Raw genomic sequence first — 57,671 nt, forward strand, 5'->3', positions numbered from 1 at the left:
AGTAAAGGAGTAGATGAGAACAATCATTAAAAATGTATATACTGCAATTATCAAGCAATAAATTTATTAGTTCCTGGTTTTATATCTACTAGGAGCTTTTTTATTATTCATTTCAATTAAGAGAGTTCATCACGAGAAGTAATAGCGTTCATCCTCAAGGCTATCGATCATTGCTTCTGTTGATAGATTGAATCTCAATATTTGGATTGCTATTGTGTATTTGTCACTAAAAAACGTTTATCAAATAAAAACAATGAATATTCTTGCTTGGATTGTTTTAGGTCTAATTGCTGGTGCGATCGCAAAGGCTATCTACCCTGGTCATCAAGGCGGCGGAATTTTAGCAACAATTTTATTAGGAATCGTTGGTGCTTTTATTGGTGGTAGTTTGGGTGTATTCTTCAGTACAGGAAGCTTTGCTCTAGCGGCTCCCTCTTTGAGTATTCCCGGTATTGCAGTAGCAGTTCTGGGTGCTATTGTTGCAGTCTTCTTGTGGAATGCCTTAACTAGCCGCAGTGCTTTGTAATAAATTAAATTGAATTAACTAATTTAGAACTTACGCATTTTTTGTTTTATCTGTCAATGCGTAAGTTCTGTTTATCAATAATTATTTACAGAATTTGCTGCTTGTTATCCTGATAGCCTCAACATTATCAACCTAAATAATGTTGAGGCTATGATTTTATTTTAGATGCCCTATCTGTCGCAAACATTTTTTGAATTGGTATTAGAAAAGTCGTAAATATCTGCTTTACAGGCTTATAAGGTCTGTGGCAACAACACCAACAGCGTGCTAAATCGCAAATTTTATACTTGCGATCTAACTCAACTTTGTTTGATGCATAGGCGTAGACCATCATAGACATCGCCTAGTAGTTCGCCAAGTGAACTTGGCGGGGTAAAGGGTAAGGGGGAAAGGGAAAAGGTTTTATAATCCCTTACCATGAGTCCCTTTCCCGAATGGCACGAAGACTCATGTGAAATATCGTCAGGGCAGGGTGTTGGGGGTAGGGTGTTGGGTGTAGTGTTAATAAAAATTGAATTTTAGTGCGCCAGACAAAACCAAGTTGTTCGTAATTCCCTACACCCCAAAACCAGTAATACCAAGGGTTAACGCTTATCTTAGTGACATTCGTCCCTTTCCCCTTTCTCCAAACCTCACAAGCGCATTTTTAGGTTGACAGACTACTAGTAGGGTAATTAAACAGTTGGGTTAGCGATCGCAATTTATTCTTTATACGTGTTTTACTTAGATAAGAGTTATATTTTATACTTAATATGTCGGGTTCCACACTGTTGTTATTTAATAATTTAATACTAGTAGTGTGTAATATAGATTAAGCTTGCCTCTCACCTATTTGCTATGAGATTTAATGAAGAGGTAGTTGCGATTCATAGTGTACAACTTTGACAACTGTCCACAATACTGTTGCATGTCTCAAGCTCATGGTAATATTATTTTACTGTCAGGGAGATATTATTTATACATCAATTTGTAACCATGCTGAAAGAGCTAGTTAGGTGCGCTACCTTCAAAAAACAAAAAATTATTCAACCTACCCAGGAAATCAACAAAAGCCCTAACGTGCAAAGCACAGAGCTTTTTAAACTCTGCTTATATAAGGTACTAAAGAGCTAACTAAAGCTCTTTTTTAGGAATCATCATAGCCAGCGAGAAAGGCATAAAACCTTCTTAAGATGGCAAAAAATTAGACAAGAGTAAATAGAAAAGTTTTGACGCAATGTCAATAGTTTTTTGTATATGTAAAAATATCAAAAAGCCTAATTTATCTTGCCAATAAGATATTAACATTGTGTGTTTTATTTAGATATTGATTCTCTTTGTGCTTAGTTACCTATATATAAAAGTCCTATTTGATTAGTGAAAACTTAAGCTACCTCGATCAAATCAGGCAAACACTTAAATTTAACAAATAATTTAGGACTGCTAGATCGATCTCGATCTAGTAAAAATTCGATTATTCACAAAGTCACTAAGAGTAACAGGAAAAACATGAATATCATAGTTCGTTTGTTTGGAGCGATCGTTCTCCAGTTATCTGCGTTGGCTGCAATGTCTAGCATGGCAATGTCTGATGACAAGCCCTTTCGCGTCAATACGCAACAGACACCTGCTGTTTATCCACGAAAAACAACACAGCCCTTTCGCGTCAATACCCAGCAGACACCTGCTGTTTATCCACTAAAAACAACACAGAGGATTTGCTCTTTAGATCCCATTGAAGATTTATTACCTCCACCACAAACTAAGACAAGTAATTCTTTGCTTTCTTACCTTGCTGAACAGGGTTTTACACAAAATAAAGAGGGTTCTTGGGTCTGTTATGCGAACGATCCTAAAAAAGAAGGACGTTACTTTACTTTATTTAAGGTCAAACAAGTTAATAGCAGGCTCATAGCAAGTTCTTTCCTAGATGAAGGCAGTCTAATTCAAGGTCAGGAAAATCGTAGCTTAGACTTCTTTATGATGCTGATTGAGCATCATACGAATACTACTCAAGACAACCGTCAAGGTATACGTAGATATCTACAAGCCTTCGTTTCCTTAGTCAAAGAAGGGAAGATTAAACCAACGCGTCGTGGGTATCTTTTCGACCAACCAAACCGGGCATTGGTCTTATATCACACACTCTCATCAGGAAATCTCAAAGGTACGGGAATCACAATCAACATTGATTTACCTAAGAGTTGAATTGGGGAGCAGGAAGTAGGAGAGGCAGGGGAGGCAGGGGAGAATAATAATTTTTGACCAATGACAAATGACAAATGACAAATGACAAATGACCAATCCCCAATTAAATTGATGTCGTCTAGTGGAGGTGCATCTTGCCTAAATCAATTGTTCAAAGAATTGCGATGCCGAAGGTAGTTCGCTTTGCAGCGATCGCATTTTCATCTGTTGCAGTAGTACTCACTACGTGTCAGTCTGCTTTTGCACAACTAAATGTTGGACGCTATGGCATCCAACAAGGATTGGAGTCTGAGTATCTCCAGTACCAAATCAATAACCAGAATTTGAGCCGGATGCGAGTCATTCCTGGATGTGATGTGGGATTTGGTCTGACCTGTAATAAGACTGGATCGGTAATCCAACGATTAGTAGAGTTAAACAATGGGACTAGTTATCAAAACCTTCTGATCCGAGCAGCCGGTGGGGAAAAAAACTTCCAGAATTTCGCTAGCTTCTATGGCAATAATCCTAATCTCTCTGCGGTGCCTTACGCCTCCTTTTGGAGAAACGCATCCCCCGCAATCATGGATGGATCTCAATACCTTCTTGGACAACCTTTTGGTCGCAATCCAGTAGAAGGACTCGGACTTGTAACCAAGCAGTTCTACTGGGCACCATACTCAGGAGTCAATGATTCTGTTAGCCTCCGTAATGGATTACTAGACCTGAAATTGTCATACGGACGACTGCTGTTTGAAGAGGCCTCAAAAATTTCCAATATTCAAGAGCAGATTCAGTCTCTAGGTCTGTCGCCAGAGATGACAAATTTTTATTTAGATAAAATCTCTACAGGCTTGGATGCGTTGAGTTCTGGTAATCAGAATCAACTCCAACAGAAGATTTTTGAAGTCCTATCCTTTCCATACTCCGAAGATGGTGGGGAACTCGGACGCCCTAATAATGCGATTCCAGCGGAATTTAATCAGCTCTTAGGAGAAGATATCGCAGGAGATACTTTGCTGAGTGAAAATCCACTACCGTTGGACGGAGAAACAATAGCTTTTGATGCTTTCCCTGGCTCTACGGGAGATGTCTTAGTACCAGAGAGTTCTGGTTCCTTTCCACTTTGGCCAATAATTGGCGTTGGGGGTCTTGGTTTAATTCTGCTTCTACTACTGAGTGGCGATAGTTCTTCAGCTCAACCATCTGTTTCTTCATCTCAACCACCTGTACCTGTTTCTCCAGAAAATACACCTTTGTCTCTCACCAACAAAGGCGAATGCGATCTGACTCCTAGTGGTAATAGTTCCGATCACACACAGATCGTTGAGATTCCGTGTAATGTTACTCCTCAAACCCCCACGGAAGTGAAGAAGGTAGTGGAGCCATCAACGATCAAAGCGCTTGTATTGATAATTGTTCTACTATGGATAGTCCGTAACAAACACCGAACTTTAAAAATCCGTCATTCGTAATTGTTACATAAAGGGATACATGGCACTAAGAAAAGCCCAAAGGCTTATGTAGCATCGTTTCGCCTCGTTCCCAGTCCTCAGACTGGGAATGTATTGCCAGAGGCTCTGCCTCTGGTCAAGCCACTGGAGGCGGAGCCTCTCAGAACTCGTTCCCAGCCTGAAGGCTGGGAACGAGGATACAATAAGTCTTTGGGCTTTTCTTAGTGCTATTCGTTTTAGAAGGCAGAAACCTAACTACGCTAACCGATGATGAATTGGCATATATCCGCAATCGCCGGATCGGTTTTGTGTTTCAGCAGTTTAATTTACTGGCTCGTTCTACGGCTTTAGAAAACGTGATGTTGCCAATGGTCTATGCAGGTGTTCCTAAATCGGAACGCAGAAAACGCGCAGAGTCAGCTTTAACCCGCGTTGGTTTGGCAGAGCGAATGTTAAACCGTCCTAACCAGATGTCTGGTGGACAGCAACAGCGAGTAGCCATAGCCCGCGCCCTCGTTAATCGCCCTGCACTTGTTCTAGCAGACGAACCCACTGGAGCGTTAGACAGTGAAACATCTCAGGAAGTGATGGATTTGTTGACTGAGTTAAATAGTCAAGGCATCACGATTGTTATCGTTACCCATGAACCAGATGTAGCCGATCAAACTAATCGGATTATTCATGTTAAAGATGGTTTAGCTGAAGGGGTAACAAAGAAGCTACAAACCAGACTGGATAATGTGCATAGCGTATAAAACCTGATGAAAATGGCGTAGTTTATCAGCCCTTTGCGTAGCGTTTAGTTCGGAGAGCGTCCCGTAGAGAAGGAAAGGTATCGCCTGTTAATCTGCGGCCAATTCACCACATTCCACCAATTATCCAAATACTCAGCCCGACGGTTGCGATATTTAAGGTAATAAGCATGTTCCCATAGATCGTTACCCATAATCGGATATGAACCCTCCATAATCGGGTTATCTTGATTTGCTGTGGTAACAATCTGGAGTTGTTTTTGAGGATTGCGTACTAACCAAACCCAACCACTACCGAAACGAGCTGCACCCGCTGCGTTAAACTGTTTTTTAAAGGCATCAAAACTGCCAAAAGTTTGGTTAATTTCTTGAGCGATCGCTCCTGATGGTTGTCCTCCACCTTGGGGACTCATCAGTTGCCAAAAAATCGTGTGGTTGAGATGACCACCAGCGTTATTACGTACCTTTGTCCGAATATCTTCAGGTACGCTGTTCAAATTCACTAGTAAACCTTCAACACTTCTTTTTTGCAAATCTGGATACTGCTTTAATGCATCATTTAAGTTCTTGACGTAGCTAGCATGATGTGCATCATGATGCAATTTCATCGTTTCAGCATCAATCGCTTTTCCGAGTGCCCCATAAGCATAAGGTAATGGTGCTAGTTGTGCGGGAGAAGTACTTAATGACCTATTAGGATAAGCTACAGTGGCAAACGGTCTAGTAGGTGTTGGTGTAGAAGTTTGGGCCTCAGCTATTGGTACTGGTTCGTGATAAATTAGCAGAATTGTCAACACAATTGTTGTGAAGAAAAAAACTATTTTTTTTCGCCAAAATCCGATCATAAATTGTAGCCTCAAAATCAATATTATTGGCTTATAACCCGATCTTAGAGTGTTATTTTGCAGTTATATTAAGCCAAATATTATATATATTACCTTAGTTATCAGTTAATTAAAGCAAAAATAAATCTAGCTAAAATTTTATTTTTTAAACTTATCATTCAAACCTTGTAAAGAATAAATCTCTTGGATTAAGAATAAGAATTATTCATACAACTCCTAACTTTATTATGTATGGGAGTCCCATTTGCCTGTACGAACATCTTGTTTACAGCATAATAGCTAGATTTTATCCACTATTTGAACTAGGCAACACCACTACAAATTTTCTATTATTTATTCAGCTGATTTTTTTTGTTTTTCATCTGTCTGTAAATAGCTGCAATGTTGCGGGCATCATCAATGCCACGATGATGTGTACCTTTTAATTCTATCCCCAACTCATTGAGAGCTTGTGCCATGCCAAATTTTTTAGATACGCCAAGATATTCCGAAAATTCCTCTTTGATATTTATGTGTTCTGAAGTAAAAGGATAAGGGAAATTATGAAACGTGCAATCTTGAATAAATTGCTTTTTGTCATAATTACCCCAAGAACAAAAAATATAGTCAGGAAATAAATTAATCCATTCTTTGAAGCGAGAAATTGCTTCTAAAAATTTTGGCGCTTCGTCAACATCTTGCTGGCGAATACTAGTCAATTCTGTGCAAAAATTTGTCAGTTGCGGATGTCTCACAGGTTGGATGAATTGCTGAAACTCCGAATCAATTTCCCACGTTGTTCGGTTGAGCATCACTGCACCGATTTCAATGATTTCCATTTGGTGACGTGGAATAGTTTTACTGTTACAGCATGTAGCTTCCAAATCAACTATCAGATAATAGTGAGATATTCTAGTATTCATATTAGATTGAGAATAATATTAGTAACTTTTTATACTTATATTTTAAAACTATGAAGTTTGTAGTAATTGCATACATTATACTACAAGAACGTAATGTTTACAGTAGCTTTGCTTTTTTCATTTATTTGAACCACAACCTTCTGTATAGGCTTACAGGTAGCTGTAAGATTACAGAAATTTAGATTGATGAAAAAGGTTTAACCCAACGGAGTTGAATAGCGATATCAAGAGCGATCGCAGCCAGCGCAAACCATAACAAACTTTCTGCCGCCAACACCAAAAAAGGCCAAATTGCGCTGTGGGAATTCCACCCAAATTCTATCTGAGTTAATCCGCGCACCAAGCCAAAGGCTAACACGCCACCAGCTTTGAGTTGGGGATTTCGATCGGAGCGGATGATATAGCGGTAGGTGACACCAAATAGGAAACCAATAAAAGTTGCGATCGCACCACTCACCACCAAGTGCCAGTTAACATCACTTTGCAGACATACAAGTGTCTGAAAATACTTTGCCAGTATGAAAGTATTCAACAGGTTAGCGATCGCAAAAGCCAAACACACAGAGAATCCCCCAACTATTCCAGCCTTGAGGGATTCTATGCGTTCTGCCATTAATTGAGGATCTAAAATTGAGTTCACTCTATATAGAAGTTAAGGATTAGATATTAGGGAAATTTTTCCTTACTCTCCAGTATGATAAATGCTTGAGCAGCTTTGTCATTAATTAAATACCGCTCTCAAGTGGGAATTTTGATGATAAATTCGGTTCCCATACCAGGTTGAGAATTCACTTCTAATATACCTTCGTGTTTTTCTACAATAATTTGGTATGCGATCGACAAGCCAAGTCCAGTACCTTTGCCAACAGTTTTTGTCGTAAACAACGGCTCAAACAAGCGTTTTTTCAGCCGTTCAGGAATACCAATCCCATTGTCAGCAATCCGAATTATAACCAATTGTTGAGAATCTATTTCTGTGATAATTTTAATCTGAGGAATTATATTGCTGATTTTGCCTTCCATTATAGCTTCATCAAGGGCATCAATTGCATTCGCGAGAATGTTCATAAACACTTGATTCATCTGCCCTAGATAACACTTAACCTGTGGTAATTCTCCATAATTTTTAATCACTTCAATGCGGGGACGATCGCTATTAGCATGGAGGCGGTGTTGCAAAATCATTAGGGTACTATCTATTCCTTGATGTAAATCAGCAGATATTTTGGCATCGCTATCCGAGCGACAGAAACTGCGGAGTGAACTAGAAAGGTTGCGAATTCGTTCGCTTCCTATGTGGAGTGAGTTCAAGATTTTTCCCATATCTTCGAGAACAAAGTTTAGATCCAAGTTCTCAATAGTTTTGGTAATTTTGGCTGTTGGGTTTGGATACTCTTGTTCATATAGTAGAAGCAACTCGGTTACTGCTGTAATATATTCTTGCAAGGGTGGAATATTGCTGGAAATAAAGTTGATCGGGTTATTGATTTCATGGCCAATACCAGCGATTAGCTCTCCGAGTGTTGATAGTTTCTCTTGCTGTACTAATTGGACTTGGGCTTTTTGCAAAGCCCTGGTGCGATCGCTAACTTGTTGTTCCAAAGATTCAGTCAATTGTTTGAGTTGTAAATGTACGCGTACTCTTGCAATCACTTCTTCTTGTGCAAATGGTTTCGGGATATAGTCAACTGCGCCAAGGGAAAATCCCTTCGTTTTGCTCTCTGTATCCGCTAAGGCAGTAGTGAAAATAATCGGAATGTTTTGGGTAACAGGATTGGCTTTGAGGCGGCGACAAGTTTCAAATCCGTCAATACCAGGCATTTGTACGTCCAGCAAAATCAATTCTGGTTGATTGCGTTCGACTTGAGCGATCGCACTTTCTCCATCGACTGCAACCCGAAAACGAAAACCCTCACTATTAAGCGCTTCACACAGGAGAGATAAATTTGTGGGATTATCATCCACAATCAAAATAAATTCGGTATCTGAGGTTTTAAGCATGATTAATTAACAATTGAAATTTAACTCAAATTAATTGATATATTCTTGAATAAAAGTTTCCAAACGTTTGAGTTGGAAATTACTAGCAAGCTGGACGATTTGCTGGACAAAAATGCTTAAACGCTCGTCAGATTTAGAAAGTTGCTCGGTCAGTTCCAAAACTTTTTGAATATCACCGTCTTTTGTCAGTTCGAGTAAATCTTGCAAAACCTCTTTGGCAGGATAAATCATCTCATTTGGTCGATCCAAAGCATCTATATTGGTTTTTTTTATTTCATCTACCTTCACGTCAAAAATCCATTCCAGTTGCAAAAACTGTCGTAGCATTTCCAGCAGCGTTTCAGCTTCTACAGGCTTTGGTAGAAATGCATTTGCACCTACATCAATACTTTTGTACTGGTCGGCTGCAAACACACTGGCTGAGGAAGCGATGACAGCAATCTCTTTAAATTGCTCAGATTTACGTAAACGATCGATCAACTCAAATCCATTCAATATAGGCATCACTAAGTCAGTAATAATCAAGTCTGGTTTGTGGGCTAGAGCCTTTTCCCATCCTTCCTGACCCTGACTAGCTTCTACAACAGTAAACCCAACTGGTTCTAGTAAATTTACAATTACCGATCGATTTTCCCATTTGTCATCCGCAATCAAAATGGTGCGGCTTTGTCCTTGATAACCAATAATAGTTCCTTGCTCAACCACTCTAGAAACCTTTGCCCAGTCTTTAGATTCTGGAAATTCTGCCTCAAACCAGAAAGTACTACCTTTGCCAAATTCACTTTGTACCTGAATCTGACCACTCATCAACAAAACAATGTTTTGGCTGATTGCTAATCCCAAACCTGTACCTTCAGATTGTCGTTTTTGATTTCCTACTTGTTCAAAGGGTTGGAAGATTTTCTGCGCTTGTTCAGGGATTATTCCAGCACCAGTATCTATTACCTCAAAACGAATTTTGTAGTTAGTTTTTCCATTGGTGTTTGATTGTTTAGCAATGACCTTAACTTTGAAGGTGACACTACCTTCATTAGTAAATTTAATCGCATTACTAAGCAAGTTAATCAGTACTTGCCGCAAGCGTTTTTCATCAGTATGAATGCCCGTTGGTAAATTAGGATCGAGTTGGACGTGAAATGCAATCACCTTTTGTTCTGCGCGGATGCGAGAAATTTCAGTCACGCTATCTATAAAGGCAGGTAAGTAGAAATCAACAGGATACAATTCTAGTTTCCGGGCTTCTATTTTAGAGAGATCCAGAACATCATTAATTAGGGTTAAAAGATGAGAACCACATTGATAAATGATGCTGACTCCTTTACGTCCTTTCTCACTCAAAGATTCTGTGCGTTGAAGAATTTGTGTATAGCCCAAAATACCGTTAAGAGGTGTGCGTAGTTCATGACTCATATTGGCGAGAAATTCACTCTTAGCTTGGCTGGAGTTTTGAGCAACTTCTTCTGCAAGGCGTAATTCTTTTTCGATGCGCTTGCGCTCGACAATTTCAGTTGAAAGCGCTCGATTGATAACTTCTAACTGGGTTGGACTAGGTAGTGTTAGAGCTTGAGGCATGAGATAAAATAACGCAAATGCCGTATATATCGAAATAATGGCAGTTAGAGCTTTTAAACTACCTGCAACCCAATAATTTGGATGCCAAAGCGTCCAAATATCCATTAAGTGCCCAGTACCGCAAGCAATGATAAAAGCACCAAATAACAAAAAGACGCCATTAAAAGGAAGGTCTTTACGCTTAGAAATAAAGTAAATCAGTAGGAAGGGAATAGAATAATAGGCTAGAGCGATCGTGGCATCAGAAATAATGTGCAGCCAGACTAATCCAGTTTGCCAAAGATAACAATGTCCATGAGGTATAAAACCGTTGGAGTGGAAAGGATAGTTGAAAAATGTCGGCATGATATTAGGGGTTGCTGGATTGGAAATATATACCCATAGCCCTAGTATTCCCAAAAGTATCAAGTCAGAAAGCGCGATCGCTACTTTTTTACATTCGTGTTTATCGTTGCTTTAAGTACTAACGTATCAAGAAAAGTTGGTGTCTTTTTTGTGTAAACGTACTCTGTCGTAAAGATCACACGCAAAAGTTACAATCTGATTGATAAAAAAATCTCAGCCTGCCCAATCCCTGTATGATAAGTATTAGAAACCTTTTGTAATTATTTGAAAAGTGGGACTATGGAGATTTTGACACTAGGTTGGGTAGCGTTGTTAGTTGTGTTTACTTGGTCAATTGCAATGGTAGTGTGGGGACGTAACGGACTATAGAGGCATTGTGGAAAGTCCATTCTTGAGTATTTTGGTTTTATTTGCTGTAGTGCTGCTCGTAGTAGTCACTGGTGGTATTGGTTATTTAACCCTGGCGGATTGGCGCGATCGCCGTCGCCGAGATGAAGAAAAACGCACCACCCGCAGCGCCACTCCCAAGCGGCGATAGTTTTCTGGTAATTGAAAATCTTTTTGTAGGGACGCGATTGTATCGCGTCCCTACATTGTTTTTATGACATTCCCAGGAAATAACTGTTACCTTTGCGATCGCAACGGGAATCATGAAATAGAAGACTTTCAATATTTAAAGTCCCACTGGGAATGGAAAACTCCTCTACTACTCAATCCATACAACCAAATTCAGAACGGCAAGAATCTCATTCAGATGTAACATGCTCCTTGCGTCAGAATGAGCAACAAAAAGCCTTATCTGGAGTTATTGCCCGTATTCGGGAGTCTCTAGACATAGAAACTATTTTCAAAATTACAGTCACTCAAGTCCGCCAACTTCTGAAAAGCGATCGGGTTGGCGTGTTTCGTTTTTATCCTGATTTGGCATGGGAAGGAGAATTTATCTATGAAGATGTGGCAACCGAATGGAATTCGGCATTAGCAGCCAAACTGCGCGACCACTGCTTTAGTGAGGAGTTCGCAGGACTTTATCAGCAAGGTCGAATTAGAGCAATAACTGATATTTATCAAGTAAATGCCAGTGATTGCTACATCCAGATTCTGGAAAAATTCCAAGTACGTGCCAGTATAATTGCCCCCTTGATCAAAGGTAAAGATTTATGGGGATTGTTGTGTATTCATCAGTGTGGTAATCCTCGACAATGGGAAGCATCAGAAATTGAGTTTGTGCAATTAATTGCCGAACATCTAGGAGTTGCTTTACAGCAAGCAGATTTCCTCGAACAAGTCAAACTACAATCAACAGAACTAGCACAAGCAAAAGCCAGAGAAAAAGCGGCCCAATGGCAGAAAACTATAGCTATCACCATTGAGAAAATTCGCCAGTCCTTAGATTTAGAAATCATTTTCCACACAACCACCGCAGAACTTAGGCAGCTACTAAATGCCGATCGCGTCGCTATCTATCGGTTCAATCCCGATTGGAGTGGTGAATTCGTGTTTGAATCAGTGGCAGAGGGTTGGGTTTCCCTGATAGATCAACAGTCGCAACGCCCGGAATTGAAAGATAACGTCAGCGAATGTAGCGCCAAAGATTTAGCTAAACCTCCAGTCGCTGATACCTATTTACAAGATACAGAGGGTGGGAACTTCACTCAGTGTGAAGTGTACCGAATTTGTAATGATATTTACAATTCAGGCTTTAGTGACTGCTACATTAAAATTTTAGAGATATATCAAGCAAAAGCTTATGCGATCGTTGCTATTTACCACGGTCAAAAGCTCTGGGGCTTGCTAGCAGCATACCAAAATGCTGGAACCCGTGATTGGCAAAAAGATGAGGTTTACTTGCTTACTCAAGTGGGTACTCAACTAGGTGTGGCTTTGCAGCAAGCGGAATTTATCCAACAAATGCAGATTCAAGCAGCAGATATCAGCAAAGCTGCTGAAAGGCAAAGAGCGTTAGCGCACACAGTAGAAAAAATTCGTCAGTCTCTTGAAATTGAAGCCATATTTAAAACCACTACTCAAGAAGTTCGTCGGTTATTAGAAGTGGAACGAGTCGCAATTTATCGCTTCTATCCTGATTGGAGTGGGGAATTTGTGGCTGATTCCATCGTTGATGGCTGGACACCAATGGTTAAGCCGCAGCCTGTGACAGAACGCGTTCTTGTGCAAGGAAAACAAGCGGGTAAGTATGCACGTAATGAAGTTTTTGTACCAATTTCTCAGGGTGAAAAGCTGTGGGGATTGCTAGTAGCTTATCAAAACTCCCAGCCCCGTTATTGGCAAGATGAAGAAATCAACTTGCTAGCCCAAGTTGGCGTTCAATTGGGGGTAGCATTACAGCAAGCTGAATCCTTGACACAGATGCAGGTGCAAGCCCAAAAACTGGCTCAAGCCGCCGAACGAGAACGGAAAGCAGCCGAAAGACAGAAGGCCTTAGCTGCAACAGTGGAGAAAATCCGCCACTCTCTTGATATTGACACCATTTTTGCGACCAGTACAGAAGAAGTCCGACGGTTATTGGAAGTTGACCGAGTGACAATCTATCGATTCGGAACTGATTGGAGTGGCAAATTTGTTGCTGAGTCTTTAGCCGAAGGTTGGACATCAGTAAAGGAAATTGTACCTGCAATGTCTACGACAGGCTACGCCTATGCAAGTAATTACTTGCAAGAAACCCAAGGCGGGGATTTTGCTAATGGTAAAACTCTTGTTATTAAGGATGTTTACAGCACCGATGATTCTTCTATTCCTTATATTGCGCTGATTGAACTCATGGAGGCTAGGGCATATATGATTGTGCCGATTTTTCAGGGTGAGAAACTTTGGGGATTGCTAGCAGCTTATCAAAATATCAAACCCCGTGATTGGCAAGAAGATGAAGTAGATTTGTTGATGCAAATTGGTACTCAGTTAGGCGTAGGACTTCAGCAAGCGGAATTACTAGAACAAACTCAATGTCAAAAAGAAGAGTTGACCCAGACTCTGAAAGAATTACAGGACACTCAGAGCCAATTAATTCAAAGTGAAAAAATGGCAGGTTTAGGGCAGTTAGTTGCTGGTGTAGCACATGAAATTAATAACCCGATTAGTTTCATTTATGGGAATATCACTTATGTTACCGAACATACCGAAAATTTATTTAAATTACTGCGCCTTTATCAGAAACAGTATCCTAAGACAACAGAAGAAATTAAAAAGCAAGTAGCAGCATTAGATTTAGATTTCATTAATGATGACTTGCCCAAAATTCTGGCTTCAATGAAGATGGGTGCAGAGCGGATCTCTCAATTAGTCTTGTCGTTACGAAGTTTTTCTCGGCTTGACGAATCAGGAATGAAGCCCGTTGACCTTCATGAAGGTATCGACAGTACTTTGCTAATTTTACAACATCGACTGCAACCACAAACTAATTCTTTTGCTATTGAGGTAGTTAAGCAATATGGTGAATTGCCTCCAGTAGTCTGCTATGCAGCCCAGATGAATCAGGTGTTTATGAATATTCTCAACAACGCGATTGATGCACTGGAAAACTCAGCAATTAGTGGCAAAAAAATTGACAATCCTAAAATTTGGATACGTACAGAAGTTATAGAAGAGAATATTGTTCTGATTTGGATTGCTGACAATGGTTGTGGGATTCCAGAGATTGTGCGATCGCGCATTTTTGAACCTTTCTTTACTACCAAACAACCTGGACAAGGTACTGGTTTGGGGTTATCTATTAGTTACCAAATTATTGTGGAAAAACACGGCGGTAATATCAAATGTGTTTCTGAACCTGCTAATGGCTGTGAGTTCTGGATACAAATTCCGATGAAAAGGACAATTAGTTAGGAAAAAATAGGCGATGCATTCTCTATGAGAGGCTACGTCAGAGGACACACAGGAAGGAGAAAAAAGGCGAGCGCACTGTGGAGATTTTTGCAGGCGATCGCTCTTTTTAAAGAACCACTCCAGGCGCAGAGGACAGAGAGGAAGGAGAAAGCGATCGCTCCCCTTGTGGAATACATATCTTATTGCTGCTGTTGCAACCAAGCCACTAAATCAGCTTCAGTGGAAAAATCTAGTAACGCTTCCGCTAAATCCTCTAACTGAGTTAACGATAACCCGCGCAGCCGCTCTTGTAATTCAGCAGTAATTACACCAATTCGCTTTGTTAATAGACGCTGGATTATTTTTAACTCTCCTTGTTGTATCCCTGACTCCATCCAACTGGTGACGATTTGCATAACAACCTCCTGTTGAGTTGGTTCAAATTGAGCAATTTCAGTCTGGAAAATTTCTTCTTCTTGGGCATTTAGTCGCAGATAAGTATCAATAAACCCGGAAATCAATTGTATTCGCGCTGGATCTAGCTGCAAGGTAGCTAGCAGGCGCAGACACTCAGATTTTACTTTGGGCCTGTCTTTTGGCGCTATGTTCATTTTAGCCATGAGCGCACTAGCTACGGGATTTTGCTGTTGCAGATATTCTCGCCAATTCAGATGATTTAACTGGATGACATCATAGTTAAACTGCAAGACAACTTTATTGGAAAATGCTACTTGATGAAAATTTGTTTCAGCCTTTTTGGGGCTATCGTAAGAAAATAAAGCGATAGGATATACTGGCAAGGCGTATTTTTCATACAATCTAGCGAAGTAGCGATACATCCGCAAATCAAAAGCTTCTTGATAATAAGCTTGATGTTCTAGATGTATTAGAAAAAACGATTCTTGCTCTCTAAATCGCGCTTTTACTACTAAGTCAGTTTCATATTTTTCTCCAGCAGTAACATCGGTAAATACCTCTTTGTCAATGAAAGAGATCGTATCCCGTTCCAGATAAGCTGTTATCTCTGGAAAAAATAACTCGATGAACTCCCAGAAGAAGGTTGTTAATAGTTCTTTAAATAAGCGATCGTGGTCTATCATGTCAAATTTATATCATGTTTTGATGGGCGATCGCCTACGCATTGTGGAGATTGGCGATCGCTCTTTTTAACGAACCGCAGAGGCGCAGAGAACACAGAGTCAGAAGGGTGCGATCGCACCGTGGAGATTTGGCGATCGCTCTTTTATAACGAACCACAGAGACACAGAGAACACTGAGGAAGAAAAGGAGCGATCGCTCTTTTTAACGAATCACAGAGGTGCAGAGAACATAGAGGAAGGAGAGGGAGATCGCACAATGGAGATTTTGCAGGCGATCGCTTTTTTTACCAATCTGTTTCAGTACAAATATACTATAATTTATAAACTAACTCTAATAAGGAGAAACTACAATATGTTCGGTAGTGTAAGTCCTAACCATTATTCCTTGGCACTAGCGTATCAAGCGGCTCAAAATGCCGTTAAATTAACTAAAATTCAAGCAGTATGGGAAAAGGGTTTTATTCTTCAAAATTGCGATCCAAGGGTCTGGCGAGAAGATGAATTTGGAAGATTGATAAATAGATATGAGTATGGAAATCGTCAATCTACTCATGGATGGGAAATTGATCACATAATACCAAAATCTCAAGGAGGTAACGATCATATTTCCAACTTGCGTCCGCTACAATGGTACGTCAATCTTATTAGGTAACAAGTTAGGTTGCCTGTGATTATGCTGAACTAAAATAATTATTTACTATATCATCTCAAATAATGACTAAAACACCTAAGTCTGGAAGATGTGTACATTGTCTACAAAATGTGGATAATTTGACGCGGGATCATGTTTTCCCTTCTGCTTGGTATCCAGATACTACTCCAGAAAATTTACAAAGATGGACAATTCCATCGTGTAAAAAATGCAATGAGGAATATGGCAAATTGGAAGAGGATTTACTTTTGAGACTAGGTATGTGTATTGATCCTGAAGATGCAAAGTCAAGCGGAATTACAGATAAAGTACTGCGTTCAATAGATCCAGACTATGCAAATGATAGAACAGAAAAGCAAACAAGAGAAAGAAAAAGAAATAAGATAAAAAAAGAAATAGTTAAATGGGAAGCAATCCCACCTATAGGTTTACATCCAAACTTTGGAGTACAAAACAATGTTTACTATCCAGAATATCTATCTATTCCAATATCAGCCGATAAGTTAGAACGTTTGTGTCATAAGATAGTTCGTGGTATAACTTATTTTGTTGCTCAGACTTTTATAGAAAGCGATTTTGAGATTCAATTTTTTACTATAGATGATAAAGCTGCTCAAACCATATTAAAAAAATATCAAGAACATTTGGAGACATATGATCGTCCAGGTATTAAAGTAGTACGTGCTATGACAAGTGACAATCCAGATGCTGGTTTTTATGCTATAGAAATCTGGGGCAGATTAAAAATGTACGCTGTAATCAAACCAAAGAAACTATCATGCTGAATGCTATAAATAGTTTATGCAGGATAAACACCAAAATTGAAATTTGCAAAACTCCCTTTATTTTTACTAAAAAACTTGCCTTAGGAACATAACATCCCCAAGGCAAGCCAACTCTCTAATTTTTTCTATCTTCGCGCCTTTTGCGCCCTTCGCGGTTCGTTTCTCTTAAAGTTGCTTCACTTCTGAAACCAACTTCGCCACCATATCCTTCGCGCTACCAAAAAGCATTGTAGTTTTATCCTTGTAGAACAACTCATTATCTACACCGGCAAAACCCGTACTCATCCCGCGCTTAATCACAATCGTCTGCTTCGCCCGATCTACTTCCAAAATCGGCATACCATAAATTGGGCTACTTGCATCACTCCGCGCTGCCGGATTTACCACATCATTTGCCCCAATTACCAAAGCCACATCCGCTTGTTCAAACTGGGGATTAATATCATCCATGTCGTACAACTGGGTATAAGCCACATTTGCCTCTGCTAGCAACACATTCATGTGTCCCGGCATTCTCCCAGCAACAGGGTGAATGGCATACTTGACATCAACACCCATTTTTTCTAACTGATCTGACAATTCCCGGACGCTATGTTGCGCTTGGGCAACTGCCATACCATAACCAGGCACAATTACCACAGAACGGGCATAACCCAACATCATCGCCCCTTCTTCGGGATCGATACTGCGGACAGTTTGATCGGTTGCACCACCACCAGCAGCACCACCGCCAGAAGTAGATCCTGTACCAAAAGCGCTGAACAGCACACTGAAGAGAGAGCGGTTCATCGCCTTACACATAATCTCGGTGAGGATTAAGCCAGATGCTCCTACCAAAGCACCAGCGATGATTAACATATTGTTCATCACCACAAAACCAGCAGCAGCCGCCGCCACACCTGACAAGGAGTTCAACAGCGAAATTACCACCGGCATATCGCCGCCACCAATGGGGATGACGAACATTACACCCAGCACTAAGGAAACAGCTACCACTCCCAAGAATATGGGTAAGCTATCTGGTGTGATGATTAAATAGGCACTACCTACCAAATAAGCACCCAGCAGTAAGAGGTTAAATGGTTGCTGGAAAGGAAATGTAATCGGAGAACCGCTAATTAAACCTTGCAATTTAGCAAAGGCTAAAAAACTACCTGTGAAGGTAACGCCACCGATTAACACGTCCAATAGCATGGAAATGTTCACATCTAGAGGTACAGGTGCGCCAGAATCCAATAATCGCCAGAATTCGGCAACGGCGACTAATGCAGAAGCTGCACCACCCAAACCGTTGAGTAAACCCACCATTTGGGGCATTTCCGTCATTTGGACTTTGTAGGCAACGATCGCCCCAATTCCCGATCCAATCGCCAAGCCCAACAATATCATCTCGTAGTTCAACACATTCCGATCTAGCATTGTCGCCACAATTGCTAGCAGCATCCCCACAGATGCAATCACATTACCGTTTCGCGCTGTAGCTGGTGAACCCAGCTTTTTCAAACCAAAAATGAATAAGGATGCAGCGACTAAATATGTCAGCTGAATGCCAGTTGGTAAAAAGTCGCTCACGCCTTAATCTCCTTCTTCTTGAACATTTGCAGCATTCTATCTGTAACTAGAAAGCCACCTACAACATTAACTGTAGCTAGTACTACAGCAATTAAACCGAGAATTACTGACACACTGGTTTCTCTAGCACCTGAAGCCACTATTGCCCCAAGTACCGAAATGCCAGAAATCGCGTTTGAGCCTGACATTAAGGGCGTGTGTAAAGTCGGTGGGATTTTGTTGATGACTTCAAAACCGATAAAAGATGCCAATACAAATACAAACAAAGCAGCAAGTAATGCCTCTGTCATGAAATCAAAACTCCTTTTATAAGTGGGAATTGGGCATGGGGCATTGGGCATTGGTTATTCTCCTTGTTCCCTTGTCCCCTTGTCTCCCTCATCCCTAATTAACCGCCGGTTGTTGAGTATTCAAAGCTTGTAGCGCATCTCGTACTCGTTGATTGCGAATTTCACCTGCGTGGGTAACGCAAGCTGCATCAACGATGTCGTCACCAAAGTCCACCTGTAAAGCTTTGTCTTTAATTAGCAGTTGAATCAACGATGTTACGTTCTTGGCATACAATTGGCTGGCATGAATTGGCATCGATGATGGGAGATTGATCGGGCCGATAATTGTCACACCGTTCCAGACAATATCTTTACCTGGTTCTGTGCAGGCGCAGTTACCACCTTGTTCAGCAGCCAAATCCACAATCACTGAACCTGGTTTCATTTGTGCCACCATTTCTTCTGTAACTAGCCGTGGTGCTTGTCTCCCAGGTACTTGGGCGGTGGTAATTACAACATCAGAATTTTTGATGTGTTCAGCAACAACTTCTTGAGTACGTTGTTTGCTAGCTTCAGAAATTTCCTTGGCGTAACCGCCAGCAGCAACGGTTTCTTCGTCTAATTTGACTTCAACGAATTTTGCCCCTAAGCTTTGCACTTCTTCTTTGACGGCGGGACGGATATCAAAGGCTTCTACTACTGCTCCCAAACGTCTGGCGGTGGCGATCGCTTGCAATCCCGCTACACCAGCGCCCATAATAAATACTTTGGCTGGAGCGATCGTGCCTGCGGCTGTGGTTAACATCGGAAAGTATTTCGGTAAGGCTGCGGCGGCAATTAATACTGCTTTGTAACCGGCTAATGAAGCTTGCGAGGACAAAGCATCCATACTTTGCGCCCTGGTGGTACGGGGGATCATCTCCATACTCAAAGCTGTGACTTTCCGATTTGCTAGTTGCTGCGCCACAACAGGATTTCCCAAGGGATTGAGGAAACTGACTAATACAGCCCCTTCCTTTAACAAATCAACTTCTGAGCGTCCATCTTCTCGTTCTTGCGGTGGACTTACTTTCAGCAGAATATCTGTTTCACCCCATAATTTGGCAGTATCGCTGATTATTGTGGCTCCTGCTGCTTCATAGTCAGGATCGCCAAAAAATGAGCGTTCTCCTGCACCCGCTTCTACCCAAACTTCCAAACCTTGTTTTACCAATCGGGCAACGGTGTCAGGAATTAATGCCACACGACGTTCACAAACTTCAATTTCTTTAGCAACTGCTATTCTCATGAAATCTCCTGAAGATAAATACCTAATCTCTGCCAAGTAAGCGATTGTCCAGATGATGGGTGTCCCGCACTCATAGTACTTAGGCAGGAACATCAGCCATGAATTTTACTTGTAGATTGAACCTTGAATCTTTCCTCTCCCACTCTTTGCTCTCTAGACAAAGCCTCATTTTTTTGTAAAGTTCTGAGCGGAGGTTCCCTCCAATCGGACTTTTTGCTTTGCCGCTCGCAGATGTCATATTTTCAGATATTTGCAAACAGGGTTATGTATTGCACATCCTAAATTGATTCCCAAATTTTGCATCTTTATCTTTAGGTTGTTTTCGGGATTGAGAAATTTTGGTATTCCTTTCTTATAGAGTAATATTGACCGAATTTTGAAAGCTTGATAATTTCCCAATCAAATTTTAATGATTACAACTTCGATTCCAATCCAACTTATTTTAATCAATTTAGCCCAACTTAACTGGCGATCGCTGATGGCATACCTCAATTTTTATAACAAAATTCTCAAATTTAGATACACTTATACATATTTAGAAACACAATCCAACCCCCAACTGTGTTTATATCTAGTTCCAATTTGACCCAATTTAGCCATCAAATCATGGCTACATAAGGGTAATGAAGTAAATGTAATATACGTTTGTTTTTATACTAAGTAACTTTACTGTTGCCTAAACATCAGGCAGGATGGCACTTTTTTTGGAAATTAAACGTCCATTGTCGAGAAGCCAGTAGTAAAGTTTAGTAAAGAATACTAACACACAGTTATTTTTAGATCGCAGATTTATATTTTCGTAGAGGAAGCCCGATTATGCGACGTTTACTTTCTGCTTTAGCCGTGACTAGCTTTTTGGTTACTGGATTACCAGCCTTGACTTGGGCGCAAAGCTTACCTGGATTTACGCTGTTTAGCGGCGTCAAACAAGAAAATCAGCTACCCTTCCGATTAGATTTTGGCGGACAAGCTAATGGTTGGGATCGATACATACTAAAGATTCCAGCTAAAAGAATGAAATTGGCAGTTGGTCAATTTGCCATTACCTACCCTGATTATTACAAAGGAACTTTTGACCAGAAAAAAATTGAAGTCCGAGTCAAAGGCAAAGCAGTTCCGCTTTCTGAGGTGAAATGGGACAAAGAAGGTAAACTGATCAATATTTTTCCTCAAGATCCAGTACCAGCAGGTAGCCCAGTCGAAGTGGTGTTATCTAACGTGAAAAACCCATCCTTCGGTGGAGTTTACTATTTTAACTGTCAAGTGCTTTCCCCTGGCGATGTACCACTACTGCGCTATATGGGAACATGGATTTTGAGCATTACTTAAGAATAGGGAGTAGGGATATGGCCAATCGATGATTCCCAATTTCCTAACAAAGTGATACAATTAGAGATTGTGAGTTTTTATAAAAATCACTTAAGAGGAGAAGAGTATGAAAAGAACACTGGGCGGTACTAGCCGTAAGAGAAAAAGAACCTCTGGTTTTCGCGCCAGGATGCGGACACCAGACGGCAGAAACGTGATTAGCGCCAGAAGAAAAAAGGGCCGTCACCGTCTGAGTGTTTAGGACAGATCGAGCGATAAAGAGCATCTGTGGCTTTGCCCAAAACAAATCGGCTAAAATCCCGCAAGGATTTCCAGGCAGTTTTCCGAGAAGGAATTCGGCGTCATGGCTCTTATTTAACATTGAGAGCCTTAAAGCCCTTATATTCAACGAAACCTTCTTTGGACACTGCCACCCAGACTACACAAGCAACTGACTCAAAGCTCCTTGCTAGCACGCGGATTGGTATTTCAATTAGCACAAAAGTCAGCAAAAGGGCAGTGGTTCGCAACCGAATCAAACGGCAAATTACTGCTGCTTTATACAACTTGCTGCCAAAATTATCACCAGGATGGCGGCTAGTATTCATTGTCAAACCCACAGCAGCAGAATCTAAGTGCGTAAGCCCACAATTTCTGCAAGAATTAGAGCAGTTGTTGGCACAAGCTGAGGTGTTCGATGGGAATTCGTGAAGATGTTTATTATGAAGGTGGCCCCCATGTTGGGGATTTAATTGTCAACCTGCTGATTGGGCTAACCATTGTCGGGCTACCATTAGCAGTCGGGGCAATTGTCAGGGCATTGTGGCTGCGTTTCCGCATCACCGATCGCCGAATTACTGTTACCGGAGGTTGGCAGGGACGCGATCGCACTGACGTAATTTACTCAGAAATTGTCAAAATCGTCAAAGTCCCCCGTGGCATTGGCTTTTGGGGAGATATGGCCATTACCCTAAAAAACGGCAGTCGTCTCGAATTGCGCGCAATTCCCAAGTTTCGGGAAGTCTATGACTACATTAACGAAAGAATTGCTGCAAAAAATCCCGAATTTAGCGGCACTGCCAATAAGTGATGAGCAGGGGGAGCAGGGGAAGAAAAACTATTGGTTATTGCCCAATGCCCAAAGCCCCATGCCCAATGCCCCATTTATAATGTGCGGCTATCCGTAGCGAGAGATAGTCGCCGACAATTCATGATTTAGATAAATTAGATTCAGTTTACAGTACCTCAGGTTGAATTCAGAATAATGGATTTTGGTATCGGCTTTCTCTCGAACAACGTGATGCTGCCAATCATAGATTTCTTCTATGGTATTGTGCCTAGTTACGGATTAGCGATCGTTGCTTTGACCTTGATAGTCCGCTTCGCGCTCTATCCCCTGAGTGCTGGCTCAATTCGCAATATGCGGAAGATGCGAATTGTACAACCTCTGATGCAGAAGCGGATGGCAGAAATTAAAGAGCGCTATAAGGATGAACCGCAAAAGCAGCAGGAGGAAATGGTTAATGTCCAAAAAGAATTTGGCAACCCTTTGGCAGGCTGTTTTCCATTACTAGTGCAAATGCCAGTTTTGTTAGCGCTGTTTGCTACCTTGCGGGGTTCGCCTTTTGCAAGTGCGAACTACAGCGTTAACCTGCAAATTCTTCCCGCAGAACAAATCGAACAAATTCAACCACAAGCCTTTGCTACTGCTCCGCAAAATATTTACATTGCAGATGGGGAACACGTTAAAGTAGCTGCTATTATTCCTAGCGGAAACAAACTAGCAGTAGGAGAACAAACCAAGATACAGTATCAGACTGTTGCAGGTAAACCATTTCAGGTACTCTTAGCAGAACACCCAGAAAATAAGCTGGTTCCTGATTGGAAAGTTACCAAAGGTGAAGATAGGATAAAAATTGATGCCCAAGGCAATGTAGAAGCCTTGCAACCAGGAGAAGTTACTATTCAAGGAACAATTCCTGGATTAGCAGCAGAAAAAGGCTTTCTATTTATTGACGCTTTAGGTAGGGTTGGCGCACAAGATCCAGATGGCACAATCCACTGGGATATCGTTGCCATGATCGTCTTTTTTGGAATCAGCCTTTATGTTAGCCAAATGCTTTCCGGGCAAAATTCCAGCGGTGGCAATCCGCAGCAGGATACAGTTAACAAAATCACCCCCGTCATCTTTTCTGGGATGTTCTTGTTCTTCCCCCTACCAGCTGGGGTGCTGATGTATATGGTGATTGGTAATATTTTCCAAACCGCCCAAACTTATCTTCTCTCCCGCGAACCTCTACCGGAGGAACTACAAAAAATTGTAGAAACCCAGGAAAAAGAAGCAGCAGTCACAGAACAGAAAGCATTACCGTTTGAACCAAAAAGTCCTAAGAAAAAGGCGGCAGGGGGATCATGAGCGACATTCCAATGCAGAGAGGTCAGCAATGGTTAAAAACCCTGCTGGAACTCACTGGAATACCTGCTGAGATTCAGGGTCATTTAGAAACTGCCCAATCTCAAGACGGCGATTCTCCAGAACCAGATAACTACTGGTTGACTATTGACCAAACCAATTTGACATCAGAACAAATCCAGGTGTTAATTGGTGCTGATGGTTCTGTGTTAGATGCGATTCAGTATCTAGCAAATTCGGTTCTAAACCTCAGCCAACCGCCGGAGGAACAAGCCTCTTTCACTATTGAGTTAAATGGCTACCGAGTTAAAAGAGAAGCCGAAATTCGCGCATTAGCAGAAGCAGCAGCCGATGAAGTGCGCTTTTCTGGTAGAGAAGTGGAAATCAAATCTCTTAGTTCTGCTGAACGGCGTCAAGTTCATACCTTCTTAAAGGAATTTGGAGATTTAGAAACCTTCAGTCGCGGTAAAGAGCCACATCGCCATCTGGTTGTTTGTCCCGCTTCGTTGGAAGGAGTTAGGAGTTAGGAGTTAGGAGTTAGGAGTTATGAGTTTGGAGTTAATTGAAAACTCATAACCATATATAATTTCTTTCAAAATTTCTCTTGTTCTTAAGAGATAAAATTAAAGATGTAGTACCAGTATTATTGCTGGTAATGAAGATAAATTTTTAGTGAGGATGTCTCACAAATCCTATGGACGCAATTTATATTCCGCAGCTAACTAAAGCCCCGGAGCGAACAGAGGAAGTTCAAGTTAAGGAATTTCTGCCTGGTCTAGAGACGTTAACACCAGTTCGCGGTCATGTGCGCGTGCAACATCATGGCAATTACCTGGAAGTGTCGGGTCAGGCAGAAACAATTATTACTTGTACCTGCAACCGCTGCTTGCAGCAATACAATCGCCGTTTAGGGCTTGATACGAAAGAAATCATCTGGTTAGACGAAACTGCAAATCAGGCAAATGACTTGCCCTTAGAAAGGGAAGTGGTTATGGAAGATTTGCTGGAAAGCTTACCGCCCGATGGTTATTTTTATCCCAACGAATGGCTGTATGAGCAGATGTGTTTGGCAATACCGCAGCGCCAGTTATGCGATCGCAATTGTCCAGGTATTCCTGTAAGTAGTACTGTTGATAGTCCTGATACTTCTGATAGTCGTGAAACTCCTGTTGATAACCGTTGGGCTTCTCTAGAAGCACTTAAAAAGCAACTTCCGGGGTAGTAATTTGCTAATTCCGTCAGACTGAAGTCTGCACTCACATGAACTAAGCCTGTCTACACAGGCTTATTGTTTTATTAGTGAAAATGTCGATTAACCCCACAATCCCGACATTAATTTAAACGAAATAATTTTTTAGCGTTAATTTTATCTAATAAATTAAAATGCTTGTGTTAAGAAATGACCTACCTTCTTAATATGATTTGACAACTTCAACTGTATTAAAACGAACCTATGAAAGATAGATAACATACTGGTTATAGATTCCTATGTCTAGTTAAGGAAAAAAGTCAAAGATGAAAGAAATATTAAAGGATTTGGAAGGATTGGGTTTTTATTCTTATGAAAATTCAACTTTAGTTCCCATAATTCAAGCATTACAGTTAAATAACAATTCAATTTGGTTAAGAGATGGAAAATATAAAAGATTGAATACATTAGATATAACATCATTTCCAGAAGCAGAGGAACTGATGGATAATGAACCGGACGAAGACGATAACTTTTTGTATTTATACAGACCCTTACCACCACATCGTTGCTTTACTCTAGATAAAGAAGATTTGTATGAATATCCACCAATGATATTTGAAGATATTTACTTATGTAATAGTTTAAGCAGATGTGGCGTTATCATCGAGGATGTAGATGAATATGAGGATTCTGAGGGCAATTCGCATCTAATTACCAATGTATGCGATTTTTTAATTTGCCCTTACGAATTTAGAACGTCATATACTCAAAATTATTTAAAATGGCGGGTTGTTACCGCAAGAATTCTGTTGATGCTTAATCTTATTCTGTCTCAAGCAGATAGTGATGCAAGATTTTATCTACTAAGTGAAGAAGGTAAAGAGGGAGATACTATTGTAGTTTTGATAAATCCACCTATATTTAAGTTTTTTCAATACATTAGCGAATTAGAAAATCAAGATTTACCAAAGCCTATCGAGAAATATTTTGAAAGCATCTTGTTCTAATTTGATAGCGGCGACCTCGCAAAGAAGTTGCGACGAAAAGGCAGATGAAATCCTTAACAGCAATTACTTATAGGCATTAATAAAATATATTGCTCAACGGAAGTGTAGAGGTTAACCCCAGATACAATAGCTGAAGTATCCATAGGTATCTTAATCTTATTCTGTCTCAAGCAGATAATGATGAAAGATTTTATATACTGTTATATGTTGGTTTTTTAGTTGTTAGAAGCGATACAAACCTGAACAATGAGAGAAGAACTAATAACCACACCCAAATATGAACTTCCGTGAAGAGTTTAAACTGCTGCTACGCGCCCGCTACCCCTTGATTTATATTCCTACATACGAGGAAGAACGGGTAGAAGCAGCGATCCGGGAAGAAGCAAGCAACCAGGGTAATCGCCCGGTGTATACTTGGGATTTTGTCGATGGCTACCAGGGAAACCCCAATGATGTTGGGTTTGGGCGACGTAACCCGTTGCAAGCTTTGGAATTTATTGAAAAATTACCAGCTTCCGCACCTGCGGTAATGATTTTACGAGATTATCATCGCTTTTTAGAAGATGTGGCGATCGCCCGCAAACTCCGCAATCTGTCCAGACTTCTCAAATCGCAACCAAAAAATATTGTATTACTGTCGCCGCGCATCGCCATCCCTGATGACTTAACGGAAGTGCTGACAGTCGTCGAGTTTCCCTTACCAGCCGCCTCAGAAATTAAAACTGAGGTAGATCGCTTACTACAAAGTACTGGTAACTCCCTTTCTGGAAAAGTTTTAGATGATTTGGTGCGCTCTTGTCAAGGACTTTCGATGGAACGGATTCGCCGCGTTTTGGCAAAAGCGATCGCAACCCACGGAGAATTGCGACCAGAAGACGTGGAGCTGGTTTTGGAAGAAAAGCGCCAAACTATCCGCCAAACCCAAATTCTGGACTTCTACCCCGCCACTGAGCAAATTTCTGATATTGGCGGACTGGATAACTTGAAAGATTGGTTGATTCGGCGGGGAGGTTCATTTACAGATCGAGCGCGACAGTACGGATTACCGCACCCCCGTGGTTTAATGTTGGTGGGTATTCAGGGAACTGGTAAATCGTTAACAGCAAAAGCGATCGCTCATCACTGGCATTTACCCCTGCTACGTTTGGATGTGGGCAGATTATTTGGTGGTTTGGTGGGTGAATCAGAATCTCGCACTCGCCAAATGATTCAAGTAGCTGAAGCCCTTGCTCCCTGTATTTTATGGATTGATGAAATAGATAAAGCCTTTGCAGGGCTTGGTAGCAAAGGTGATGCCGGAACAGCCAGCCGTGTGTTTGGTACTTTTATTACCTGGCTAGCCGAAAAAAGCTCACCCGTGTTTGTCGTCGCCACCGCCAACGACATTCAAGCTTTACCGCCGGAAATGCTCCGCAAAGGGCGATTTGATGAAATTTTCTTTGTGGGTTTGCCTACTCAAGAAGAGAGAAAAGCAATTTATGATGTTCATTTATCCCGACTGCGCCCCCATAATTTGAAAAGTTATGACATCGACAGGCTAGCTTATGAAACCCCTGATTTTTCTGGGGCTGAGATTGAGCAAACTTTAATTGAAGCGATGCACATTGGATTTAGCCAAAACCGCGACTTTGCTACCGACGACATTTTAGAAGCAGCCAGTCAGATCATACCCTTAGCACGAACTGCCGTAGAGCAAATTCAGCAACTCCAAGAATGGGCTGCTGCTGGGAGAGCGCGTTTAGCATCTAAACACAATCCTTTGAGCGAACGCCTCCGGCGCACTACGTGAACCCAAAAAAATGTAGAGACGCAGGAGTGCTTACGTCTCTACAAAGATTTTGGATAACGCATATTTAATTTCACCAGATGTCTATTCAGCATAGCTACAATAATCAGTTAGTCAAAAGTCAATAATGATGAATTATTATGGACTATTGATTTTTATACTGATGGGTTATTTGCCTCTGAGTTTTCACGTCATGTGGAAAAGCCAATGGAAAACCTAACCCCCCAGCCCCCCTTCCCTACAAGGGAAGGGGGAGAAATCAAAGCCTCTCTCCTTCTAGGGGAGAGGTTTGGAGAGGGGTTTTCCAGATCCCGTGAAAAGTCAGATTTGCCTCTCTACTCGTAACCCTTGAGAGCCAGTTAAACACCACTCTCCTCAATGGGGGAAAATACGCAGATAACTGGCTCACCTACACCCTTGACTCTTGATAATCAGGTTTTAATTATGTTGTCTGGCTTAACAAAGTTTATACTGGGGTTTTTCTTAGCGATCGCTGTGCTAATAGGTGGCGGTGCTGCAATTGCACTCTATTTTATGAATCGTACTGGCATAGCACCTGCTAAACCCATTTTTTCTAATGATAGTCCTTCAGTGAAAGCCCAAGCTCCTAAAAAAACTGAGCCTGGAGAAAGTAAGCCCGCTCTTACACCTGGAACATCTACTCAATCGTCTGCAAGCCCAACCTCTACTCCTACAGAATCACCAAAGGCTACCCCATCATCCAAACCATTACCATCGGGAGCTTACCGAGGACGTGTTAATTGGGCTGAAGGCTTGAGTTTGCGATCGCAACCAAATCAAGAAGCTGAAAAAATTGGTGGAGTCGCTTTTAATCAAAAAATTATTATTTTGTCAGAAAGCGAGGATAAAGCTTGGCAAAAGATCCGTTTGGAAGATAGCGAACAAGAAGGTTGGGTGAAAGCAGGTAATACTGAAAAAGTTGATGAACAATAGGCATTGGGCATTGGGCATTGGTTATTCTCCTTGTCCTCTTGTCCCCTTGTTTCCCTCATCCGCAGGACACTTACTTGTAAAGAATCATACGAAAAGTAATTCTTACATATAGTCAGTGGTATACTTTTTTATATTTATTAACTTAAAAAAGCAAGTGAAAACAGGGGTAGCTAGCCATTTAATCAAGCTTGCCTCAGTCTACGAGGCATCCGAAAGCATCAAGGTTGTTCCTATCGTAGTTAATTTTAAATTTTTAAATTGGAAAAAGTTATCGACTTTTGGTGCAATGCGTCTTTTGTCTGTGGCTCTGATTACGGGGCTTATGAGTATTGCTGGAGAAGTTTTAGCACTTCAGAAAATAGGAAGTAATGGGCCTGAAGTTAGCAGTAGTCAGAGATGTTTAAAAAAGTTAGGCTATTTTAACGGCCCAGTGACAGGTAAGTTTGCTAGCTTGACTCAAAATGCTACGATCAAATTCCAGCGAGCCAATAGAATATCGGCTGATGGAGTTATAGGTGTTAGCACTCAACGAGCCTTGCAACGAGCATGTCAAAGTAGAAGTTCTAATAGAAATATCGGTGGCGCATCACGTTCGCCAGTTGGTCAATATCCTACTCTTTCTCAAGGCAAAACTGGTGCAGCCGTCACAAGATTACAACAGCGTCTACGGCAGTTAGGCTACTTTAAGACTAATCCCACTGGGAATTTTGGACGAATTACTAAAGATGCTGTAATAGCATTCCAGCGAAGTTATCGCATAACTGCTAACGGGATTGTGAATCGACAAACTTGGAACGCACTAATGGGTTCTTCTCCGACTCCAGGAAGATCGAGTCTTTCCACTCAACAAGTCAGAGAACTGCAAGTGCGTTTGCGGCAGCTAGGTTATTTAAATGCTGATGCCACTGGGAATGTTGGCCCGATGACTAGAGAAGCTGTAATTGCATTCCAACGAAATAATGGATTACCTGTTGATGGCATTGCTAATGCCCAAGTTTTGGACTCAGTGCGTAGAGTCTCTACAGGTAGTATTCAACAACCAGGTAGAAATTATCTCACTGTAGGCGATCGCGGAGAAAATGTCCGATTAGTTCAAGAGCGTTTAGCACAGTTGGGTTTTTCTAATACTAATCCTAATGGACTTTTCAACGATTACACTAGACAATCTGTGATTGCATTCCAGCAATATTCTCGAATTAATTCTAGTGGAAATGTAGATTGGCAAACTTGGGAAGCATTAGGGTTGAATGGTTCAACTGGGGGCAATTACACTCAAACTAATGATTATGTATTAGCTGACACTAACCGCTATGCATTACCTCCTGCCAATGACAATGTAGTACCTGTTACTAATGGCAACACATTAGTTGCTAATAATCCTTACAGAGTAATAATTCCAATTTCCAGTAATGATACTCTGAGTAAAGTACAACAATATATACCCAATGCTGTCGCGGAGCAATCCAATTTAGGAGATTATGTGAATGCTGGAGCATTTAGCGATCGCGCCCAAGCAGAAACGCTAACGAAAAAGCTCCGCTCGTTAGGTCTGGATGCACGGGTAAAATACAATTAATTCGTAATTCGTAATTCGTAATTCGTAATTAGATGGACAAGCTCAAGTGCGAACCTTCTTGAGTTTTATTCACTTCAATCCTGGCTTGGAAGGCTTCTTTGAGGTGGGGCATGTGGGTGACAGTGAGGATGCAGGCGAAATCAGAAGCGATCGCATTAATCGCGGCAATCAAGCGATCGCATCCTTCGGCATCCTGTGTACCAAAACCCTCATCCACAATCAACAATTGCAACGCCGCCCCTGCCCGTTGCGCTAATAGTTTTGCCAAAGCCAAACGGATAGCAAAGTTAATTCTAAAGGCTTCTCCACCTGAGTAAGTTTCGTAAGCTCGTGTTCCTCTAGAATCGGCGATTAAAATATCTAAGGTGTCTATCAGTTTAGCGTTTTTCTTGGTTGATTTAGCACTGCGTCCAGCTTTTTGAGTAATAAATTGTACATGAAACTGATTGCCACTCAAACGCGAAAGTAGTTGATTTGTTTCGGCTTCCAGTTGTGGCAACACATTCTCAATCATCAGTGCTTGGATACCATTTTTACCAAAAGCTTGCGCTAATTCCTGATAAACCCGATATTCCTGCTTGCACGATTGTAATTGCTGCTGCTGTTGTTCATATTGAATTTGCAGCGTTTCCAATTGATGCGCCAGTTGTTCTAAACGCCCCAATTTGGCTATTTGCTCATCAAGTTGCCGTCTGCGGATTGCTAGCTGCTGTTCTAAAGCTTGAATTTGGGCAGATGGATTAGCTGTTGCTTGTAGTTGCTGGATAATGCTTTCGATTTGGCTGCCGAGTTTTTGGCGCTCCGTTACTCTGGCGCTTCTGGAATCCTCTAACTCTTGTAATCTCGTCTGGAGTTGCGGATACTGCTGCTGTGCTGATAGCAGTTGTTGATACCGCAAATGCCAAGATTGAGCTTTCTTTGCAGCCATCCGCAGATTGTTGTGCTGCTCGGAACTGTAGCCAATTTCAGTAATGTGACGCTCAAGAGCCGCGATTTGTTTAGCACATTCAGAATCAATCCGATCTTGCTGAATTCTGACTTGTAATTGGTCAATTTGCAATTGAAGTTCTGGTTTTCGGGCTAATAGTTGCGCTTGTCTCTTAGTTGCATCTTTTATTTGCCCTTGTTTAATTTCTGCCCATCGCCACCGCTCAACTTCACTCCGGGCAAGGGCATGATCTTGTTCATTATAATTAACTTGTTGCAGATATTGCTCTAGCTGTCGGAGTTCGGCTTGTTTATCGGGAGCGTAATCACCAGCTTGGAGCGATCGCTCTAAATGCTGTTTTTCAGCAGCAATTTGTTGTAACTGTTGTTGCACATCAGTTGTCGCTTCTAACTGGGCTGCTAACTGTCCCCGGTGTTCGCGTAAACCATCGTAGCCCGCCAATTGTTGGGATATGTCGCGATATTCCTGCCTGAGTGTCTGAATTTCTTTGTCAGACACAGCCAATTGTTCCCGTACTACCCAAAACTGCCCTTGAGTATCCTCTAACTCACTTTGGGTTTTTTCCACTACCCGACTCCAGTGATGTTCGTCTAAAGGACGCTCGCATAATGGACAAAGTGCTTCAGGATTTTGCAGCATTTGCAATTTTTGCTCTAATTCTCCCAGCAGTTTTTCATAATCTCGTTGATGAGCTTGCAAACGTTCAATAAAATGCCGCCTTTCTTGCCCTTTTTCTTGGACTCGTTGCAGATAAACTCGCTTTTTCTCCAGTTCCTCAATCTGAATTGCCACATCCATTACCGCTTGTTGCAGTTGCGGTTGGCGACTGTGTTGGCGTTGTAATTGGTTCTCAGTGCTTTGGAGTTGTTCGAGTCGCGCTACTAAACCAGCATGAGTGCGATCGAGTTGGCTTTGTAAAGTTGCTCGTTGTTGCAACAAGGGAGTCACTTGCATTTGCAATTCATCTAAGCGAGTAACATGGTGACGAGCTGCGGCTAGTTGTGACAAAGCGGCTTCGACTTCACCTGATTTAGTTAAAGTTTGTTGAATATCTCGCTCTTGTTGCTGCAAAGCTTCTAGCTGCGCTTGGGCTTGTTGCAGTTGCCGTTCGATTTCGTGAATTTCTTTGGTAAGCTGTTGTTGCTTTTGTTGGCGATTTTGTTGAGCGCGAGTGTACTCTTCAAATTTGACAGCAAAAGCTTCTTCTTGAGATTGGAGACTTTGATATTGGGCGTATCCAGCTTTAATCTCAGCTTCTTGGTGTAATATTTTTTCTAAATCTGATAGCTGAGAGCCAATAGCTGATTGTTCTTGTTGGAGGCGATCGCAATCTTGGGTAAGATTTTGGTATTGCTGCTTTATAAAATTGAGTTGTTGTTCCCAATTTTGGCGCTGGTGCTGGACAACTTGCAAACTTTGTAATTGAATATTATCAAAAGCTTGCACCTGTTGCAGTTGGTTGAGTTCGGCTTCTAACTCCACCCTTTGCGCTTGGGTAATCTGGCGTTGTTGCAGCTGAATTTTTATCGACTCCAAAGAACGCTCTAACTCTACTGCCTGGGCTTTAAACTGACGAGAAGATTCCTTTGCCCGTTCTTCCAAATCATCGTACTGATTGAGTTTCAATAACTCCGCTAAAATTTCTTTGCGTTCCGTGGGACGCTTGAGCATGAATTCATCTGCGCGACCTTGACGTAAGTAGGCAGAATTAATAAATGTATCATAATCAAGCTTGATGTGTTCTAAAATCAAATCTTGGGTTGCTCTTACCCCTTTGCAAGTGAGTGAGCGAAACCCAGATGGTATTTCTATTTGAAATTCGAGGACACTAGTACCTCCCCGAATTCGGGTACGAATCACCCGATATTTTTGCTGGTTACTTTTGAAAGTAAAATCAACCCGAACTTCTTTCGCACCAGAATAGATGACATCATCTTCAGCAGTGGCGCGGCTTTCACCCCAAATTGCCCAAGTGATTGCTTCTAAAAGAGAAGATTTACCTGCACCATTGGAACCACAAATACAAGCCGTATGCAAACCACCAAAATCTAAAGTTGCATCACGGTAACTGAGGAAGTTTTTGAGGATAAGTTGTACTGGGATCATTCACCCTATAGCGCCACATCTACTTTTAATCATTAACAGTACAGATGCACTGTTTGTTAGTTTAGCTATCTAGATATCAGGTTTCTAGTCTTGAAGACATCAATTTTACAAAAATTTACAATTATCTGAGTGAATTTTTCTTGTCCCATGAAAAAGTTTTGCTGTCTTCAGAGAAAAATGAAACTTTCCTAGAGGCTTTTCGTTATTTTTTTCTATTGACTGAGAAGAAAACATTCTTATTTGATTTGTGAGAATTGAAAGTTACAGATCCCTGACTTCGTAAAAGTTGTCGGGGATCTTGTCTCTTAGGAATTATTTAGGATTGTGATAGTCGCCAAGACAGAATTTGTCATTGGCTAATTGCGTAGGCGTAGCCCGTCTTAAACATCGCGATCGCTTGACCTTGACCGAGGTATCAACAATCCAATATATGTACCGACAGCAAATTTGGTTAAATCTAGAAATGGAGGGCGACTCTTTTCATCGATAACTGCAATAGTAAGAGAACCAATCACCATAATCAGTGTTACAACAGCCAGCACTTCATCTCTTGAAGGAAATTTCTTGGATAACATTAACTTACTCTCAAATCGTTTAAATCTCTATATCCCTAGCTTTACAGGCGAGTGTTTGTTGTAGGCTTAAATACAGGCTTGAGATATGAGTGAGTTGTGTATGCGATGAGAATGAATTACCAAATTGGCAGTTAGAATCAGCAAAAGTGTAGTGGTTAGCTTATGACGGGGCGATCGCTTTCCTGTTCTCCAGAAGGTATCCAAAAAGCAAAAAAAGCTTTAATTCGTTATTCCTTAACTCAAAAGGCATTAGCTCAAGAGTTAGAAGTAACTCGCCAGCCGATCGGGAAGTTCTTTACAGGTAAACCTGTTGACCGTAATCTCTTTGTCCAGATTTGCGACAGGCTAGACCTAGAGTGGGAAGAAATAGTTGCTGAACCAGCCAGTGAACCAGAGATTAATCAAGATAACAGCATTGATATTGATGCGATCGTGCAAGGAGTACGTGAAAAGATAAAACCCGTCATTCAAGAACGTTGCGGTACAATGCGGGTGCTAGATATGACTCAGCCCATTGGATTGAATGATATTTATACCAGCGTTAATATTTTGGATAAAATCACTGGACAGCGGCGGTTAGGCATTGAGGAATTATTACAACAGTGTAAAAGCCAGGATTTTGATTGCTTTGGACTCAACAGAATTACTGAAAAACGATTGCCAGGACTGGAAGCGGTTGAGAAATATTCCAAGCTGATGATTTTGGGTAAACCAGGTGCAGGCAAAACCACATTTTTGAAATATTTAGCAATTCAGTGTATTGGAGGTGAATTTCAGGCTGAACGTGTACCAATTTTTGTCACCCTCAAAAACTTTGCGGAAGCTGCAAACAAACCTGGATTATTGCAATACATTACTGAAGAGATAATAAATCCTATCTCTTCTATCCGAGATGTACTAATCTATGGCAAGGCATTAGTTTTACTCGATGGGTTGGATGAGGTTAGAGAAGAGGATAGTAACCGTGTATTAAAAGAAATTCGTGAGTTTTCTGACCGTTTCCCAAACAATCAGTTTGTGATGACTTGTCGTATTGCGGCACGGGAGTATACCTTTGAGAAGTTCACAGAGGTAGAAGTTGCTGATTTTGATTATGACCAAATTTCCAACTTTGCCAATAACTGGTTTAAGGATAAAGCTGTAAAACCAGAGACTTTTATCAAACGTCTCGAAGAGAATAGCCGAATCAAAGAACTTTCTGCAAGTCCTCTGCTGCTGACGTTGCTTTGTTTAGCATTTGAAGAGTCAGGAGATTTTCCTGCAAATCGTTCTGAGTTATATAAAGAAGGACTGGATGCGTTATTGAAAAAATGGGATGCCAAGCGGGGAATTCAACGCGATCAGATTTACAAAAAGCTATCAGTCCAACGCAAAGAAGATTTACTCAGCAAAATGGCGTTAACTACTTTTGAGGGGAGTGAATATTTCTTCAAGCAGAAAGTAGCAGAACAATACATTACAGAATACATCCGCAATTTACCAGGTGCTAATACTGACGAAGAAGTATTGCAACTTGACAGTGAGCAAGTTTTGCGTTCAATTGAGCATCATCATGGCTTAGTTGTCGCAAGAGCGACAAGAATTTATTCATTTTCTCACCTCACATTTCATGAGTATTTCACAGCTAGAGAATTTGTGGTTGTGAGACAGTCATCAGAGGAAGCACTGCAAAATCTTGTTAGCCATATTACTGAGAAACGCTGGCAGGAAGTCTTTTTGCTGGCGGTTGGGATGGCTCCAAGTGCAGATCGGTTATTGCTGTTGATGAAAGAGAAAATTGATGCCCTTATAACTACTGATGAAAAGTTGCAGGATTTTTTAATGTGGGTACAGAATAAATCTCTAAATGTTGATACTAATTACAAACTAACAGCAGTTAGAGCTTTTTACTTAGAACTTGGTCTTGGTCTGATGCCTGAGATTAGTCTTGACCTAGCCTGTAGCCTGGATAATACTATTATTTCTGTTCGTTATTCTGCCTCTAACTGTCCTCTCTGTTTTGATCGCGATCTTTTTTTAGCACTACACCTGAATAAAAATTTATTATTTGACAATATTAACTTCTTTGAATATTTCCCAAAACTATATTTAGAACTAGCCATATTACAGAAAGAATTCTTAGAAATAACAAAAGATAAAAGTAGAAATAGTAAAGAAAAATTAAGAAGATGGATGATTAAATATCGCAATTTAGGTCACGATTGGAAATTTAGTAAAAACCAGAAAAAATTGCTGATACAGTACTACGATATTAATCAATTAATGGGAGATTGCCTAAATAGCGATTGTTATATCAGCCGAGAAGTACGACAGCAAATAGAAGATACTTTGCTATTACCGATCGCAGAGATTAAACAGCGCCAACAGCAATCATAAATACTCATATAAGAGATAGTGAATTATTCGTTAAAAAAGCGAAAGTATTTCACAAATATTAGCAAATAAATCTAGAATGGAAGTAAGAGTTCACAGTCAACCCATTCGCCTCTATTCAATGGCTTAGATATGTGGACATGAGTAATAAAACAGCATTTTGGAACAAAATGATACTCATTTACGTCGTGTAAACCTTTCATCTTTAATTTTAGTAACGCACATTAGCAGAATACAAATTCTGACAAGCGATGTCTATGACGGTTTACGTCTGCGCGATCGCAAAAACTTCCCATCATAATAAGTACTTGTATACCCCTACAGACAGGTTTAAAAACAGTCAGAAACAAACTCAGTGAATCCTCGTCATTAAATACATCACATACACAAAGGACAACCCTCTTATGACTCGCATACATCAATGGAAATCTGGAACTGCTGCACTGATGGCAATGGCCGTTACTACAAGCCTTATTAGTCCTCTATTGAGCTTGGCTCCTGCTAATGCTCAATACAGAATCGATCAAAATAGAACTAGTCAATACGGAAACGTTACCATTCCTTCTGGAGTTGCTCTTCCTGTCACCTACGAAAAAGAGACAATTACTATCGCTCCTGGAGAAAGTAAATCTCTAACCTTGAGAATTGCCAATGACATTATCGACAGAAATAGAAATGTCTTAATTCCTGCTGGTACTAAAGTAAATGGACGGCTAGAATCTGTTGACTTAGATAGTTATTCTAGAGATACAAGAAATGATGATAACCAAGGAAAAGGCGTGCGGTTTGTCGCTCAAGAATTAGAATTTTCTAACGGTCAACGTCAGTCGATTAATGCAACTTCTCGGACATACACCACAACTCAAAGAGTATCACAGAAGCCCAACACTACTCAGGTTTTAACTGACGCAGCTATTGGTGGGGGTGCTGGTCTTTTAGGTTCATTAATTACTGGTAATCGCAAAATTGACGATTTAAAACCTGTTATTGGTGCGGCTGCAGGTGCCGGTGCGAGTGTGCTGTTGCGGAAAAAAGAAGGAAATGCCTTTGTCCTTAGACCTGAACAGGATTTAAGGCTTACATTGAATTCTAACTTGAATTTAGTACCACAATCCCGCTACTAGATTTAACTTCATTCAAGTTGTGAATTTAATCCTCCCTGATATGCGATCGCCACTTTAACTAGAGTGTGCGATCGCCTTTATTTTTAACCCTAAAAAATTCTCTTGAACAGCAACTATTCCACCTCTGTATCGTCTTAATCAATATCGATATTTATTGTAATACTTATTTAAAAATTAGCTCTATTGTATTTTGTATCTAAAAGAGTATTCAAAATTATGGAATATCCTGATACTTTTATTAAGTAGTAGCGATCGAGGAGCTTCTTCTTATGGTAATTCAAGGTTTGAATTTAAGCACATATCTTGCAATTCCTGTAGTATTAAGTCTTTTGGTTCCGGGAGACAATATAAAGGTATCTTCAGTTGAAAACGCCAGTCAGGTATCCACTAACAAGGAAGCGAGTCTATCTAGCGGTGAGCTAATCAGCGCGAATTCAACACCGAAAACATACTATGTTAGTGGTAGTGGAAACGACAATAATAGCGGACTTTCTACTTCATCTGCCTTTAAAACAATTCAAAAGGCAGCAGACCTTACGAACCCTGGCGATACAGTATTGATTATGAACGGAGTATACACAAATACAGGTAAAGCTGGGAGTGTAGTAAATATTATACGTTCTGGAACTGCAAATGCATGGATTAGGTATAAAGCATATCCTGGGCATTTCCCAAAAATTCAGCACAATACATGGAATGGGATCACGATTTCAAATAAAGCTTCATATATCGAGATCAATGGGCTAGAGGTTATGGGAAACAATGCCAATATAACCCTTGATTATGCGATGAGTGAGAAGACTAACAAACAAAACCCACTGACGAATGGAAACTGTATCAACGTTGATGGTCGAAGCAATGGTCATGTTCATCACATCCGTATTTTGAACAACAAAGTGCATGACTGTGGAGGAGCAGGTATTTCAGCAATTCAAGCAGACTATGTAACAATAGATAATAATGTGGTATTTAATAATGCCTGGTACAGCGTTTATGGTTGCAGTGGCATTTCAATGTTGAATAATTGGAATTCTGATAACAACCAGGGATACAAGATGTTTGTTACCAACAACAAGACCTACAACAATCGTATGTACATCCCTTGGATTGCAGTTGGAAAGATCACAGACGGTAATGGCATTATTATCGATAGTACAAGAAATCAAGACAACTCAAAATTGGGTGTATATAAAGGACGTACTTTAGTTAAAAACAATCTTGCATTTAATAATGGTGGCTCAGGGATTCATGCATTTTTTAGCGACCATGTTGATATTGTAAATAACACAGCTTTTTTAAATAATCAGAGTCCAGAAATTAATGGGGGGCAAATATTTGCTCATACCTCATCCGATGTCAGAATTCTCAGGAACATTCTCTATGCTTTTCCTGACAAAAATATTAATAACAACACTAAAAACAAAAACGTTGTTTATGATTATAATATCTATCTCAATAGCTCTAAGATAACTGCTAAGGGGCCTCACGATATTGTTGCAGACTCAGAGTTTTTAAGTAAGCATCCCACTCTCGAAAAAATCTCTGACGATTGGAAATCACTAGAGAAACAAAATCCGCCAACGCGGACTGTTATACAGGCTAATTCAGCAGGTTTTGTTTGCGATCCAGTGAATTATCCTTTGCAAGGCAAACAGATCGTAGTAGGATGCTCCTCGCTATCTTCAACTCAAACTGCTTTTTCTGATGTTTCATCTAACTATTGGGCGGCACAATTTATTCAACAATTGTCTGGGCAAGGTGTAATTGCCGGATTTCCTGATGGTAGCTTCCGCCCAGAAGAACCAGTCACACGCGCTCAATTTGCCGCGATGATCGACAAAGCTTTCCCAAAAGCCCAGCAACGGCAGGCAATCAATTTTACTGATGTACCTAGCAACTATTGGGCATCCAGTGCGATTGGGCAAGCTTATACTATTGGTTTCTTATCTGGTTATCCTGGAAATCGCTTTGAGCCTAATCAAGCTATTCCCCGCGAGCAGGTTTTGGTTGCCCTCGCTAACGGTTTGAAATATAGTCCTAGTGGCAATACCGAAAGCACACTGAAATACTTCAACGATGCCTCTAACATCACTAGCTATGCCCGTAGCCCGATCGCCGCAGCAGCCCAAAAGCAAATTGTGGTGAACTATCCAAATGTAAAGTTACTGAATCCAACTGCAACAGCTACTCGCGCCCAGGTAGCAGCTTTTATTTACCAAGCATTGGTTAGTTCTAATCAAGCTTCAGCAATTAACTCGCCCTATGTCGTGTTAAAACTTAGCAATTAACTCGCCCTATACAATGGTTGTCGGGTCTACTACTTGAACACCTGTATCAGTCACAATTAGAATCTGTTGATTTAGATAGTTATTTAATAGGCGATCGCTACTTTAACTAGAGTGTGCGATCGCCTTTACTTTTAACCATAAAATTTTCTACTCAACAGCAACTATTCTTTCTCTAGATCGTCTCACTCCGGATCTATATTTTTGGAAATCTGCTAATAGAGAATAGTGTGATGATATTACTTCTATTAGCTAGTTCGTTTGGCATAGATGTTTTAATGAATTTAATGATGACTGCATGACTAAAGTAATGGTTTTGACAAAAAGCAGAAAAATTAGGAACCTTGTACTTTAGTAAATGTCTAACTAATTAACAGTAAAAAAAATAATAAAACTGGAGCAAAAAAATAATGTTTAACTTAAATCGTTGGCAATCTAGAACAGCTGCACTCATGGCTTTGAGCGTCACAGTCGGTACTGTAGCGCCTTTCATTACAGCTTCACCATCTTTAGCTCAAACGACTTTTTCTGATGTTTCATCTAACTATTGGGCAGCACAATTTATTCAACAATTATCTCAGCGAGGTGTAATTGCCGGATTTCCTGATGGTAGTTTCCGCCCTGAAGAACCGGTGACACGCGCTCAATTTGCCGCGATGGTTAACAAAGCTTTCCAAAAAGCACAGCAACGGCCAGCAATCAATTTTGCTGATGTACCTAGCAACTATTGGGCATCCAGCGCAATTGAACAAGCTTATACCATTGGTTTCTTATCTGGTTATCCCGGTAATCGCTTTGAACCTAATCAAGCTATTCCCCGCGAACAGGTTTTAGTTTCCCTTGCTAACGGTTTGGAATATACTCCTAGCGGTAATACCGAAAGCACTTTGCAATACTTCAACGATGCCTCTAACATCGCTAGCTATGCCCGTAGCCCGATCGCCGCAGCAACTGAAAGGAAAATTGTGGTGAACTATCCGAATGTGAACTTCCTGAATCCAACTGCAACCGCTACTCGCGCCCAGGTAGCAGCTTTTATCTACCAAGCATTGGTTAGTTCTAATCAAGCCTCAGCAATTAACTCACCTTATGTTGTGGCTGTCGGATCTACTACCCCAACACCTACATCAGTGACAATTGCCCAAGGGACTACTATTCCTGTGAAGTATGACAAGGCAGAAAAAATTCTCGTTACAAAGGATGAAACATCGCCCTTGACATTGACAGTATCCCAAAACGTGGTGACGCAAGACGGAGCTGTAGTGATTCCTGCTGGTAGTCAAGTTGTTGGTCAACTCAAACCTGCTACAGGCGGTTCTCAATTCGTTGCTGAGAAACTAGTTTTGACCAATGGTCAAGAGTATCAACTTAACGCTAGTTCTGAAGTGATTACCAAAACTGAAACCGTCAAGAAGGGTACTAGTGTTGGTTCAATTATCAAGAATACTGTATTGGGCGCAGGTGCGGCAACTGCGGTATCTGCCGTCACAGGCGATCGCGCCATTGCCACAGAAGAAGTCTTGGGTGGTGCTGGTATCGGTGCGTTGGTTGGTCTGTTCTTCGGGAAGAATAGTGTTGACTTAATCGCCATTGACCCAAATACCGATTTACAAATGACCATCAATCAAAACTTATTGGTTTCATTAAGATAGTCATTAGTACATCTAAAGCCGAATTTTAAGAATAGCGTAAATACTAATATATTTAGTATTTACGCTAGTTTTTTATCAAACTAAAATCTTTTAGAAAATTGCTGAAACTAAATTTAAGTTAAGCAAATTTTTTACGCCGTTTTTTATTAGCGTAAGCTTGTACCATTAATTACGAATTACGAATTACGAATTACGAATTAGTAATTATTCGGTCAAGCCGTTCGTAACCGTTCAATGTCTCGCATCGGTGGCGCACCGAATAGGCGGGAATATTCCCGGCTGAACTGTGAGGGACTTTCGTACCCGACCTGATAAGCAGCAGAGGTTGCATCACAATCTTCCGTCAGCATCAGGCGACGGGCTTCTAACAGTCTTAACTGCTTTTGATATTGAAGTGGACTCATTGAGGTCACTTGCTTGAAGTGCTGATGAAACGACGAAGTAGACATTCTTACCTGCTTTGCTAAATCCTCGACTCGCATCGGCTGAGTAAACTTAGACTTAATCCGTTTGATCGCTTCAGCAATTCGCTGCATACTGCTACCAGATGTAGCAATTTGACGCACGGCTTCACTTTGTTCCCCGATCAGCAGACGGTAGTAGAGTTCCCGAATCATCATCGGTGCCAGCATAGGAATATCCTGTGGCGTATCTAAGAGCTTAGTGAGGCGAAGGGCACAGTCAAGCAACGTGGGATCGGCGTTGCTCACAAATAAGCCTCGGACGGAGTTCTCTTTCTTCGCTGAACTAAAATTCATTTGAGCAGCCATTTCACAAAGTTGCATTGGATCTAGGGTCAGCTTTAATCCTAAATACGGCCGATCGCTTGTCGCCTCAACGATACACCCACCGATGGGGAGATCGACTGAGACAACAAGACATTGCCCGATCTCATAGGGATACGTTTCCTCTCCCAGCACTATGTTTTTCTTGCCTTGAACGAGAATGGCCAGACGCGGTTCATAATCCTGGTAGATGATGGCAGATGACGCATTCGATCGCGAAAAGCTCAATGGTGCGATCGCAGTTGGATAGACAAGGTTGTTATTGGGTTCGGTGTGCCGCTCCACTAATGCCGCCAGCGCTTCGCATCGATCTGCAACTACCTCAGAATTGGGGATAACGAAAGTCATGGTAAAGCCTCGACTCATTCAATGCCCTACACGATTATAGAATGTCTTCAAGCAATCCATGCTGGAGAATTAGGCAAGGATCGAAGAGTTTTAGGCATTGGAAACTCTGAATCGAATTCGTAGGATGAAAGCATCTCAAGCAAGACCTTAAAGAATCCGAACAACGATGCCGCATTTCTTTCCTAAAATTAAAAACTTCTTGGAGGAAATGGCAATCTGTCCAAACAAACTTTGAAAAGTTTTACGCCTTTGAACTCCTCAATAACAACTGAAGTAATAAGCAGGAGAACCTATTTATGCAAAATACTCCCCAACAAATGCAAGCAATGGCTGTGGACGAGTTCGGTCATGCTGACAAGCTGACTTTGCACACCTTACCCGTGCCTATGGTAGATGCAGGCGAAGTTTTGATTCGCATCGAGACTGCCGGAGTTGGCATCTGGGACGCAATGGAGCGTGAAGGCGATCTGGTGTATAACGAAGTCCACTTTCCGCGCGTGCTGGGTGGCGAATGTGCAGGCACGATTGTTGCCATTGGCGACGGCGTTGAGCGTTTTGCTATTGGCGATCGCGTTTACGCCCAGAGCTTCATGAATGACAAGGGCGGTAGCTATGCCCAATATGTCGTCGTATCTGAAAAAACGGTCGCGTCGATACCCGATGGTCTCGATATGCTGATGGCAGGCGGGCTACCCATTGCTGGTATCACAGCGCTAAACAATTTGCAGGCGCTGGGGATAGGCAGCGAAACCATATTAATGCTATGGGGCGCGAGTGGTGGCGTGGGTCACGTGGCGCTGCAACTGGCTAAACGTATGGGGGCACACGTTTTTGCGATCGTATCGGGTGCAGACGGCGTAGAGCTGTCCAAGCAATTGGGTGCCGATGAAGCAGTGGACGGACACAGCGACGACATTGCCCAACGCGCCCGCGCTTTTGCCCCCGATGGTTTCGATGCGGCGCTGGTGCTGGTGGGCGGCGACAAGGTTCAATCCACGCTGAGTTTGGTGCGCCAGGGTGGGATCGTCTCCTTTCCTAACGGCGTGATGCCCGAACCCAAAGCGCCCGACGGTGTGGAACTCAAGAAGGCAAATGGCTTCGCCGACCCGATGTTGTTAGACGAACTTAACCAATTGATCGGTATCGGTGAGTTTCAAGTTCACATCGCGCAGACATTTGCGCTGTCAGAGGCGGCACAAGCGCAGGATGCGATGAAACAGCACTATCTGGGCAAAATCGTGTTGCGCGTGAGCGGCGAATAAGCGCTGATTGAATTTTCAGCTTTGACAACAACTTTACTCTCAACAAATTTTGACATCTTTGCAGGAAAAATACTTATGAATCTCACGGACAACACCATCCTCATCACTGGCGGTACAAGCGGCATCGGTCGTGGGCTTGCCGAGGCTTTCTATCAACGCGGTAATCAAGTGATCGTCGCAGGTCGTCGTCAACATCTCCTCGACGAAATCACCGCGGCTCACTCCGGTATGCACGGGATTCAACTTGACGTTCAAGATCCGGCGGACATCGAAGCCTTTGCGTCCCGCATTCGAGAGCAGTTCCCTAAACTCAATGTTCTAATCAACAATGCCGGAATTGCTAAGACGGAAGACCTCACCTCAGATCCGATCGATTTCTTTGCGATCCAGTCTATGATTCAGACTAATATTGTCGGTGTACTTCACCTCACGGCGGCACTCCTCCCGACTCTCAAACAGCAACCGCATTCAACGATTATCACCACCACCTCTGGCTTGGCTTTCGTTCCCATCAGTCCATATCCGACTTATTGCGCGAGCAAGGCTTTTCTGCACTCTTGGTTGCAGTCGCTCCGCGTTCAGCTTCAAGAAACCTCCGTGGAGGTTCTTGAACTTGCCCCACCCTATGTACAGACGGAACTTGGTGGGGCTAGTCAGGCGACCGATCCTGCCGCAATGCCACTGGCTGACTTTATTGCTGAAGTGATGCAGATTCTCAGCACTCCCAACCCGCCCCACGGCGAAATCCTTGTTAATCGTGTCAAAGCACTACGATTTGCCGAAAGGAACGGTGAGTATGAGCAAATATTCGCAAGCCGCAACGAACAATGACAAGCGATAGAAATCTATCGATCGCCAAGAGAGGGCTGCGATCGCACGCAGCGACATCAATGAGAAATGGACTCTACAAAATTGCTGTCGTTAAATCACTAAAAAATTCTTGGAGAAAGTAGCAATATGTCTGAGCAAACGAACCTTGGTGGGAATTTTACGCTGCCGAACACTTCAATAACAGTGAAGCGCATAGGTTATGGTGCCATGCAACTCGCGGGCCCGAATGTAATGGGTGCGCCGCGAGATGTGGATGCAGCCGTTGCTGTTTTGCGCGAAGCGATCGCACTTGGCATTAATCATATCGATACCAGCGACTTCTATGGGCCTCACATCACGAATCAAATTATCCGACAAGCACTGCATCCCTACCCGGAAGATTTAGCGATCGTCACTAAGGTGGGAGCGCGTCGTCCTGAAGATGGATCGTGGGTTCCCGCGATGTCGCCGCAGGAACTAACCGAAGCGATTCACGACAATCTGCGTAATCTCGGACTCGATGCGATCGATGTTGTCAATCTCCGCTTGATGGGTGACGTTCATGGGCCATCGGAGGGTTCTCTTGCAGAGCCGCTAACGACCTTAGCCGAACTTAAGGAGCAGGGATTAATTCGTCACCTCGGTTTGAGCAATGTCACACCTACGCAGTTGGCAGAGGCGCAAACGATCGCAGAAATCGTCTGCGTGCAGAATCACTACAACGTAGCGCACCGAGAAGATGACGCTTTCATTGACGACCTCGCGAAGCAGGGAATTGCTTATGTGCCGTTCTTCCCGCTAGGTGGATTCAATCCGTTGCAATCCTCAGCCCTCGATGCTGTCGCAGCATCACTTGGAGCCACACCGATGCAGGTCGCCTTGGCATGGCTGCTTCAGAGATCGCCGAACATCCTGTTAATTCCCGGAACGTCATCCATTAGTCATCTGCACGAAAACACCAAAGCGGCAAATCTGCAACTTTCACCGCAAACGATCGCACATCTCGACGCGATCGCTACAACTGCGGTTCAGTGAAAACATTATTGTCCAAGGCTCAAAACTAATTCTCAACTTCCGGCAACCAAATAATAAATGTAGTTCCTGGCGCATTGGGTGAAGTGAATTTAGAGTTGATTGCAGGGCTGAAAACCTCAATTTCACCCTGCATTTGCTCTATTAATTGTTTAGCGATCGCTAACCCCAAACCTGTGCCAGGGATTTCTGTTTGCGCTTGTACTCCGCGATAATGCCGTTCTCCAAGATGTTCTAAATCCTGGGGTGGAATGCCGGGCCCGTTATCACTAATAACTATTCCCTGAAAATTAGCTTTTTCTTGCCCCGCCTGAATCAAAATTTTGCCACCAGTGGGAGTGTATTTCAAAGCATTATCAATAATATTAGTTAACACCTCTCGTAATGCTTTGACATTGGCACGTACTAGGGATGAATTCTCTTGAATTTCAGTTATTAGTTTTAGCTTTCGCTCTTGGGCGATCGCTTTGGCTGATATTAATAATGGTTCTAATATATCTGCTAGGGAGCAGTCAACTGCTTTATCTCCCGTTCCTGGTAATAATAACGGAGGTTTAGCATCTTTTTGGATAGTTGCTTCTACAAATACTTCTTCAGGGAGATGTAGTGGTGCTAAATCTGCCTCTGTCAAATCAATTACTTGATCGAATTGTTGCAGCAATTCTTGGAGGCGATCGCTTTCTCTGACAATACTATTTGCCACATCCCGGTTAACATCTGCTGGTCGTAGTCGTTTCAATAGGAGTTTGCCAAAAGTCCGTAACGCCGTTAATGGGTTACGAAACTGATGCAATAGATTATCCAGCAAATCTCGCTGTTTTTCTTGGAGAATTTGTTGCTCGCGCAACTGTTGCTCAAACCATGCTCGCCGCTGATCTAAAATACAAGCGATCGCTAATGTTTGGGCTATCCGTTGAATCTGACTTTGTTCGTGTTCATTCCATACCCGGTCTTTCCTACCTGTCACTAATAACCCCATCATCACACCCTCATAAATCAAAGGTAAAACAATTTGGTTGCCACTAAGTAGGTATTCCTCTTTGAGATCGGGTTGAGACGTATCTGGTATCTCAGACTCCCGTGACGAAGTTGGAGATTCTGAACCTGCTGTCAATAACCTTCCCTGTTGATTGGGTAATATAAACGCCTTTCCAAGTTGAAGTTGCTTGTATGCCGTCGCTTCAATAGTTTCCTCTCCTGGCAGCAATAATGCTGTTTCCGGGTAAATCACCACAGGAATCAGTTTGGCATCGCCAGAAGGAGTATCTACCAATTCTTGTGTTAAGTACACAATACTTAAAGTTGCTCCTAGCCCTTGGGTTAGTAGCGCTATTTGCTCTCGACACAAAGCAAGAAAATCAGAACTGGCAGACATTAACATTTTTTAGCTTTTGCTCAAGATTATAGATTTTGAGGCATGATGTAAGAGAGGATACTTAATTTTTACCTCACTCATTTCATCAAGCTTAACTAAAATCTTCAAAAGAGATGGTTTGTACTAAGGAATTATATTCTTAGGTGATTTTATTTTCTTGATGTTTCAAAGATATTAACTTTCTTATATTAAAAGGTTAAAAACTATTGATATTCTGAACTAGAACCTATATAATGACGACGGATTTTGTAGCTATCACTACAATCTATAGCTTGAAAGAGGAGGACAGTATATTGGCAAGGAGACGCAAAAGGAAGAGTCGTCGTCGTCAGGAAGGACGGCGTATTTTGGAACACGTGCCTCAATATAGCATCGAAAGTGGCGAAGAAAAGCCAGTAACAGCAGCGAGAAGATTCATTCAAGCTGAAGGGATTTTGCCACCAGCGTTGCTACTTGTAAAGCGAAATGAACACACTACAGATCGTTATTTCTGGGCAGAAAAGGGACTGTTTGGTGCTCAATACGTAGAGGAAAACCATTTCTTGTTTCCTAGTTTGAGGGTGTTGGAACCTTCACCAGGTCAAGAACCTCTTGCTTTAGCTAGTCGTTGAACCATAGATGGTCATCTTGGGCATTGAATGTGGCTCCTGACTATTATTAACTGGCAAAATTGCTAAGTTTATGCAAAATTTAATTTTTTTTTAGTTTGTAGCTGATTTGCCAGGAAATCTAGTCCAGGTAGTTGGAAAGTGAAGCTGTTTCAAACCATGCTAGATTGCATGGATTGATACTAATTTGATGATGCAAAAGGGAGTGGGTATAGAGCCAAGCGCGTCTAAAAAGAAGAGTGAAGTTGCGCTCTTATGCCGTAGATGGTTAAAGCTTGCTCTGTCAATGAATTTAAGTTAATGAATTTAAATTTTTTCCCCACGACTTTGGTCGTGGGGAAAACTGACAAAGCAGCAGTCTTGATTTTCTCCTGACTACTTTCCATTGCCTGCATAGTAGGTTAGGTCAGAAGTCTGCATATCATAGTTAAGAGATGGTCGCAACAATCAACAATTATTTCCCAGGCTTGAGCTGTAGAGTCCTCTGCAACTCGCTGAGTTCATCTCGATGGGCAACTACAGCAATCTTACTTGAGGAGGTTTGTTCGCTCTGAGTTGTTTCTACTTTGAGCGATACCTTCTCAAGTCTTCCAGATTTTTTCCAATAAAATAAACCACTTAAAGGCGACAGCAGTACCATCGCCAGAACAAGGGTACTCAGGCTAGGAAAAAGCAGGGATGTCACCAGAGATAGACAAACAATGCCAGTCGCTGCTAGGAAAGTTAGAAATATGGCTAAGAACCAGCTGGGACGAACATTACCTTCAAAAATTACCTGATTTTGTTCTCGGTTTACCGTTGCCACTCGGTAAGACCGCGATCGAAAATACTCTTTTAATTGAGACATTAAAACAGCTTCATCTTGCTCAGATACTAGGTGGGCTATTTCTGTGCGGTCTTTAGTCGAGGCACGAATAAAGAAAAACAGCCCAACCGATAACAACAAGGTTAGCAGGAAGGTAGATGGCAGAATAGCAGTATCCATAACTAATTGTTAGTGTTTGACTGGAGGAGACTTATTCATTATCAATGATTCGTTACTTTTTCCTCCCGTTGATGTAGTCAAGCCATTGAAAAGCTAAATCCTGAGCTTGAACTTGCCATTCAGGAGAAACTTGGTACATCCGCCTGGGGCGCCCCCGTCCTTCGAGTTTCTTCCAATATCCAGTGATTGCCTTTTGGTCTTCTAGAAATTTGATTGCACTATAAAGTACGGTATCTGAAAGCCGATAGACGGGATACTCAGTTTCTAATTGCTCAATCAACTCGGTTCCGTAGGATTCACCTTGTAATAAAACAGACAGTATGTAACAAACTGCTAGTTCTTGACAAAGGTAAGTTGGCGGAGGATTCTCAAAAAATTGATATATATCCTCAAGTTTCATGGTTAGTGAATGGCTAAAAAAAATGCCTTAGGGTAAAGTCTACAATCCTTGTAGCTAGTATACAGTGCTACTACTACGCGAGTAATACATATAAAGCTACTTAGACTAGATATTTATTGCGTAAACATTAAACAATTACCCACGCCTGTGAAGTTGTGGGGCGAGTTTGCGAGTTTTAGGGGCACAAAACAATGTACCCCCACTCAAGCTCGATACGGTGTGGTGAGGAGCGAACAGACAGTGAGAGACTCAGTATCTTGGTGTTAACTGATGCCGAGCTGCTTAAGCAATAAAATGCCATCGAAGAAATTTTACAGGTAAAATGCTATTTTGTCTGTAAAGCTTAATAAACACTTTGTTTTACAGTGATTTTCCCAATGCAAATTCTAAAATCTTAAGCTAAGGGATATATCTGAGATCGAACTGCTACGTCGGTAGACATACTTAAACAGTAATCATTTCTGATTTCCTCGATCGCAGAATTTCTTGTCTTATTTGACAAGTGTGATAGTAAATTTATCAAAGAAGGCGCTAAACTCCCTTCGTCCTCTCCTCTTCGCCTTCCTTTATCAAGCACCCAGCATATTAGCGATCGCTATGTCACAAACTCCCGATGCCCCATCATCTTCCTCAACTCTTAGGGCAATTGCCCAAACTTTTCGCCTTACAGGTTGGATTAGCTTCTGGATTCAGCTAGTACTAGGCGTTGTTTCTAGCATAATTGTGCTGCTGTTCGCCATCTTTAATCAAAGAACTGGCAGTCCTAGTAATAATCCTGGGACTGGCTTTGGCGTATTTTTAGCAATTTGTGGACTGGTTGTTTTAGGTGGGGGGATTTATTTAGCTTACCGTTACACGAGAATTGGCAAGCAATTGGAATCCTCCAATCCCAGCAACCGCCCTCGGAAAAGCGAGACTGTGCAAGTATTACGCTTAGGTGTGTGGGTGAATTTAGGAGGAACGCTAGTGACTCTTTTGGGAGCGCAAGCGATCGTTGGAACACTGGTAGCACGATCCATATCTCCGCAAGCGATAACTACCCAATTTTTTGACCCTACCCGGATTATTAGCGGTCTAGATATGCTTGTAGTACAGGCAAACACCAACACTGTCTCAGCCCACTTTGCAGGGCTGGTGGCGTCACTTTGGTTACTCAATCGCATTAACCGACCGTAGAAAAGGGAGTCAGAAGAAAAGGTAATAGTCAAAAATCAGCAATTCTTTTGACTTCTTTTCTCCTCTTTTTCAAAAGTTGTATGGCAATAATTCAAATATGTTGATTGTACTTTTCCGAAATTATTAAATTACTGTGTGAAGAATAATACCAGTTTCTTACGTTAGCACCCATCTAAAGAGTGATATTAGAACCGTTATCAAGGTGAATTAATTTTTATTGAAGGTCTGACACTATGGAAAAACTAGAAATATGGAAGTTTAGTATACAAGTACTTTTTAGCACATTGATGATTGGATTATGTAGTTCCCTAATCTTTCTGGAACGCGATAATAGCTAAAACCAGGCAGTTTACTGGAGTGGTTTATCAGGCGTACTTGCCTACTGGCTAGCCTCACCTGCAAACACTCAGGAATCTAGAAAATCAGAATAATACTAAATTTAAATGCTTGCTTTTCTGCTCACACAAAGCCAAAATCAGTATATGCTGATGTGTTGGCAGGTAGATAATAGGCTAAAAACTGAGAAAAATCTGTGCTGGATATCAAGCAAATACGGGAAAATCCCCAATTAGTTCAAGAACGATTGAATAGTCGTAGTGGTAAATACGACATCGAACCGATATTACTGTTAGATCGGCAACAACGGGAACTTGAGGGGACGCGCAGTCAACTCCAAGCTCGGAGCAACGAAATTGGTAAAATTGTCGGCCAGAAGATAAAATCTGGGATCAATCCTCAAGACCCAGAAATTCAAGCTTTGCGGGATGAAGGTAACTCTGTCAAAGCGACGTTGAGTCAACTCGAACCCCAAGAAAAAGACCTCAAAGCTGAAATTGCTCAACTTGTGTTAGCACTTCCCAACTTGCCAAGCGACTCTACACCCCTTGGAAAGAATGAGGAAGATAACGTAGAAGTACGCCGTTGGGGTGATGAGTACATTCCTCAAAATCCGAATCTTCTCCCTCACTGGGAAATTGGCGAAAAGCTGGGTATTCTCAATGTTGAACGAGCTGTAAAAGTTGCCCAAAGTCGCTTTGTGACATTAATAGGCGCTGGTGCAGGATTGGAGAGGGCATTAATTCAATTTATGCTGTCTCTCCATACTCAAGCTGGGTATGTGGAAGTCAGTCCGCCACTGTTAGTTAATACTGAGTCTTTGACGGCGACCGGTCAGTTACCCAAGTTTGCGGAAGAAAGCTTTAAATGCGCTGATGATGACTTATGGCTGATTCCGACAGCTGAAGTTCCAGTTACAAATCTTTATCGGGGTGAAATTCTCGCTGCTGAAGATTTGCCTATTTACCACTGTGCTTTTACTCCCTGTTTTCGCCGCGAAGCTGGTAGTTATGGGCGCGATATGCGGGGATTAATTCGCCTGCATCAATTTAACAAAGTAGAAATGGTGAAGTTTGTCGAACCCAGTACGTCTTTTGATGAACTGGAAAAATTGGTAGGGAATGCAGAAGCAATTTTACAGGCGTTGCGATTGCCTTACCGAGTAGTAAATTTAAGTACTGGGGATTTAGGATTTGCCTCTACTAAAACTTATGATTTAGAGGTTTGGTTGCCCTCTTCTGGCAAATACCGCGAAATTTCTAGCTGTTCCAATACTATAGATTTCCAGGCACGACGGGCTGATATTCGCTTCAAAGAGGCGGGTAAGAAAGGAACTCAGTTCGTACATACCCTCAATGGTTCGGGTTTGGCGGTAGGAAGGACGATGGCAGCAATTTTGGAGAATTATCAACAATCTGATGGGACGGTGAAGATACCAGAAGCGCTGCAAGCTTTCTTAGGGCGTGAAGTTTTGTAATTTGTCATTGGTCATTGGTCATTTGTCATTTGTCTTTTACCAATGAGCTATGCCCCATGCCCAATGCCCAATGCCCAATTAGAATGGAGATAACTATAGCTTAATATCTTCACAATTTACTCTATGTCAGTTTTAGCAGCGATCGCAGTCTTGGCTGTTTTGATCTTGGTACACGAGTTGGGGCATTTTGTTGCAGCACGTTCTCAAGGCATTCTCGTTAACCGTTTTTCTTTGGGTTTTGGCCCGGTTCTTTTGAAGTACCAAGGTTCACAAACCGAATATGCTGTCCGCGCCTTTCCTTTGGGCGGTTTTGTGGGCTTTCCCGATGATGACCCCGATAGCGATGTTCCACCCAATGACCCAAATCTGCTGCGTAACCGTCCAGTTTTAGACCGGGCGATTGTCATCAGTGCTGGAGTAATCGCCAATTTAATATTTGCCTACTTGGTGTTGGCTCTGCAATTGGGTATTGTCGGCATTCCCAAGGAATTAACCTATCAAGCTGGTGTAGTTGTCCAGCCTGTTAATCAAGAATCTGTTGCCTACCAAGCAGGAATTCGGGAAGGAGATATTATTCTGGCTGTTAACGGTCAGGAACTCCTAGCTTCTGATAAATCAACTCCTTTGCTGACTAAAGAAATTCAAACTCATCCCAATCAGCAAATCGAACTGAAAATTCAACGTGAAAACCAACAACAAACCCTGAAATTAACTCCGAAATTGGGAGCCGATGGCAAAGGCGTAGTTGGTGTGGCACTTAGTCCAAATGCTACAGCAATTTATCGCCGTCCTAATAGTCCTTTTGAAATTTTTGGTCTTGCTGCTAATAGATTTCAACAATTATTTGTTGGTACACTAAGCGGTTTTGGTCAGTTAATTACCAATTTTCAACAAACTGCTGGACAAGTTTCTGGGCCAGTTAATATTGTCAAAATTGGTGCGAAATTAGCTGAGGACAATACTGTAAATCTGTTGTCTTTTGCGGCAATTATCAGCATTAACTTGGCTATTATCAATATTTTGCCTTTACCAGCTCTGGATGGCGGACAACTCGCTTTCCTGCTAATTGAAGGTTTACGCGGTAAGCCTGTACCCGCCCGCATTCAAGAAAGTGTAATGCAAACCGGTTTGGTGTTACTCTTAGGCTTAGGAATTTTTCTGATCGTCAAAGAAACTACCCAATTAACTAGCCAATTGGAATGGGTACAAAAATTGTTCCAGTAAGCATTACCTGCAAATCGTTATCTAAAAAGCAACGGGCGATAGAAATTTTAGCTCGGCTGAAGCGTCTTTATCCAGATGCTACTTGCTCTTTGAACTACTCAACGCCAGTACAATTGTTGGTGGCAACGATTCTCTCTGCTCAGTGTACTGATGAGCGGGTGAATAAAGTAACACCAGCTTTATTTGCTCGGTTTCCTGATGCAGAAAGTTTAGCGATCGCTGATTTGGTAGAATTAGAAAGTTTGGTGCGTTCAACAGGGTTTTATCGCAATAAAGCCAAGAACATTCAAGCCGCCTGTCGGATGATTGTCACTGAGTTTAACTCTGTTGTCCCCAACCAAATGGAGCAATTATTAAAGCTTCCAGGTGTGGCGCGCAAGACAGCAAATGTAGTCCTAGCTCATGGTTATGGCATTAATGCTGGCGTGACAGTAGATACTCACGTTAAGCGCCTGTGCGAACGCTTGGGTTTAACTGAACATACAGACCCCATTCGGATTGAGCAAGATTTAATGGGTTTATTGCCTCAGCCTGATTGGGAAAATTGGTCAATTCGGCTGGTTTATCACGGTCGTGCTATTTGTAAAGCCCGCTCTCCCGTCTGCGTTGCTTGCGAGCTTGCCGATTTATGTCCGGCTGCAAATAAGCCAGTGGTTGTAGGATAAGCGACACAAGTAACCCCAGAATTGATGGAGAGACTGTAGAATGGAAAACGGTGTCTTCAAATAAGTTAGAGAATATATGGCAAAAAAGAGCATGATTGAGCGCGAGAAAAAGCGCACCAAGTTGATCGAAAAGTATGCTGACAAGCGGGAAACTCTTTTAGAAGAGTTCAGAAGTGCAGCATCTCCTTTGGATAAACTAGAAATCCACCGGAAGATTCAACAGCTACCCCGGAACAGTGCGCCCACCCGCCACCGCAACCGTTGCTGGTTGACTGGTCGTTCTAGAGGAGTTTACCGCGATTTTGGGTTGTCTCGGAACGTACTACGAGAATGGGCGCATGAAGGTCTTTTACCTGGAGTTGTTAAGTCTAGTTGGTAAAAAGTTATGAGTGATGAGTTATGAGTGATGAGTTATTAATTGAGACAAACCTAACTCCTAACTTCTAACTCCTAACTCCTAACTCTTATTGCCCACAACACTTATCAATTCCCAGACTTTCTAAGAGTAGATCGCTGACGGCGTTGGCGATCGCAAACTCTCCATAGAAGCTATTGGAAAAATCATAGGACTGCATCTCTGTGACAATGGCAATTACCAGAGAACCAAGGTCATTTTCTCCTTCCATCCGTTGACGCACAAAAATCTGTGCGGCTCGTTGGGCAATATTTTGGTTTACTGCTTCGGGGATAAATTCTGTATCTAGCCACCGTTGTAAGCGTTCTCGTAACCATTCACCTTCGAGTAGGGGGTTTTCGGGCGGTGGTAGGGTGATGGGTGGAATTGGTTGAGTCATCTTTTTTTAAACGCAGAGGGACGCAAGGGGAAACGCAGAGGAACGCTGAGGTTGATTTTTTAGCATCAAATTGCGTTTCTAGGAGTGTTTTTTTATATTTATTTATGCAATATGATATCGCGGCTATTGTTGAGGGCTATGCACAAGGCTATTTTCTCATGGCTGATGAGCGCGATCGCCTGAGTTGGTACGGAAGTCGCGATCGGACTTTTATTCCTTTGGATGAACGGTTTCGTTACCCCAAGTCTTTGCAGCGTGTTCTGAATCAAGAGCGGTTTACTGTGGCGATTAATCGGGACTTCCAAGCTGTGGTGGCTGGCTGTGCTGATAGAGAGACAACCTGGATTTCACCGGAATTAGAAAAGATTTACTGGCTACTTTACCAGAGTGGTTATGCTTATAGTTTTGAAACTTGGCAAGGTGACGAATTAGCTGGAGGAATTTTAGGGATTGTGATTGGTGGGGCTTTTATTGGCGAGTCGATGTTTTACCGCATTCCCGAAGGCTCAAAGGTGGCGATGGTTAAGTTGGTGGAAAGATTGCGTCAGAGGAAATTTGTATTTTTTGATGCCCAAATGATGAATCCCCATTTGGAGAGGTTTGGCGCTTATCGGGTTGGAGATGAAGAATATCAATCTTTACTTCAGCAAGCGTTGCAACGTACTTGTAATTTAGTATAAATAATGACAAAACTCTTAATATTAAATAAGTAGTTCGATTGATGGTTTCCATTGTTATCAAACATGGATGGTTTCATCAGATTCTTGGGGAATGTGCCCAGCATGGTGGGTTTGTTTTTATTGCGCTATTAGGTGACTTGGGTAGCGAACTAGAAATTATCTCATATCAGAGGGTTGGAGAAGATCCAATGTTTCCTCTTTCAGACTACATTGAGGGACAACCTCCAAGTATTTTACAGAGATGCCAGGATCTATTTGGAGAATCAGCTAATGCAGTGTGGGTACGGGCTAGAATTCCAGCCATATTTGGTTCTAATATTTTGATCAGCTTGTCTATTCCAGACTACAAGTATGCACTCATAGAGCAAATGTTCATGGCTTGTGAGCTAGGGTCAAATGGAGACTGGATAGCATACCCATTTATCTGTGAAGATTACAATCTTCGTGCTGGACTACGTTTTAATCCAGATGGTTCATCAACTGAGATTTATGAACGTATTGCCAAGGCATTTTGGAAACTGTTGCTTCTTGAACCTAAAAGTGTTTGTGCATTCCGCGATGGCTACCTACACTATAACGACGAGATGGGTGACGAGGAATGGCATAATGTAGTATTCAGGCATGGTAGATTCAGCATTGAAATAATAGACCCTGGGTTATTTTAGAAGAAAAGCTAGATGTGATTGTTACTGATGTAATAATGCTGGAAATGAAGGTATTGTCATAAAAATCTTTCAATCATTACAATAGCGATCGCGCCCATTTTGTTTGGCATCGTACAGTGCTTTATCTGCTGAAGCAATGAGTGTGTCTGGCCTGATGTTCCAAATAGGTATGCGAGAGGTAATTCCTAAACTAACGGTGATAATATTCTTGACATCAGACTGTACATGGGGAATAGCCAGAGCATGAATTGCTTGCTGAATACTTTGCCCTACTTTAATCGCTCCCGCTAAGTCAGTATTGGGCAAGAGTACCAAAAATTCTTCTCCACCGTAACGTGCCACTAAATCCGCAGGACGATGAATTGTTTGTTGCACTGTTTGCGCTATCCTCATTAGACAATCATCGCCAGCAAGATGACCATAGTAATCGTTGTAAAGTTTGAATTTATCAACATCAAACATAATCAGTGACAAGGGTTGTTGTTCTCGTGCAAGGCGTCTCCATTCTGCTTTGAGTCGTGCATCAAAGCAACGACGGTTAGCCACCTGAGTCAAGCCATCTAAATTTGCCAGTTGTTCTAGTTTCTGATTTGCATCTTGGAGAGCCAATTCAATTTGTTTTCGTCCAGTGATGTCGCATATGGTAATAGCAAAACCATCATCTAGTTTGACTGCAACAAAGTGATACCAGCAAGAATTCCCTAATGGATGATAAAAATCTCGCTTGAAAGCTTCCCCTGTTTTGACAAGATTAACGAAGTGATTGAAGAGTTCTGGTTCTAGATGAGCTAAAAGTTTTTTGAGTACTAATTTGCCGATTATCTCTTCACATTTGCTTCCGAAAGCTTTAGCAATAACAGGATTGATAACTAAGCAACGAAAATCTTCAATGTCTCCAGTTACAGGGTTGCGGACAGCTTGCATAGCGGCAATACCATCTAGCGAACTATTCAAAATACTGGCTAGCATTGCCCTAGACTGATACAGTATTTCTTCTGTTTCCCTACGCTTAATATTTTCTTGTTCTAGAAGCCGTTGCTGGCGTTGAATGGTTAACTGATTTTCTAGACGCGCTACAACTTCTTCCATCTGAAAGGGTTTAGTGATGTAGTCTATGCCCCCTGACTCAAAGGCTATCACTTTATCGAAGACATCATCCAAAGCACTAATAAAAATAACAGGAATGGTGCGTAAAACTTCATCGGCTTTTAAAGTTCTACAAACTTGATAGCCATCCATTTCTGGCATCTTAATATCTAAAAGAATGATGTCTGGTCGCTTTGCCTTTACTGTTTTTAGTGCCATCCGTCCACTTGTGACACTGCGAACAATATAGCCGAGTTTGACCAGAGAATCACTTAATAAATGTAAATTTTTGGGATTGTCATCTACTAGGAGAATATTACCTTTATTTTCTTTATCAGAATTAAGATTCATTGCTTCTCAGGGGTTCGGCTAAATCAACTAATTCCTCAAATTCAAATTGACGAGCAAGTTTTGTTAAAGATTGAATTAAAAAAGTTTCTGTTTTAGGAATATCTCTAATTAATTCTATGACACGATTAGTATTTGCTTCTAATGCAGCTTCATAGAATTGATTAATCCATTCTTGAGACATACATATTAGATTTTGGGATGTTAAAGTATTTTTTTCTGTATATTCCAAATTTGAATAATTATTTTCAGCAAATATGTATT

54 protein-coding genes and 3 pseudogenes (1 of these 57 only partly in view) are annotated in these 57,671 nt (G+C 41.7%); 38 read left to right on the top strand and 19 right to left on the bottom strand.

Annotation, left to right across the window (positions count from 1 at the left end; genetic code table 11):
- Positions 1 to 253: 253 nt before the first annotated feature.
- The 4 genes and pseudogenes from RMZ42_RS08145 to RMZ42_RS08160 all read left to right on the top strand — a co-directional run.
- A complete protein-coding gene (locus tag RMZ42_RS08145) occupies positions 254 to 526 on the top strand; it encodes a GlsB/YeaQ/YmgE family stress response membrane protein (protein WP_104909288.1) in 273 nt (90 codons plus the stop codon).
- Between the two features lie 1,488 nt (positions 527 to 2,014).
- Positions 2,015 to 2,713: a hypothetical protein gene (locus RMZ42_RS08150; RefSeq protein WP_322670930.1), complete on the top strand. Its 699-nt coding sequence runs from the start codon at positions 2,015 to 2,017 to the stop codon at positions 2,711 to 2,713.
- Positions 2,714 to 2,877: 164 nt separating this feature from the next.
- Positions 2,878 to 4,167, top strand: a complete 1,290-nt coding sequence (locus tag RMZ42_RS08155; protein ID WP_322670931.1) for a hypothetical protein — start codon at positions 2,878 to 2,880, stop codon at positions 4,165 to 4,167.
- 209 nt (positions 4,168 to 4,376) lie between these two features.
- Positions 4,377 to 4,901, top strand: a pseudogene (locus tag RMZ42_RS08160) (ABC transporter ATP-binding protein); the annotation flags it as partial.
- A gap of 44 nt (positions 4,902 to 4,945) precedes the next feature.
- On the opposite strand, the gene RMZ42_RS08165 reads toward RMZ42_RS08160, so the two are convergent.
- The 5 genes from RMZ42_RS08165 to RMZ42_RS08185 all read right to left on the bottom strand — a co-directional run bounded on the left by RMZ42_RS08165 (position 4,946) and on the right by RMZ42_RS08185 (position 10,563).
- Positions 4,946 to 5,743, bottom strand: a complete 798-nt coding sequence (locus RMZ42_RS08165; protein WP_322670932.1) for a superoxide dismutase — start codon at positions 5,741 to 5,743, stop codon at positions 4,946 to 4,948.
- 329 nt (positions 5,744 to 6,072) lie between these two features.
- Positions 6,073 to 6,645: a 3'-5' exonuclease gene (locus RMZ42_RS08170; protein WP_322670933.1), complete on the bottom strand. Its 573-nt coding sequence runs from the start codon at positions 6,643 to 6,645 to the stop codon at positions 6,073 to 6,075.
- Between the two features lie 178 nt (positions 6,646 to 6,823).
- Positions 6,824 to 7,258 (bottom strand): hypothetical protein, encoded by a 435-nt coding sequence (locus tag RMZ42_RS08175; protein WP_322671001.1) that lies wholly within the window; start codon positions 7,256 to 7,258, stop codon positions 6,824 to 6,826.
- Between the two features lie 125 nt (positions 7,259 to 7,383).
- Positions 7,384 to 8,646: a sensor histidine kinase gene (locus RMZ42_RS08180; RefSeq protein WP_322670934.1), complete on the bottom strand. Its 1,263-nt coding sequence runs from the start codon at positions 8,644 to 8,646 to the stop codon at positions 7,384 to 7,386.
- Positions 8,647 to 8,676: 30 nt separating this feature from the next.
- Entirely contained in the window at positions 8,677 to 10,563 is a 1,887-nt protein-coding gene (locus tag RMZ42_RS08185; RefSeq protein WP_322670935.1) for an ATP-binding protein, read from the bottom strand.
- 279 nt (positions 10,564 to 10,842) lie between these two features.
- Here RMZ42_RS08185 and petN point away from each other — a divergent pair, with 279 nt between their 5' ends.
- The 3 genes from petN to RMZ42_RS08200 all read left to right on the top strand — a co-directional run bounded on the left by petN (position 10,843) and on the right by RMZ42_RS08200 (position 14,406).
- Positions 10,843 to 10,932, top strand: a complete 90-nt coding sequence (gene petN / locus RMZ42_RS08190) for a cytochrome b6-f complex subunit PetN (RefSeq protein ID WP_017322509.1) — start codon at positions 10,843 to 10,845, stop codon at positions 10,930 to 10,932.
- 7 nt (positions 10,933 to 10,939) lie between these two features.
- A complete protein-coding gene (locus tag RMZ42_RS08195; protein WP_322670936.1) occupies positions 10,940 to 11,101 on the top strand; it encodes a hypothetical protein in 162 nt (53 codons plus the stop codon).
- 152 nt (positions 11,102 to 11,253) lie between these two features.
- The gene (locus RMZ42_RS08200) at positions 11,254 to 14,406 is read left to right on the top strand and encodes a GAF domain-containing protein (protein ID WP_322670937.1); all 3,153 of its coding nucleotides are present in this window, start codon (positions 11,254 to 11,256) and stop codon (positions 14,404 to 14,406) included.
- A 32-nt stretch (positions 14,407 to 14,438) separates the two neighbouring features.
- Here RMZ42_RS08200 and RMZ42_RS08205 read toward each other — a convergent pair whose 3' ends face one another.
- Together RMZ42_RS08205 and RMZ42_RS08210 are read right to left on the bottom strand one after the other, a co-directional pair.
- Entirely contained in the window at positions 14,439 to 14,582 is a 144-nt protein-coding gene (locus tag RMZ42_RS08205; protein ID WP_322670938.1) for a hypothetical protein, read from the bottom strand.
- A gap of 3 nt (positions 14,583 to 14,585) precedes the next feature.
- Positions 14,586 to 15,485, bottom strand: a complete 900-nt coding sequence (locus RMZ42_RS08210) for a DUF4351 domain-containing protein (RefSeq protein ID WP_322670939.1) — start codon at positions 15,483 to 15,485, stop codon at positions 14,586 to 14,588.
- Here RMZ42_RS08210 and RMZ42_RS08215 point away from each other — a divergent pair.
- The 3 genes from RMZ42_RS08215 (at position 15,474) to RMZ42_RS08225 (ending at position 16,922) form a co-directional block, all read left to right on the top strand.
- Positions 15,474 to 15,662: a hypothetical protein gene (locus RMZ42_RS08215; protein WP_322670940.1), complete on the top strand. Its 189-nt coding sequence runs from the start codon at positions 15,474 to 15,476 to the stop codon at positions 15,660 to 15,662. The two genes, RMZ42_RS08210 and RMZ42_RS08215, sit on opposite strands and share 12 nt — an antisense overlap.
- A gap of 175 nt (positions 15,663 to 15,837) precedes the next feature.
- Positions 15,838 to 16,137, top strand: coding sequence for an HNH endonuclease signature motif containing protein (locus RMZ42_RS08220; RefSeq protein ID WP_322670941.1), 300 nt, complete (start codon positions 15,838 to 15,840; stop codon positions 16,135 to 16,137).
- 62 nt (positions 16,138 to 16,199) lie between these two features.
- The gene (locus RMZ42_RS08225) at positions 16,200 to 16,922 is read left to right on the top strand and encodes a hypothetical protein (protein ID WP_322670942.1); all 723 of its coding nucleotides are present in this window, start codon (positions 16,200 to 16,202) and stop codon (positions 16,920 to 16,922) included.
- Positions 16,923 to 17,087: 165 nt separating this feature from the next.
- Here the strand turns inward: RMZ42_RS08225 and RMZ42_RS08230 are convergent, their stop codons facing one another.
- The 3 genes from RMZ42_RS08230 to RMZ42_RS08240 form a co-directional block, all read right to left on the bottom strand.
- Entirely contained in the window at positions 17,088 to 18,494 is a 1,407-nt protein-coding gene (locus RMZ42_RS08230; RefSeq protein WP_322670943.1) for an NAD(P)(+) transhydrogenase (Re/Si-specific) subunit beta, read from the bottom strand.
- Complete coding sequence (locus RMZ42_RS08235; RefSeq protein ID WP_109009004.1) at positions 18,491 to 18,784, bottom strand: NAD(P) transhydrogenase subunit alpha; 294 nt, start codon at positions 18,782 to 18,784, stop codon at positions 18,491 to 18,493. The genes RMZ42_RS08230 and RMZ42_RS08235 overlap by 4 nt, the downstream gene beginning before the upstream one ends.
- A 94-nt stretch (positions 18,785 to 18,878) precedes the next feature.
- On the bottom strand, positions 18,879 to 20,051 hold the full coding sequence (locus RMZ42_RS08240) for a Re/Si-specific NAD(P)(+) transhydrogenase subunit alpha (RefSeq protein WP_322670944.1): 1,173 nt from the start codon (positions 20,049 to 20,051) through the stop codon (positions 18,879 to 18,881).
- Between the two features lie 816 nt (positions 20,052 to 20,867).
- Here RMZ42_RS08240 and RMZ42_RS08245 point away from each other — a divergent pair.
- From RMZ42_RS08245 to RMZ42_RS08295, 11 genes are all read left to right on the top strand, one after another.
- Positions 20,868 to 21,380 (top strand): DUF2808 domain-containing protein, encoded by a 513-nt coding sequence (locus tag RMZ42_RS08245; RefSeq protein ID WP_322670945.1) that lies wholly within the window; start codon positions 20,868 to 20,870, stop codon positions 21,378 to 21,380.
- 106 nt (positions 21,381 to 21,486) lie between these two features.
- On the top strand, positions 21,487 to 21,621 hold the full coding sequence (gene rpmH, locus RMZ42_RS08250) for a 50S ribosomal protein L34 (protein WP_099102484.1): 135 nt from the start codon (positions 21,487 to 21,489) through the stop codon (positions 21,619 to 21,621).
- Positions 21,622 to 21,647: 26 nt separating this feature from the next.
- A complete protein-coding gene (gene rnpA, locus RMZ42_RS08255; RefSeq protein WP_322670946.1) occupies positions 21,648 to 22,070 on the top strand; it encodes a ribonuclease P protein component in 423 nt (140 codons plus the stop codon).
- On the top strand, positions 22,057 to 22,449 hold the full coding sequence (locus RMZ42_RS08260) for a PH domain-containing protein (protein ID WP_322670947.1): 393 nt from the start codon (positions 22,057 to 22,059) through the stop codon (positions 22,447 to 22,449). Before rnpA ends, RMZ42_RS08260 begins: the two co-directional genes overlap by 14 nt.
- Positions 22,450 to 22,623: 174 nt before the next feature.
- The gene (gene yidC, locus RMZ42_RS08265) at positions 22,624 to 23,775 is read left to right on the top strand and encodes a membrane protein insertase YidC (protein ID WP_322670948.1); all 1,152 of its coding nucleotides are present in this window, start codon (positions 22,624 to 22,626) and stop codon (positions 23,773 to 23,775) included.
- The gene (locus tag RMZ42_RS08270) at positions 23,772 to 24,299 is read left to right on the top strand and encodes a protein jag (RefSeq protein ID WP_322670949.1); all 528 of its coding nucleotides are present in this window, start codon (positions 23,772 to 23,774) and stop codon (positions 24,297 to 24,299) included. Before yidC ends, RMZ42_RS08270 begins: the two co-directional genes overlap by 4 nt.
- A gap of 167 nt (positions 24,300 to 24,466) precedes the next feature.
- Complete coding sequence (locus RMZ42_RS08275; protein WP_322670950.1) at positions 24,467 to 24,994, top strand: DUF177 domain-containing protein; 528 nt, start codon at positions 24,467 to 24,469, stop codon at positions 24,992 to 24,994.
- A 293-nt stretch (positions 24,995 to 25,287) separates the two neighbouring features.
- Positions 25,288 to 25,971: a hypothetical protein gene (locus tag RMZ42_RS08280; protein WP_322670951.1), complete on the top strand. Its 684-nt coding sequence runs from the start codon at positions 25,288 to 25,290 to the stop codon at positions 25,969 to 25,971.
- A 277-nt stretch (positions 25,972 to 26,248) separates the two neighbouring features.
- A complete protein-coding gene (locus RMZ42_RS08285) occupies positions 26,249 to 27,760 on the top strand; it encodes an AAA family ATPase (protein WP_322670952.1) in 1,512 nt (503 codons plus the stop codon).
- 441 nt (positions 27,761 to 28,201) lie between these two features.
- Positions 28,202 to 28,711, top strand: coding sequence for an SH3 domain-containing protein (locus RMZ42_RS08290; protein ID WP_322670953.1), 510 nt, complete (start codon positions 28,202 to 28,204; stop codon positions 28,709 to 28,711).
- 154 nt (positions 28,712 to 28,865) lie between these two features.
- A complete protein-coding gene (locus RMZ42_RS08295; RefSeq protein WP_322670954.1) occupies positions 28,866 to 30,287 on the top strand; it encodes a peptidoglycan-binding protein in 1,422 nt (473 codons plus the stop codon).
- Positions 30,288 to 30,315: 28 nt separating this feature from the next.
- Here the strand turns inward: RMZ42_RS08295 and RMZ42_RS08300 are convergent, their stop codons facing one another.
- Positions 30,316 to 33,342: an SMC family ATPase gene (locus tag RMZ42_RS08300; RefSeq protein ID WP_322670955.1), complete on the bottom strand. Its 3,027-nt coding sequence runs from the start codon at positions 33,340 to 33,342 to the stop codon at positions 30,316 to 30,318.
- A gap of 380 nt (positions 33,343 to 33,722) precedes the next feature.
- Positions 33,723 to 33,917 (bottom strand): hypothetical protein, encoded by a 195-nt coding sequence (locus tag RMZ42_RS08305; RefSeq protein ID WP_322670956.1) that lies wholly within the window; start codon positions 33,915 to 33,917, stop codon positions 33,723 to 33,725.
- Positions 33,918 to 34,079: 162 nt separating this feature from the next.
- Here RMZ42_RS08305 and RMZ42_RS08310 point away from each other — a divergent pair, with 162 nt between their 5' ends.
- From RMZ42_RS08310 to RMZ42_RS08330, 6 genes and pseudogenes are all read left to right on the top strand, one after another.
- Entirely contained in the window at positions 34,080 to 36,293 is a 2,214-nt protein-coding gene (locus RMZ42_RS08310) for an NACHT domain-containing NTPase (RefSeq protein ID WP_322670957.1), read from the top strand.
- A gap of 157 nt (positions 36,294 to 36,450) precedes the next feature.
- Positions 36,451 to 36,591 (top strand): hypothetical protein, encoded by a 141-nt coding sequence (locus tag RMZ42_RS08315; protein WP_322670958.1) that lies wholly within the window; start codon positions 36,451 to 36,453, stop codon positions 36,589 to 36,591.
- Positions 36,592 to 36,694: 103 nt separating this feature from the next.
- Complete coding sequence (locus RMZ42_RS08320) at positions 36,695 to 37,414, top strand: conjugal transfer protein TrbI (RefSeq protein ID WP_322670959.1); 720 nt, start codon at positions 36,695 to 36,697, stop codon at positions 37,412 to 37,414.
- Positions 37,415 to 38,202: 788 nt separating this feature from the next.
- Positions 38,203 to 38,775: pseudogene (locus RMZ42_RS34675) on the top strand (right-handed parallel beta-helix repeat-containing protein); the annotation flags it as partial.
- A gap of 279 nt (positions 38,776 to 39,054) precedes the next feature.
- Positions 39,055 to 39,684, top strand: a pseudogene (locus tag RMZ42_RS08325) (S-layer homology domain-containing protein); the annotation flags it as partial.
- Between the two features lie 425 nt (positions 39,685 to 40,109).
- Positions 40,110 to 41,351, top strand: coding sequence for an S-layer homology domain-containing protein (locus RMZ42_RS08330; RefSeq protein ID WP_322670960.1), 1,242 nt, complete (start codon positions 40,110 to 40,112; stop codon positions 41,349 to 41,351).
- Positions 41,352 to 41,563: 212 nt separating this feature from the next.
- On the opposite strand, the gene RMZ42_RS08335 is transcribed toward RMZ42_RS08330, so the two are convergent.
- Positions 41,564 to 42,484 carry an AraC family transcriptional regulator gene (locus RMZ42_RS08335; RefSeq protein ID WP_322670961.1) on the bottom strand — a complete coding sequence of 307 codons (921 nt, stop codon included), beginning with the start codon at positions 42,482 to 42,484 and terminating at the stop codon, positions 41,564 to 41,566.
- A gap of 296 nt (positions 42,485 to 42,780) precedes the next feature.
- On the opposite strand from RMZ42_RS08335, the gene RMZ42_RS08340 reads away from it, so the two are divergent.
- The 3 genes from RMZ42_RS08340 to RMZ42_RS08350 all read left to right on the top strand — a co-directional run bounded on the left by RMZ42_RS08340 (position 42,781) and on the right by RMZ42_RS08350 (position 45,591).
- Positions 42,781 to 43,746 (top strand): NADP-dependent oxidoreductase, encoded by a 966-nt coding sequence (locus tag RMZ42_RS08340; RefSeq protein WP_322670962.1) that lies wholly within the window; start codon positions 42,781 to 42,783, stop codon positions 43,744 to 43,746.
- A gap of 75 nt (positions 43,747 to 43,821) precedes the next feature.
- Positions 43,822 to 44,577 (top strand): SDR family oxidoreductase, encoded by a 756-nt coding sequence (locus RMZ42_RS08345; protein WP_322670963.1) that lies wholly within the window; start codon positions 43,822 to 43,824, stop codon positions 44,575 to 44,577.
- 126 nt (positions 44,578 to 44,703) lie between these two features.
- Entirely contained in the window at positions 44,704 to 45,591 is an 888-nt protein-coding gene (locus RMZ42_RS08350) for an aldo/keto reductase family oxidoreductase (RefSeq protein WP_322670964.1), read from the top strand.
- A 25-nt stretch (positions 45,592 to 45,616) separates the two neighbouring features.
- Here the strand turns inward: RMZ42_RS08350 and RMZ42_RS08355 are convergent, their stop codons facing one another.
- Positions 45,617 to 46,969 carry an ATP-binding protein gene (locus RMZ42_RS08355; RefSeq protein ID WP_322670965.1) on the bottom strand — a complete coding sequence of 451 codons (1,353 nt, stop codon included), beginning with the start codon at positions 46,967 to 46,969 and terminating at the stop codon, positions 45,617 to 45,619.
- Positions 46,970 to 47,256: 287 nt separating this feature from the next.
- On the opposite strand from RMZ42_RS08355, the gene RMZ42_RS08360 reads away from it, so the two are divergent.
- Entirely contained in the window at positions 47,257 to 47,574 is a 318-nt protein-coding gene (locus RMZ42_RS08360; protein WP_041566316.1) for a DUF3155 domain-containing protein, read from the top strand.
- Between the two features lie 451 nt (positions 47,575 to 48,025).
- Here the strand turns inward: RMZ42_RS08360 and RMZ42_RS08365 are convergent, their stop codons facing one another.
- Both RMZ42_RS08365 and RMZ42_RS08370 read right to left on the bottom strand, forming a co-directional pair.
- The gene (locus tag RMZ42_RS08365) at positions 48,026 to 48,556 is read right to left on the bottom strand and encodes a cofactor assembly of complex C subunit B (protein ID WP_322670966.1); all 531 of its coding nucleotides are present in this window, start codon (positions 48,554 to 48,556) and stop codon (positions 48,026 to 48,028) included.
- 52 nt (positions 48,557 to 48,608) lie between these two features.
- Positions 48,609 to 48,956, bottom strand: a complete 348-nt coding sequence (locus tag RMZ42_RS08370; RefSeq protein WP_289798053.1) for a PadR family transcriptional regulator — start codon at positions 48,954 to 48,956, stop codon at positions 48,609 to 48,611.
- Between the two features lie 597 nt (positions 48,957 to 49,553).
- On the opposite strand from RMZ42_RS08370, the gene RMZ42_RS08375 reads away from it, so the two are divergent.
- The 5 genes from RMZ42_RS08375 (at position 49,554) to rpsN (ending at position 54,213) form a co-directional block, all read left to right on the top strand.
- Positions 49,554 to 50,132, top strand: a complete 579-nt coding sequence (locus RMZ42_RS08375) for a DUF3611 family protein (protein WP_292730500.1) — start codon at positions 49,554 to 49,556, stop codon at positions 50,130 to 50,132.
- Between the two features lie 532 nt (positions 50,133 to 50,664).
- Entirely contained in the window at positions 50,665 to 51,945 is a 1,281-nt protein-coding gene (serS, locus tag RMZ42_RS08380; RefSeq protein WP_322670967.1) for a serine--tRNA ligase, read from the top strand.
- A gap of 123 nt (positions 51,946 to 52,068) precedes the next feature.
- Positions 52,069 to 53,169, top strand: a complete 1,101-nt coding sequence (gene rseP, locus RMZ42_RS08385; protein ID WP_322670968.1) for an RIP metalloprotease RseP — start codon at positions 52,069 to 52,071, stop codon at positions 53,167 to 53,169.
- Positions 53,145 to 53,834 (top strand): endonuclease III, encoded by a 690-nt coding sequence (gene nth, locus RMZ42_RS08390; RefSeq protein ID WP_322670969.1) that lies wholly within the window; start codon positions 53,145 to 53,147, stop codon positions 53,832 to 53,834. The genes rseP and nth overlap by 25 nt, the downstream gene beginning before the upstream one ends.
- Positions 53,835 to 53,910: 76 nt before the next feature.
- On the top strand, positions 53,911 to 54,213 hold the full coding sequence (gene rpsN, locus RMZ42_RS08395; RefSeq protein WP_322670970.1) for a 30S ribosomal protein S14: 303 nt from the start codon (positions 53,911 to 53,913) through the stop codon (positions 54,211 to 54,213).
- A gap of 85 nt (positions 54,214 to 54,298) precedes the next feature.
- On the opposite strand, the gene RMZ42_RS08400 is transcribed toward rpsN, so the two are convergent.
- Entirely contained in the window at positions 54,299 to 54,628 is a 330-nt protein-coding gene (locus tag RMZ42_RS08400) for a hypothetical protein (protein ID WP_012410384.1), read from the bottom strand.
- 104 nt (positions 54,629 to 54,732) lie between these two features.
- On the opposite strand from RMZ42_RS08400, the gene aat reads away from it, so the two are divergent.
- Together aat and RMZ42_RS08410 are read left to right on the top strand one after the other, a co-directional pair.
- The gene (gene aat / locus RMZ42_RS08405; protein WP_322670971.1) at positions 54,733 to 55,308 is read left to right on the top strand and encodes a leucyl/phenylalanyl-tRNA--protein transferase; all 576 of its coding nucleotides are present in this window, start codon (positions 54,733 to 54,735) and stop codon (positions 55,306 to 55,308) included.
- Between the two features lie 41 nt (positions 55,309 to 55,349).
- Entirely contained in the window at positions 55,350 to 55,973 is a 624-nt protein-coding gene (locus RMZ42_RS08410; RefSeq protein ID WP_322670972.1) for a hypothetical protein, read from the top strand.
- Between the two features lie 69 nt (positions 55,974 to 56,042).
- On the opposite strand, the gene RMZ42_RS08415 is transcribed toward RMZ42_RS08410, so the two are convergent.
- Positions 56,043 to 57,410 (bottom strand): diguanylate cyclase domain-containing protein, encoded by a 1,368-nt coding sequence (locus RMZ42_RS08415; RefSeq protein ID WP_322670973.1) that lies wholly within the window; start codon positions 57,408 to 57,410, stop codon positions 56,043 to 56,045.
- Positions 57,400 to 57,671, bottom strand: the 3' end of a protein-coding gene (locus RMZ42_RS08420) for a hybrid sensor histidine kinase/response regulator (protein WP_322670974.1). The gene runs 2,392 nt beyond the window's last position; the window shows 272 of its 2,664 coding nt (coding positions 2,393-2,664); its start codon lies beyond the right edge, outside the window; its stop codon occupies positions 57,400 to 57,402. Before RMZ42_RS08420 ends, RMZ42_RS08415 begins: the two co-directional genes overlap by 11 nt.

Origin of the sequence: Nostoc sp. DedQUE05 (assembly GCF_034530955.1) — a bacterium.
Taxonomy (GTDB): Bacteria; Cyanobacteriota; Cyanobacteriia; order Cyanobacteriales; family Nostocaceae; genus Nostoc.

What these genes read in the sequence shown, in the direction of transcription:
- RMZ42_RS08145 (WP_104909288.1), top strand. Translation starts at nt 254, where the DNA reads ATGAATATTCTTGCTTGGATTGTTTTAGGTCTAATTGCTGGTGCGATC.
- RMZ42_RS08150 (WP_322670930.1), top strand. Translation starts at nt 2,015, where the DNA reads ATGAATATCATAGTTCGTTTGTTTGGAGCGATCGTTCTCCAGTTATCT.
- RMZ42_RS08155 (WP_322670931.1), top strand. Translation starts at nt 2,878, where the DNA reads ATGCCGAAGGTAGTTCGCTTTGCAGCGATCGCATTTTCATCTGTTGCA.
- RMZ42_RS08165 (WP_322670932.1), bottom strand. Translation starts at nt 5,743, where the DNA reads ATGATCGGATTTTGGCGAAAAAAAATAGTTTTTTTCTTCACAACAATT.
- RMZ42_RS08170 (WP_322670933.1), bottom strand. Translation starts at nt 6,645, where the DNA reads ATGAATACTAGAATATCTCACTATTATCTGATAGTTGATTTGGAAGCT.
- RMZ42_RS08175 (WP_322671001.1), bottom strand. Translation starts at nt 7,258, where the DNA reads ATGGCAGAACGCATAGAATCCCTCAAGGCTGGAATAGTTGGGGGATTC.
- RMZ42_RS08180 (WP_322670934.1), bottom strand. Translation starts at nt 8,646, where the DNA reads ATGCTTAAAACCTCAGATACCGAATTTATTTTGATTGTGGATGATAAT.
- RMZ42_RS08185 (WP_322670935.1), bottom strand. Translation starts at nt 10,563, where the DNA reads ATGCCGACATTTTTCAACTATCCTTTCCACTCCAACGGTTTTATACCT.
- petN (WP_017322509.1), top strand. Translation starts at nt 10,843, where the DNA reads ATGGAGATTTTGACACTAGGTTGGGTAGCGTTGTTAGTTGTGTTTACT.
- RMZ42_RS08200 (WP_322670937.1), top strand. Translation starts at nt 11,254, where the DNA reads ATGGAAAACTCCTCTACTACTCAATCCATACAACCAAATTCAGAACGG.
- RMZ42_RS08205 (WP_322670938.1), bottom strand. Translation starts at nt 14,582, where the DNA reads ATGTATTCCACAAGGGGAGCGATCGCTTTCTCCTTCCTCTCTGTCCTC.
- RMZ42_RS08210 (WP_322670939.1), bottom strand. Translation starts at nt 15,485, where the DNA reads ATGATAGACCACGATCGCTTATTTAAAGAACTATTAACAACCTTCTTC.
- RMZ42_RS08220 (WP_322670941.1), top strand. Translation starts at nt 15,838, where the DNA reads ATGTTCGGTAGTGTAAGTCCTAACCATTATTCCTTGGCACTAGCGTAT.
- RMZ42_RS08225 (WP_322670942.1), top strand. Translation starts at nt 16,200, where the DNA reads ATGACTAAAACACCTAAGTCTGGAAGATGTGTACATTGTCTACAAAAT.
- RMZ42_RS08235 (WP_109009004.1), bottom strand. Translation starts at nt 18,784, where the DNA reads ATGACAGAGGCATTACTTGCTGCTTTGTTTGTATTTGTATTGGCATCT.
- RMZ42_RS08240 (WP_322670944.1), bottom strand. Translation starts at nt 20,051, where the DNA reads ATGAGAATAGCAGTTGCTAAAGAAATTGAAGTTTGTGAACGTCGTGTG.
- RMZ42_RS08245 (WP_322670945.1), top strand. Translation starts at nt 20,868, where the DNA reads ATGCGACGTTTACTTTCTGCTTTAGCCGTGACTAGCTTTTTGGTTACT.
- rpmH (WP_099102484.1), top strand. Translation starts at nt 21,487, where the DNA reads ATGAAAAGAACACTGGGCGGTACTAGCCGTAAGAGAAAAAGAACCTCT.
- RMZ42_RS08260 (WP_322670947.1), top strand. Translation starts at nt 22,057, where the DNA reads ATGGGAATTCGTGAAGATGTTTATTATGAAGGTGGCCCCCATGTTGGG.
- yidC (WP_322670948.1), top strand. Translation starts at nt 22,624, where the DNA reads ATGGATTTTGGTATCGGCTTTCTCTCGAACAACGTGATGCTGCCAATC.
- RMZ42_RS08270 (WP_322670949.1), top strand. Translation starts at nt 23,772, where the DNA reads ATGAGCGACATTCCAATGCAGAGAGGTCAGCAATGGTTAAAAACCCTG.
- RMZ42_RS08275 (WP_322670950.1), top strand. Translation starts at nt 24,467, where the DNA reads ATGGACGCAATTTATATTCCGCAGCTAACTAAAGCCCCGGAGCGAACA.
- RMZ42_RS08280 (WP_322670951.1), top strand. Translation starts at nt 25,288, where the DNA reads ATGAAAGAAATATTAAAGGATTTGGAAGGATTGGGTTTTTATTCTTAT.
- RMZ42_RS08285 (WP_322670952.1), top strand. Translation starts at nt 26,249, where the DNA reads ATGAACTTCCGTGAAGAGTTTAAACTGCTGCTACGCGCCCGCTACCCC.
- RMZ42_RS08290 (WP_322670953.1), top strand. Translation starts at nt 28,202, where the DNA reads ATGTTGTCTGGCTTAACAAAGTTTATACTGGGGTTTTTCTTAGCGATC.
- RMZ42_RS08300 (WP_322670955.1), bottom strand. Translation starts at nt 33,342, where the DNA reads ATGATCCCAGTACAACTTATCCTCAAAAACTTCCTCAGTTACCGTGAT.
- RMZ42_RS08305 (WP_322670956.1), bottom strand. Translation starts at nt 33,917, where the DNA reads ATGTTATCCAAGAAATTTCCTTCAAGAGATGAAGTGCTGGCTGTTGTA.
- RMZ42_RS08310 (WP_322670957.1), top strand. Translation starts at nt 34,080, where the DNA reads ATGACGGGGCGATCGCTTTCCTGTTCTCCAGAAGGTATCCAAAAAGCA.
- RMZ42_RS08320 (WP_322670959.1), top strand. Translation starts at nt 36,695, where the DNA reads ATGACTCGCATACATCAATGGAAATCTGGAACTGCTGCACTGATGGCA.
- RMZ42_RS08330 (WP_322670960.1), top strand. Translation starts at nt 40,110, where the DNA reads ATGTTTAACTTAAATCGTTGGCAATCTAGAACAGCTGCACTCATGGCT.
- RMZ42_RS08335 (WP_322670961.1), bottom strand. Translation starts at nt 42,484, where the DNA reads ATGACTTTCGTTATCCCCAATTCTGAGGTAGTTGCAGATCGATGCGAA.
- RMZ42_RS08340 (WP_322670962.1), top strand. Translation starts at nt 42,781, where the DNA reads ATGCAAAATACTCCCCAACAAATGCAAGCAATGGCTGTGGACGAGTTC.
- RMZ42_RS08345 (WP_322670963.1), top strand. Translation starts at nt 43,822, where the DNA reads ATGAATCTCACGGACAACACCATCCTCATCACTGGCGGTACAAGCGGC.
- RMZ42_RS08350 (WP_322670964.1), top strand. Translation starts at nt 44,704, where the DNA reads ATGTCTGAGCAAACGAACCTTGGTGGGAATTTTACGCTGCCGAACACT.
- RMZ42_RS08355 (WP_322670965.1), bottom strand. Translation starts at nt 46,969, where the DNA reads ATGTTAATGTCTGCCAGTTCTGATTTTCTTGCTTTGTGTCGAGAGCAA.
- RMZ42_RS08365 (WP_322670966.1), bottom strand. Translation starts at nt 48,556, where the DNA reads ATGGATACTGCTATTCTGCCATCTACCTTCCTGCTAACCTTGTTGTTA.
- RMZ42_RS08370 (WP_289798053.1), bottom strand. Translation starts at nt 48,956, where the DNA reads ATGAAACTTGAGGATATATATCAATTTTTTGAGAATCCTCCGCCAACT.
- RMZ42_RS08375 (WP_292730500.1), top strand. Translation starts at nt 49,554, where the DNA reads ATGTCACAAACTCCCGATGCCCCATCATCTTCCTCAACTCTTAGGGCA.
- rseP (WP_322670968.1), top strand. Translation starts at nt 52,069, where the DNA reads ATGTCAGTTTTAGCAGCGATCGCAGTCTTGGCTGTTTTGATCTTGGTA.
- nth (WP_322670969.1), top strand. Translation starts at nt 53,145, where the DNA reads ATGGGTACAAAAATTGTTCCAGTAAGCATTACCTGCAAATCGTTATCT.
- rpsN (WP_322670970.1), top strand. Translation starts at nt 53,911, where the DNA reads ATGGCAAAAAAGAGCATGATTGAGCGCGAGAAAAAGCGCACCAAGTTG.
- RMZ42_RS08400 (WP_012410384.1), bottom strand. Translation starts at nt 54,628, where the DNA reads ATGACTCAACCAATTCCACCCATCACCCTACCACCGCCCGAAAACCCC.
- aat (WP_322670971.1), top strand. Translation starts at nt 54,733, where the DNA reads ATGCAATATGATATCGCGGCTATTGTTGAGGGCTATGCACAAGGCTAT.
- RMZ42_RS08410 (WP_322670972.1), top strand. Translation starts at nt 55,350, where the DNA reads ATGGTTTCCATTGTTATCAAACATGGATGGTTTCATCAGATTCTTGGG.
- RMZ42_RS08415 (WP_322670973.1), bottom strand. Translation starts at nt 57,410, where the DNA reads ATGAATCTTAATTCTGATAAAGAAAATAAAGGTAATATTCTCCTAGTA.